Here is a 57,671-nt window from a genome sequence, read left to right on the forward strand (position 1 = left end):
AAGGTTTTATGCTATAAATATATAAAAAGCATTGCACTTATACAAATATTTCAACATGTTTTTTGCTATTATTTTGCTGTGCCTCAAATAATTATGTTCATCTAATTTAAAAATCAGCAAGCCCTAAATTATTTGTTGCAATATACGTGCTTGTAATTTTTTCGCTTTTCGGGCTTTAAGTTTCTATTGCCTTTAATCTATATAATAATTCTTTTTTGCTTGACAGCTAAATTTGATTTGTTTATTATTTCGGAGCAAAATGGTTATGAATGATAATTTAACAGTATTATTCATTTTGTGTTCTTTTCTTTTTCATCGAGTTTTAATTTTTTCAACAATTTTTCCAGTGCTTCATTCTGCCCGGAGTATTGTTCGATTATTTCTTCGATGTTTTTTTCTTTCACTTTATTTTTTTCGGACATTAATATCTTTTTTTACAAAATTATGACATTTATTCGGTAAATATTTAAAAACAAGATAACAAAAGGTTAACAACCCGGGCTATATATAAGATTTGCTCACAGTTTCAGACAATTAGCTTCTAAACAAAACAAATTTATGCAGTATTATCGGGATAATTTAAGGAATTTTGATGAAGTTTAGGAGTTAATTATAGAAATCTTTAAAATAAAAAAACAAAAGCACATCATCTTTTAACAGAAAATCTCTCATAATAACTCGTTATAATTTCATAATTTTCAGTCCGAACCTAACGTATTTTTGTTTTTCGGTAAGATAAATATGTATATCGAACTTAGGTTAATATTATTTTTAAGAAAAACAAGAATAGTACAGAATATTCTGATAATAAGTAAGATGTGGGTTATTTGTGAGTTTAATATTTCGAGAGAAATGATTGCAGGTTCACAGATTGGTCAATATTTAATTTTTTTCGAAAACGAGAACGGAAAACCTTTACACTTTCTGCGGAAACATACATAACAGAAGCAATATCTTTTGAACTTAAACCAAGTTTTAAGAATGCGGCAAGTTTTATTTCGGATTGAGTTAAATTCGGAACATCAGCTGAAATGTTTTGATAAAAATACTCATTAACTGAATTAAAGGCTATTTCAAAACGTTTCCAACTGTCTGTTTTAATTTTTGTATCAATATTTTTTATTATTTCTTCTGCTATTTTTATTGTTTTATTATTTTTTATTAATTTAATCAGTTCTTGCATTTTATAGGCAGTTTGTTGATTAAATTTATTATTTCGGATTAAAAAAAGTGTATTCTCAATAAGCTCTTGATTTTTCTTTTTTAAGATATTATTATTGTATTCAGCCATGTTTAATGCAGAAACAGTTCTGGCAACAAGTTCAACTTCGTTTATAGGTTTTCTTATATAGTCAACAGCACCTGCATCTAAAGCTGTTTGTAAATTTTCAACACTTACCATAACTCCGGTTGCCATTATCACTGGAATATCTCTCAAATCTTTATTTTTTTTAACAAGTTTTACAAATGAGATTCCGTCCATTTCAGGCATGTCCCAATCAGAAATAATTATATCGGGTATAATTTTCTCGGCAATTGATAAAGCAATTTTTCCGTCGGGTGCTTGATATAGTTTATATTCAGGTTTGTATTTTTCAAAAATTGAAACAATAATTTGAATGTTTTCAAGAATATCATCAACTACTAAAATTTTTTTCAGCATAATTGTTATATTGTGAAGTAAGTTTTTTTAATTTTCAACGGTTAATAAAATCTCAAAAAGTTTTGTATTGTAATTTTCAATACTTTTTGATAATTCTTTTTTCCATTTTTTAATATTTCTGCCGTTGTCAACTATTTGGTTTAATACAGTTTTTAATTCACTAATTTCATAAATTTTAATTTTCTTTAACTTATTAATGTATGGTTTTAATACAGCTTTATCATTTTCAGTTAAACTAATTTTTTCGGCTTCCACTTTTTTTGGTATAATTCCTTTTCGTTTTTTCTCAATTAGTTTCAGTTCAAAAATAAAACTTGTTCCTTTGTTCGGTTCTGATAAAACAATTATATTCCTGCCGTGAGCTTCAACAGCTTTTTTCACAAAATATAATCCTATGCCGGAAGAACTTACATTATGCGATTTCTCAGATATGCTTGATTTGTAAATTTCAAATATTTCGTTTATTTTTTCTTTTTCAATCCCTATTCCGGTATCTTTTACTTCAATTTGCAGTTTATCTTTTACTTTTTTTGCCCGGACATATATTTCTCCCCCTGAATTTGTGTACCTTACTGCATTTGTAAAAATATTTATAAATATTCTTTTTAAAATTTCGAAGTCAGATAAAACAGTATAATTATAATCTAACTCATTATTAAATTCAATACCTTTATTTATAAATAAAAATTCAGTAGAATTAATTGCGTCTTGAATAACATCATTTAGCCCGATTTGTTGAAAATTAATACTAAAAAAATCTTGCCGTATTTTTGAAATATTTAAAATGTTTTCGACAAGGTTAAGCATGAAAAGAGCATTATTCCGAAGCTTTATATTATCGTTTGTTGTTTCGATTATCCGACTCAAGGGGTTTTTTAAATCATGAACTATCATTTGTGTTTGCAGTTCTTTAAAATTTGATATTTTTTCTAACTGTTGTTTTTGTTCAATTATTAACTGTTTTTGTTTTTCTTCATTTTTATAGCTTTTGAAGTATTTGTCAGAAATTAAATCAAGGACATTCTTTTGTCTGTTTATTTTTTTATTTTTATTTAATAATTCCGCATTTATTTTTTCTAAGCCTATTCTCTGTTTTGAGATTTTATCGTTTTTACTGATTAGTTTTCGTCTGAGAAGCAGAAGTATTGTTAATATTGCTAAAGCCAGAAAAAATGCTATTAATAATCCGTGTTTTTGTTTTTTTTGCTGACTTATAATAATTTCTTTTTGCACTAACAGTTGGTTTTGTTGGTTTATCTGAACTTCTTTTTTCTGAAATTCATATTTTTTAATGTAATTTTGAATTTCTGTATCTCTTTGTTCATTAAATAAATGAACCCTCATATCAAGTGCCGAGTCAAAGTAGAAGCTTGCTTTTTCATAATCTTTAATTTTTCTGTATGTGTGACCTAGATAAGTTATTGAATTAAGAAGGTTCATTTTAAAGTTTTTTGCAGCACAAATTTCAGCACTTTTATTAAGATACTTAATTGCTTCGGAATAATCCTCCATTAAAAAATAAGCGTTTCCTAAATTATTATAGTTATTTTGAAGAGCAATTGTATCTTTAAGTTTCAAATTTAATGTCATTGAACGTCTATAAAATGATATTGCTTTTTTGTGCTTGTTTTGGAAACTGTAAACAGCACCTAATATTTCGTAGTTACTTGCAATCAAAGACAGACTTTCAATTTTTTCAGCATAAAATTCGGAAGAATCAATATTGTTTTTTAATTCTTCAAATGTTCCCAACTTAAAGTTGTTTGCAGCCATTCGGTTGTATATATGTGCTATATTAAAATCGTCTTGAAATAAGTATGCAATTTTGAGAGCTTCGTTTAATATTTTTACGGCATCTGTATGATTTTCTGTTGCACGATATTCTTCGGCAAGATTTTGCAGTAAAAAAATTCTGAATTCCGGCTTTTTAACATTATTCAAAGCATTGTTTAAAATTTTGATTGAAGAAGCATAATCGCCGAATTTCCGATAAATAATTGTCAGCTCTTGTGCACTGTATGCAATTCCTTTTTCATAACCGGAAGAATTAAAGTAGTTATATTTTTCTTTTGCAAATAAAAAAGCTTCGTCAACGTCATAATCTGACAACAGCCAAAAAATATTTTTGCTGACCTCAGTAATGCAAGAATCATTTTCACAGTCGGCTAAAATAATTTTAAGACTGTCAATCTTTTTTATTTGAGCATATTGTATAGCCGGATAAAAACAAAAAAATAAGACAATAATTTTTTTCATCTATTACAAAGTTACTATTAAATTGAATATTAACCTGAATTCGACATAAGATTTATTTATGAGAAAAACAAGAGTGTATTAGATTTGAATTGAAAATAAAGAAATTATAACCGGTTTTCAATTCAAAGATGATGTGCTTTTGTTTTTTCTTTTAAAGATTTCTATAATTAACTCCTAAACTTCATCAAATTTCCTTGAATTATCCCGATAGTGCTGTATAAATTTATTTTGTTCAGAAGCTAATTGTCTGAAATTGTAAGTAAATCTTATGTCAGACTCAGGTTTTTTCTATATTGTAAAATCATCGGAAATTTAATACAAATAAAGAAAAATAAAAAAAGCCGATTTTTAAATCGACTTTTTAAGACACTGTTTATTAGTTTGTTTTAAGAATTTTTAATGTTTTCTTTAATGCTGTCTTTAAAAGCTTTTACCGGTTTAAACTTAGGAGCAAAATGTTCGGGAATAATAACTGATTTATTCTTTCGAATATCTCGAGCTGTTTTTTTTGCTTTTTTCACAACTAAGAAGCTTCCGAAGCCTCTTAAATAAACATTATTATTGTTTTTTAATGAATCTTTTATGTTTTTTGCAAGAGATTCTACAATCTTTTTTACCTCAGTATTATCTATTCCGGTTTGATGAGATATCAATGTTATTAATTCTGATTTTGTCATTTTGTTTACTTGTTATGATTTATATTTTTGTCATTTTTTATTTCAACTATTTCCTTAAGTTCTTTTATTTGCTCCTCACAATCTTTAATAATGTTTTCTGCTTGTTCTATAATTCCTTTTTTATCTTTATTTTTTTTCATTATTGCATATTTAAATAGTACAAGGGCACAATTTTAATAAAATTACTACTTAATTCTTTATAAAAAAGTTAGCAAAAGGTTAACAAAATGAAAGACTTTTCGGTTTGTAACGATTTAAATGTGTTATTAGAAGGTATAAATTAAACAGAAGCAAAAAATGCCGAAAGGTTTTGTTTGCTGTCCAAATTAAGTTTTTTACGTAAACGAGAACGAGCAACTTTAACGCTTTCAGGGCTTTGAAATAATGCAGAAGAAATATCTTTTGTATTCATACCCAAACGCAAGAAAATACTTAGTTTTATTTCGGCGTTTGTTAAATTGGGGTATTTTTCAAGAAGTTTTTTACTGAAATCTTTATTACCCGACTCAAATATTATTTCAAATCTTTGCCATGAATCTTGTTTTACTTTTTCATCAATACTTTTTATGATGTATTCAAATAAGTTATGTATTTCTTCATCTTTTTCGGGTAATTTTGTGTATAATTCTTTCAGTTTTTTTATTATTTGAATATTAAATTTATTATTTCTGATTAACATTAAAGCATTTTCGGCTATTTCTTGATTTTTATTTTCAATAATTTGCTTGTTATATTCAGAAATCTTAAGAACAGATTTTACTCTTGCACACAGTTCAACGGAATCTATGGGTTTTCTGATGTAATCAACTGCACCGGCATTTAGTGCCGTTTTTAAATCTGCTGAAGATTGCATAACAGCAGTTGCCATTATAATAGGAATCTCTTTTGTGTTTTTATTTTTTTGAAGTTTTTTAATCAGTTCAATTCCGTTTACAACGGGCATATCCCAATCTGTAATAATTAAGTCGGGTAATTTTAGTTCTGCAATTTTAAAGGCAATATCTCCGTTATTTGCCTGAAAGAAAATTGTGTTTTCATCATGCTGTAAAAGGATGTCTAAAATTGTGTTGATAATATGAGGGTTATCATCAACAACTAATATTTTATTTTTTAGTGTTTTCAAAATATTTTATGTTATTATTTTTCGGAAACAGAGTTTATTATTTCTTTATATAGTTCCGGATTACAATTATAAATAGCGTTATTTAATTTTTTCTTCCATTTTTTAATGCCTTCCGAGAAATTTTCGTCAATTTGGGTTGTTACTTTTCGGAGTAAACTAATTTCATATACTTCAAGGTTTTTAAGTTGTTTACAAAAAACTTGTAAATACTCTTCATCTTTTTTAATGAGAACATTCTTAGTTGTTTTTCTTTTTGGTACTTTATTATTATTTATCACAGCGTTTTCTTCTGCTAAATCAATTGAAAAAGAGAAGACTGTATATTTGTCGGGTATTGATTCTACATTTATTTTTCCGTTATGAGCTTCTACCGCTATTTTACAAAAAGTTAAACCTAAACCGGTGGATCTTGCCATTCCTGTTTTCTTTGCCATAACTTGTTTGAACTTACTGAATATTAAATCAATTTTATCTTCTTTGACTCCTATTCCTGTATCAACAACTTTTATTGCAACCTTAGATTTCTCTTTATTTGTTTCATAATTTATTAATATTGAGCTGTTTGCATGAGAATATTTGATTGAGTTTGACAGTAGGTTAACAATTATCCGTCTTAGAATTTCATTGTCGGCAAAAACAATTAATCCGCTGTGTATTCGATTTTCAATTTTTATGTTTTTGTGTTCTGCAAATAACTCAACTTGTTTAATTGCATTATCTGAGATTTCTTTCAGGTTATATTCCTTCTTATTTAGGGGCATAATCATTCCTTCGTATTTTTGTACGTCAAGAATGTTTTCTACCATTGTCAGTATTTCTTCGGCAAAAAACTTTACTTCTTTATTTTCTGAAATATTAATTATGCTGCTTATAGGGTTTTTTAAATCGTGTACAATCATACCGGTTAAACCTTCACGAAGTTTACTCTGTAGTCTTATTTCTCGATTTAATACCATTAAATCAATTGCTTTTTCGGTAAGTTTGTCTGTTTTGACTTTAACTTCTTTGTTTTTTTGAATTAACTCTTGTTTTTGGTCGGTATTTATTTTATTAAGCTTTGATATTATTTGACTTTTTATTAATAATTTTTGTCTAAAAATTAATACTATGGTAATAATTAATAAAATAGAAATAATTATTATCAAAAGGAAGTAATTCATAAAACCGGTTTTTGCTATTGCAATATATATAATTAATTTGAGTTTTTAAATATTTTCTTTTGCTGTACATATCAAAAAAAAAAATCAACAACAGTTGATTTTTTAGTAAAACTTATACCAAACTCAGATTATTAAGTAATTTAAGCTACTTTTAATTTTGTAATATCAGTTTTTTCTATTTTTTCTTTTGCATATTTAAGAGTAACTTTAAATTCTTTAACATTTTGAGAAGGTAAATCAAACATTGCATCTGTCATTATTGATTCGCAAATAGACCTCAGCCCTCTTGCTCCTATTTTGTATTCAATTGCTCTATCTACAATGTATTCAAATACTTTTTTGTCGAATTTCAGCTTAATACCGTCAATTTCAAATAGTTTTGTATATTGCTTAATTATTGAATTTTTCGGTTCTGTTAAGATAAGCCTTAAAACGTCCCTGTCAAGAGGATTTAAATGAGATAATACCGGTAAGCGACCGATTATTTCAGGAATAAGACCGAATGATTTTAAATCTTGCGGAGCAACATATTGCAGGAAATTTTCTTTGTCTATTTTTTCGGTTGCTTTTTTATCAAATCCTACAACTTGTGTATTTAATCGGCGTGCTATTTTCTTTTCTATACCGTCAAAAGCCCCCCCTGCAATAAAAAGAATATTTTTAGTATTAATCTGAATTAAATTTTGTTCGGGATGTTTTCTGCCTCCTTTGGGCGGAACACCTACAACTGAACCTTCGAGAAGTTTTAAAAGTCCTTGCTGAACACCTTCTCCGGAAACATCTCTTGTTATTGAAGGATTATCACCTTTTCGTGCAATTTTATCAATTTCATCAATAAAAACGATGCCTTGTTCGGCTGCTTCAACATTAAAGTCTGCTGCTTGTAACAACCGGGTTAACAGGCTTTCAATATCTTCTCCTACGTAGCCAGCTTCTGTTAATACTGTTGCGTCAACAATAGTGAAAGGAACCTGCAACATTTTTGCAATTGTTTTTGCAAGTAATGTTTTTCCGGTTCCTGTTTCACCAACTAAAATAATATTAGATTTATCAATTTCAACCTCATCATCAGATTTTTCCGGAACGGATAATCTTTTATAATGGTTATAAACTGCAACCGATAATACTTTTTTTGCTTGGTCTTGTCCGATAATATATTGATCGAGAAATTTCTTAATTTCTTTCGGTTTTTTTAATTTAACACTATTTATGTCAAATTTACTTTTATCTTTCTTATCCTTGAATTCTTCTGCAACAATTTCATATGCTCTACCGGTACATTCGTCACATATAAAACCGGATACACCGGAAATCAAAAATTCGACTTCGTTTCTTTTTCTGTCGCAAAAAGAGCATTTATCCATAAGGAACTAATTAAAATGATAATTTATTTTTCTTTTAATAATACTTTGTCAATCATACCGTATTTTACGGCTTCTTCAGAACGCATCCAGTAGTCTCTGTCAGAATCTTTTTCAATTTGCTTTAATGTTTTACCTGAATGTTTTGCAATTATATGATAAAGTTCGTCTTTTAATTTTTTAATTTCATTAAAAGTAATTTCGATATCAGAGACTTGTCCTTGTGCACCACCCATAGGTTGATGAATCATTACTCTTGAATGTTTTAATGCTGCACGTTTTCCTTTTTCTCCGGCAACCAAAAGAACTGCTGCCATTGATGCTGCCATACCCGTACACGTTGTTGCAACTTCGGAACTGATATACTGCATTGTATCATAAATTCCGAGACCTGCATAAACACCTCCGCCGGGAGAATTTATATAAATTTGAATATCTTTTGAGGGGTCGGAAGATTCTAAGAAAAGCAATTGTGCTTGAATTATGTTTGCAACATATTCGTCAATAGGTAACCCCAGAAAAATTATTCTGTCCATCATTAAACGAGAAAATACGTCCATTTGGGCAACATTCAGTTGTCGTTCTTCAATGATTGTAGGCGAAATATAGCTGCTTTGAACTGCTTTATAATATCTGTGAAGATTAAGGCTGCTTATACCTTTATGCTTTGTTGCATATTTGTTAAATTCATTGTTATCCATTTTAATTTATTTTTGTTCGTATAACTTTTTAAAATCGTCTAAAGATATTGCTTTTTCTTCTAATTTAGCATTTTCTTTAATATAATTTATTACTTTATTTTCAACGGCACGTTCTGCAAATCTGTTTCTGTCTTCTGCTTTTTCAAGATTTTTATCGATAAAAGATGCCATTTGTTCTTCTGACATTGAATTTAAAGGTAAACCATATTGCATAAACTGTGCTTCGGTAAATTTTCTTGATTCTTGTCGTAATTCTTCTTCCGTAACTTTAAACTCTTGATTTTTAGAAATAGAGCTTTTTATAAGTTGCCAAATTGTATCTTTTTCAAACAGGGGATATTCTTTTTCTAAAATTTCATCAGTAAGTTTACCTTCTTTATCGGTAGCTTTTAACCACTTTTTCATGAATTCTTCGGGTAATTTTACATCGGATTTTGATAATAATTTCTCTTTTGCATCCACTCCTAATCTGTATTCAGATTCATCTTTGTAAACTTTTTCAATATTTGCTTTGATTTTTTCTTTGTATTCTTCTTCTGTTTTTATTTTTTCATTTGCGAATACTTTATCAAAAAGTTCTTGGTTAATTTCAGCAGGGACATAATTTGTGATTTCAGATATTACGAATTGAAAGTGAGATTCAATTTCATCAACTTTTTCTTTATCAATTTTTAGAATTCCTGCAATTTCAGTATTATTCGGGAATGCTTTTTTGATATCAAAGGTTACTGTGTCATCAATTTTTGCACCTATAAATTTTTTCTTTTCTTTTTCATCTTTAATAATGTCTGTTGCAATCATTGTATCTTCCGAAAAAATTCCGTCTTGAATAACTTTGCCTTCTTTATCTGTTTGTATTACATTACCTTTTACATAAGAAGTTCCTTCAATGGTATCTTTTTTTTCTGCTTTTGCAAATTGATTTCTGTGCCTTTCTATTTCATCGTTAATTAATTTATCATCAATTTTAATTTTGTAATAAGGGATAGAAGTTTTTTTGTCTATTGTTAAATCAATTTTAGGAGCTAAACCTACATCAAATAAGAATTCGTGTTCTGTTTCATTAATAATATCAACAGGTTGTTGTTTGTCAGAAGGCAGAGGCTGACCTAATATATCTAATTTTTCGTCTATCAAATATTTTGTTAAACTTTCAGATACGAGTTTATCAACTTCTTGCATAACGATTTGGTTGCCGACCATTTTTTTTATTAAACCGATAGGAGCTTTCCCCGGTCTGAAACCTTTTATTTGAGCTTTTTTTCTGTATTCTTTTAATTCACTGTTTACTTTCGGCTCATAATCTTCAACATTTATTTTTAATGAAATAACTGAGTTTAACTCATCTTTTTCGGTTCTTGTAATATTCATAATTTACTTAATTATTTATATAAAATAAAATCCGCCTGCAAAATACAGGCGGATTGTGCGGATGAAGGGACTCGAACCCCCACACCTTACGGCACAAGATCCTAAGTCTAGCGTGTCTACCAATTTCACCACATCCGCATTTTGCGTTTGCAAAAGTACTTTATTTTTTTTTTATACAAAACTTTTACAGAATTTTTTCTTATGATTTAATTCCCTCTGAGGTTTTTAACAACATCAAATTATTTTAAATTCAGTACGCCTGTTATTTTTTCTGCCTTTTTCGGTATTATTTGTGTCGATAGGTAATAGGCTTCCGTAGCCTTTATATATTATTCTGTTTTCAGAAATTCCTTTTGAGATTAAATAATCGTAAACTGCTTTTGCTCTGTTCAGGGAAAGTTGTTTGTTGTGTGTTTCGTTTCCGGTATTATCTGTGTGTCCGCTTATTTCTGCTCTTAATTTTTGATTGGTTTGTAAGAAACTATATAGTTTTTCAAGTTCGGATAGTGATTTCTCTTCTAATTTATATGAATCGACTTCAAAGAAAATGTTTTTTAAAATTGTTTTTTTGCCTTTTCGGATAGGAGAGAGGGGAATGTCAAAACGGTAAACTTTTAATGAGTCTGAACTTTTTGTTAATGAAAATGATTCGGAATAAAATAAATATCCTTCTTTTGAAACATTAAAGGCATAATCTTGTCCTGCCGGAATACAAATTAGAAATTCTCCTGTTTCTTTATCGGAAATTGATTGAGCAACGGTTGAATTGTTTGAGAGGTTAATTAATTTTATGTTTGCATCTAATTTTTCAACTGATTCGGCATTATATACAATTCCTTTGATATAAGTAACTTTGTGCGGTTGGTTCTCGGGTGTAAGTTCAAAAGTATATAGGTCTAAGCCTCCGAATTTTGATTTTTTTGAAGATGCATAATATGCTTTGTTTCCTTTTGCGTTTATAGTTAGGCTTACCTCTTCATCAAATGTATTAATAGGGTAACCTAAGTTTTTTGCTTTGCCGAAATTACCGGAACTGTCTTTTCTTGATAAAAATAAATCTTGTTTTCCTAATCCGAGATGCCCGTTTGATGCAAAATATAAAGTTTTATTATCGTAATGGATAAAAGGTGATTGGTCATGACCTTTTGTGTTAATTGAATTGCCGAGATTTACCGGTTTTGTCCAAGTGTTATCTTCTTGAAGTTCGGTTTTCCAAATATCAATTTTACCTTTTCCGCCGGGACGGTTGGATGCAAAGTACAAAGTTTTTCCGTCGGCTGAAAAAGAAGGTTGAGATTCCCAATATTTTGAATTTACGACAGCACCGAGATTTTCCGGTTGCGACCAGTTATCACCGGTTTTGTGAGAAACAAAAATATCGCAACTTCCGTATGTTTTTCCGTGATAACTTTTGCCGCTTTCGTATTCGCAAGAAGTAAAAAAAAGTGTTTTTCCGTCTGCCGAAATGCTTTGTGCTCCTTCGTTTCCTATTGTGTTTAAAGGTTCGCCCAATGCTGTTGCTTTTTTGAAGGTATTATTTTCTTTTTCTGAAATAAAAAAATCTTCCTGCATTTCTAAAGTGCCGTCGTCATATCTTTTTCCTGAGCCGATTAAACGTGTATAAATTAATGTTTGTTCATCAGCTGTTATGGCAGGTAAATATTCGTTATATTCTGAGTTAATGTTTTTTCCTAAGTTAACAGGTTTGAAATTTACGGGATTTTTAATTGCATTTATTCCGAAGTCGCATCTTTTTATATAATTTTTTGTTTGAGGTGCATATCTTCCGGAAGTGTCATGTTTTTTTAGTTCAAGTAAATGTCTTTTTGCATCTTCATATTTTCCTATTGATAATTCGGTTTTTGCAAGAGTAAAATATGCCATTGAACTTTTTTGCGGATTAATTGCTATTGCTTTTTTTAATGTCAGAATTTTATATGCAGGACGTTTTGTTTCGTCATATATGTCTGATAATAAATAATATACTTCTATGAAATTTTTGTCTTTTGAAATAGCTTGTTCCGACCAGTAAATTGCTTTTTCGTAATTGTAGGCATTATAATAGCTGTATGCCTTATTGAAATATTCAATTGCTTTTTTATTTTTAGTCGATAAATTTTGGGAGAGTAATTGTCCGCAAGAGAATATTAGCAGTATAAATATAAACTTCTTCATTTTTTTTGATATTATCTGAAACTCGGGCAATCGCAACCTTTGCCGTTCGGATCGGGAATGTCGATTCTAACGCCGAAACTTATTGCAAGAGAACGAGAATGTGAATGATTTAAAGTTATTGCTAAATCAACTTTTTTTGATAAATAATAGTTGTATTCAACCATTCCGCTCAGCCATCCTATTTTATACATTGCATTTTTTCCTATTATATAATTATCTTCGTTTACAAAATTTTCAATACTTGTTTTGTCGGTATCATAAAAAATAGCAGAACCGACACCGAAATAGAGAGAATGTTTAAAATGTTTGAATAATTTATATCTTAACAGAACTTGGCTGTAACCGGAAAGTAAATTGAACCTGTCGTTCATAACAGCGGTTGTTGCTCTGAAAGATAAGTTTTTAATTAAAAATCTGTCATAAGACATTATTATTCCGGGTTCAAAAGTTACATAACCTTTATTATCAAATGAGTTTTGATGAAGCGGAAGGTTTTGTTCTGCAAAAGGGTGGGTGCTGACTGTTAACAGCCCGGCAGAGAAGCTGCTTTGTGCAGAGATAATTCCTAAATTTAATATCAGAAAAATTATTGTAAAGATAATTCTCATTAGTTTTAGATTTATACAAATTTATTAAAAAAAAAGGATACATTTATTATAAACGCATCCTTTTCATTAAAATTTTACGGATAGAATCTAACAATCGGAACAAGTCGGTTGAGACCAAGATTTTTGTTTGTAGTTTTTATCCAAAACAGCTTGCTCGGTTTTAATACAATATATTTTTTTCTTTCTTAAAGACTTATTGTGTCCGACGCGAGTTTCGGGAAAAGCTTTCTTTTTTGAAAAAAAAGTTTGTATGCCGAGACCGATTAATGCTATTCCGATTAATGCTAAGGATAGTATGAATATTGTTAAAAACATGATTTTTAATTTTAAATTTTTGCAAAGTTACGATATATTAACTGATTGTTGAACCGTTTTCAAACTTTTCTTCCGGAGAAACAAATGATAGCTTTCCGTCAGGGTTTTCTGCCATTAAAATCATTCCTTGCGATTCAATACCTTTTAACTTACGAGGTGCAAGATTTACAAGTACTTGAACTTGTTTGCCTATAATTTCTTCGGGTTTGTAATATTCTGCAATACCTGAGACAACAGTTCTTTTGTCAACTCCTGTATCAAGTGTTATTTTCAATAACTTCTTTGTTTTTTTTACTTTTTCGGCTTCAATAATTGTTGCCGTTCTGATGTCAAGTTTTTGAAAATCGTCAAATGTTATTGTTTCTTTAACTGAAGGAAGCTTAATATTTTCTTTTGCGTTATCTTCTTTTGTTTTTAAAAGTTTTTTAATTTGAAATTCTATTTCTTTGTCTTCAATTTTTTGAAACAGAAGTTCAGGTTCATTTACTATATGACCGGGTTTAAGGATTTCTTTATTTGCATCTTCCCAGCTTATTTTATCAACATTTAACAGTTCTGTTAATTTTTTTGCTGTGAAAGGCATAAACGGTTCAACTAATACTGACAAACTTGCAGTTAATTGCAATGAAACATATATAATTGTTTTAACACGCTCTGTATCAGTTTTTATCATATGCCAAGGCTCTGTGTCGGCAAGATATTTGTTTCCGATTCTTGCCAAATTCATAACATCTTTCAGGGCTTCCCTGAATTTGTAATTTTCAATATTTTGCTCAATGCTTTCTTTTATTTTTTTAATTTCTGAGAGCACAGTTTTGTCTTCTTTTGTATATTCTCCGGGAGTCGGAACTTTTTTGTCGTAATATTTTTTTGTAAGAACCAAAGTTCTGTTTACGAAATTTCCGAAAATATTAACTAATTCGCTGTTGTTTCTTTCTTGAAAATCTTTCCATGTAAAATCGCTGTCTCTTGTTTCAGGAGCAATTGCCGTAAGTACGTATCTTAAAACATCTTGCTTGTCTTTAAAGTCTTTAAGGTATTCATGCAGCCAAACAGCCCAGTTTCTTGAAGTTGAAATTTTATCGTTTTCCAAATTTAAAAAAGCATTTGCAGGAACATTGTCAGGCAGAATATAAGAACCTTCGGCTTTAAGCATTGCGGGGAATATTATGCAATGAAAAACGATATTATCTTTTCCTATAAAATGTACCAACTTCGTTTCGGGGTCTTTCCAGTATTTCTCCCAGTTTTCTGTAACCTCTTTTGTTGCAGATATATAGCCTATCGGAGCATCAAACCAAACATATAAAACTTTACCTTTTGCATTTTCAACAGGAACGGGAACTCCCCAGTTTAAATCTCGACTTACGGCTCTTGCATGTAAACCGGAATCAAGCCAAGATTTACATTGTCCGTAAACATTCGGTTTCCATTCTTTGTGATCTTCCAAAATCCATTTTCTCAGGAAGGGTTCATGTTTATCCAAAGGTAAATACCAATGTTTTGTTTCTTTCAAACTTAGTTCTGAACCGCTTATTGTTGATTTCGGATTAATAAGTTCGGTAGGACTTAAAGCACTTCCGCATTTTTCACATTGGTCTCCGTATGCTTCTTCGTTTCCGCATTTCGGGCAGGTACCTTTTATATATCTGTCGGCAAGAAATTGGTTTTCTTGTGTGTCAAAATATTGTTCGGTAGTTTTTTCAATGAATTTGCCCTCATCATTTAACTTTTTAAAAAAGTCGGAAGCTGTTTCGTGATGAATTTTATTGCTGGTTCTTGAGTATATATCAACTGAAATTCCAAACTCTTTGAAAGAATTTTTAATAATATTATGATATCTGTCAACAACTTCTTGCGGGGAAATTCCTTCTTTCTTTGCTTTTAAAGTAATCGGTACACCGTGTTCATCGGAACCGCAAACCCATTTTACGTCTTCTCCTCTTAATCTTAAATATCGTACATAAATATCGGAAGGTATGTAAACACCTGCCAAATGTCCAATGTGGACAGGTCCGTTTGCATAGGGCAGGGCGGATGTTACCATGTATCTTTTATAGTCAGGCATAATTACTAAATTTGATATTTTAAATAAATAACTGACAAAAGTATCTTTTTTTGCTGAAAATATATGAATAAATCGCAATATTGTCATGTTTTTTTATGTTATTTGCAAAAAATATTGAAAGGCATATTGTTTGATATGTTAATTCAAATGTAAATAACAAAATATCTAAATAATTTAATACAACAAAATGGCAAAAGTAGAATTTTTAAACGAAGAATCGTTTAAGGCAAATGTTTTCGATTACGAAAAAAATAAAGATTGGAAATACGAAGGTAATGTTCCGTGTTTAATTGATTTTTATGCAGATTGGTGTCAACCTTGTAAAATGGTTGCTCCTATACTTGATGAACTTCAAGCAGAATACGGAGACACAATTCAAATTTATAAAATTGATACGGAAGTAGAAAGAAATCTTGCAGGAATGTTTGGAGTACAAAGTATTCCGTCGTTATTATTTGTACCTAAAGAAGGGCAACCGCAAATGGCTGCAGGTGCTTTACCGAAAGAAACTTTTGAGAAAGCTATTTCGGATGTTCTCGGTGTTGAAAAACCGGCATAAATTATTTCTTGAAAGCCGTTGAAATCCAGCGGTTTTCTTTTTACGGTAATTTTTTGGTATAATTATCGTTATATTGTAATTGGTATATTAACACTTAAAATCAAATGACAATGAAAAAGATTATGATTACAAGTTTATTCCTTTTGGGAATATTATATAGTTTTTCGCAAAAAGTAACATTTTTAGACGAAGCAACATTTAAAGCAAATGTTTGGAATTATGAAAAAAATGCAACTTGGAAGTTCGAAGGTAACAAACCTATGATTATTGATTTTTATGCTGACTGGTGCAGACCTTGTAAAATGATTGCTCCGCATTTAAAAGATATTCAAGCCGAATACGGAAGTAAACTTCAGGTTTATAAAATTAATACGGATAAAAACCCGAACTTGGCAAACTTATTTAAAGTAAGAAGTATTCCTACATTATTATTTGTACCTGCCAACGGTGAGTATAAACAAATTGTGGGGTACAGAAGTAAAGAGCAATTTGAAGAACTTGTTTCAAATATTTTGAAAGTAGAAAAATAGTTTTTTAAAAATATTCTAAATTAAAAGTTGTTTTATTTAAAGCAACTTTTTTTATGTGTTAATTTTTGGTAAATCTTTTTTTGAATATTAAATTTGACCCGAGAGGAAATACAAGTTTACTATATGAAAAATAAAATATATGTGTTCATTATCCTTTTAATTACTTGTAATAGTTGCGGAAAAGTACCGATATCTGTTCCCGGGCAGGATGTTTTGCATTTTACGGGTAATTTTGAAACAGGTTATTTGAACCAATATGAATATTTTGAGACAGATACTGCGATTAATACCGTAATTGTTACTGCTCCGGTTCGTAAAGGTAAGTTTGCATTAAAAAACACTTTGAATCCGGGCAATTATATTTTTAACGGATATCGTTCTGAACTGTCTGTTTATGATTGTGCTAAATATAAAACAAATGTATTTTACGGATTAAGTTTCATGATTGATACAGGTTATGTAGATGAAAACTTCAACTTAATTTGCCAGTGGCATGATATGCCTGATTTTAATAATGGTGAAGATTGGTCTCCGATGCCTCTGTTGCATGGTTCGTCTCCTCCTGTAGCACTAATTTACCTTAACGGCAATATTGCATTAAAATTGAACGATAATCCGAACTCTAATACCGAAACTATATTAGTGGGCGATGAACATCCCATTAATAAAGGAGAGTGGCAAGATGTAGTCTTTCATATTTACTGGAGTGATGATAAAACTGCTTTTATAGAGTGCCGGCTGAACGGAAACTATATAACACCTTTTAACGGTTCTGATAATAAGTATTACTATAGAAATTTATTTAACAGAGCAGGAAATTATTTTAAATTCGGACATTATAGAGGTAAAAGTGATACTCCTCATTCCAACACGATTTATTTTGATGAAATAAAAATCGGTTCAACATATAAAGAAGTAGCACCATGAAAAAACTCATATTTACTTTTTTGTTTTGTTTTATTCTTTTACCGATGTTCGGACAAGAGGGAAATGTTCTGCAAAAACATCAATTAGACTTTGATTTCGGAAGTTACCGTAACAGATATTTATATGCAGTAACTGATTTGAAATACATATCTCCTCTTTCAAGAAAAGCAAACTTAAATTATTCTGTCAGAATACGTTCTTACGGCACATTGTTTTTTTACAGTAAAAGTGCATATGATTTTACTCCGTTTATAAATTATTATTTTACAAATCCGATAAAACCTATATACTTCTCAATAGGTTTAGGCGTAGATACCAGGATAAGATTAGTTAATGACATACGAAGTGAAGCAACAACCGGTGCAGAGCCTATAATAAGTACAACAATTCACGGAGATATAAAGAATGCTTCATTTAACTTATCTTTATGGACAAGGTTCTATTCAAACGGGAGCTCATTTAATTTATTACCTGAATTTTCATATAAAATAGGAAGTAAGATTTCCTTATTTATTCGATATGAGTTGAATTATCTTAAAGTTTACGGCATATCTGCTCATAAGTGGAAACAAGATTCTTTTTTCGGAATGAAAATCTTATTTTAATGTACTGACTGTTCCGGCACAGCTATATAATTGCCCCGTTCGGTCCGATACCTACTTTTAAAGGTTTCGAAATTTTATTTCCGCTTTTATTATAAATTGTCATTGTTCCTGTGCCGGAAAAACCGTTGTCATTAAAAACATAAATGTTTCCGTTTTCTTGATTTACTTCCAAGCCGTAATATGAACCTGTTATAAATAATTCTTTTTGTTGCGGATTATTAATACTTAATTTATAAACACCCGATTTTTCGAGATAATAAATTAAACCGTTTTTTTTATCTGATGCAAGCCTTACGGGATAATAATCATCGCCGGTAATACCGATATTAATTCTTTCAATTATTTCATAAGTTTCGGGATTTATGCAAACTAATTGAGAGGCAGTTTCTGTCGGATAATCATAAATTGATTTTCCTTGGCAAAGAATCCACAGGTTGTTGTTTGTACTTGATACTAAATCTGTTGTGCCGTCTCCAACGGAAGTTGTAGTGATTATTTCATCGGTTTCGGCATTAATAACAGTGATTGTGCTGTCGTGTCCCCAAGCACCGTTTGCAACAAAAACTTTATTGTTTAGGAGGAGTAAATTTTCGGGATTGCTTCCTGCAGGAATTCTTTTAATTATTTTTTTTGCAGAAACATCAATAACACAGACTTCACCGGAGTTTTTTCCGTTTGTTATATAGCAAATATTCTTCCTGACGGGAATTATATATCTCGGATAAGAAATATCCGTAATTGTATTAATATGTTTAAATTTTTTTATATCAACAATTTCAATTTTTCTTGAATTGTTTACGCTTATTAACCCCAAAGTATCAATAATACACATAGATTGCACAACATCACCGAGAACCGCATTATTATTTTGTTTTGCATAAAGGTTATTTATTAGTTCTCCGCTTGCGGTGTTATAAAAACTTATTTCGCCGTTGTTCGACATAAAGTTTCCTTCATTTATTATGAAAATTCCTTTTGAAAGGTCAATTTCTTGTTTCGGAGCAGGTTTTGGTTTGCACGAAAAAAAACTTGTTATTAAAAAACTTATAATTAATATTATTTGAAAATGCTTTGCCATTTGATTTATTTATACAGAAACAGCTTGCCGGATTGTTTCTGCTGAATATGTTGTTTGAATTTTAAAATAATGCTGAAATAAATACTCCTTCCGGGTGACGGGAATGATTTAATCATTTCGTATTGCTTATTAAAAATGTTTAAAAACTTTAAATTAAATTCTGTTTTAAAATGCTTAATATCAATATTATAACTTGCATAAATATTTGATAAAAGATATTCCGGCAAAGTATAATCTTCATTATTTTCTTGTGTTATATATCTTTTTCCTGTGTATTGCGTTGCAAAACTTATTGTAAATTTTTTGTATGTGCTTGCAAAATAAAACTTTGCAGTATTTGTAGGTGTGTAAATCAATTTTTGAGGAATAATATAGTCGTCATTTGAATAAACATCAGTCAGCAAAGCATTTGTAAAATTATATGATGCAATTATTTTGTTAGAAAACTTGCCTGTTTTCAGGCTGTGATTTATATTTATTTCAATTCCGTTTATTTTTACATTTTTATTATTTACGGCTGTCCAAACATTATCTTTCGGAATCCATTGAACCATGTCATTAATGTTTGAATGATAATATGTTGTGTTAAAAAAACTCTTATTATTAAAAAAATATTTCAGACTTATTTCGGCATTATTTCCGGTTTCGTAATTCAGATTTATGTTTCCGCCCGGTTGCCAATATCTTTCATTAAAAGTCGGTTTTCTGTATTTATTTGAAACGTTGGTGCTTATAAGTATTTTGTCATTTAAAAAAGCTTTGTTTATACCGAAATCAAAAAGCGGAATATATTTTATTTGTTCTGAAAACTCGTTTCTTAAATTAAATTTAAAATTATAGCCCGAAAATGTATATTTTACCGATGAAATAAGCGAATAATCTGCTTCATAAATTTTATTTTCGAAATAATTTGAAGTTGAAACTTGTTGCCGGTTAATTATTCCGGCAAGGCTTAAAATTAAGTTGTTTTTTAAATAATATATGTAAGAAATGTCATTTGCAAAATTCTTTGCTGATATTTCAGAGTTTATGTAATATTCTGTATCATAGCTATTTGTTTTGTCGGTGTAATGCAGGTATTCTGAAAAATATGCCGAGCTTACGGTAAGTAAAGAATTTTTAAAAAGTTTTTTCCATCGAAAATAAGTTCTGAAAATACTGTCTGTTTGCATTTTGTTCCCTTCAATATACGAACCTGCAATTTCCGGAATTTCTTTGTTTTTAATTACATACCAAATTCCGCTTTCCAATGTGTTGTTTTTCGGAAGTTTTAATTTAATGTTTTGAATAATATTAAAACTGTTGAGGCTGTTATGTTGTCTTTTTTCAAGCGGAGCATCAAATTTGTAATTATCAACAAAAGGAAAATTATTTTCGGCATTTATTTTATTGAACGATATTTTGTATTGCAAATTGTTGTTTGAAAATGAAGTACTTGCAAGATATTTGTGTGTTTTGAAACTTCCTGTTTCATTTCCTGTGCTGAAACTTAATCCTTTGCTGTATTCTGCAAAATTATTCAGTTCTAAAGCACCTCCGAAAGTTCCGCTTCCGTACAAAGATGAGGATGCCCCCGGAATAATCTTTATTTCATCAAAAAAACCGGTTTGAATAAGGGATAAATCTGTGCTTCCTGTTGTTGCCGAATTTATTATAAAGCCGTTCCAATTAATTGCAACATGGTTTGCTCCGCTTCCTCTTAAACTTATGCTTGATAAATTTCCCAATCCTCCGTATGATTTTATTTGCGATGAAGTTTGTATTGCCAATATCTCATCAATTGAAACAAATTTATAATTTTCTTGTAATGTGCTGTCAATCAGTTCTTCATTTGAATTTCTGAAAGTGTTTTGAAATGAAGCGTTTTTTACAACTTCGTTTATTTGCAAGGTGTCTTGTGCTTTTAGTTTGACAGAAAAAAAGCTTATTAAAATTAATATGTAAAACTTATTTTTTTCCATAATTTTAAGTAAAACCCGCAAGGTCTGTAACCTTATTTAAAAAACACAGCCGAACTGCATTTCTCATTTCTTGAAACTTTCAAAATATAAACACCTTTTCGTAATTTTCTAACATCAATATTATTATTCTTATCAGTTGAAATAATTAATTTCCCCGTTACTGAAAAAACTTCAACTTTGTTAATTTTCGAAATATTACTTCTGAAATTTAAAAAATCTCTAACCGGATTGGGAACTATTACAATGTCTTCCGTGAATTTTATATTTGACTGATTATTAATCACTCCCACAGCATCCAAATCGAAACCTCCCGAAGCAAAAGCCGTCGGGTAAGGGTCATTAATTATGTTTCCTTTGCTGTCGTGACTTGCCAAATTATCACTGATTGAACCTATAACATCAATTATTTTAATGTAATTAATTTCGTTTGTATTTACGGAAGTTCCGTCTGTCAAGTCTTCAATATCATCTAAATTAAAAGGAGTTCCGTAAAACATTGTGTATTTGCCTGCAAGGTTGTGAATGTACCGTGCATTAATTTTTTCAAAACTTCCTGTTTGTGTGTATGTTTGAATTTCTGAAATTGCGGGAAATCTTACAAATTCGATACCATCGGTACTTACTTCAACAAATGCAAGTTCGAGAAATGCAAGTTCGGAAGTATCGTTTTCAAAAAAGCCGTTTTCAAAAACAGCAAAATCGTAATCATCTCCGTTTACAATCGGAAAGTTGAATTTTAAAATTGCAGAACCGCCGTCACCCAAACTCACAACATTAGGGTTTCCGTCAGCTTTGCCTGTTGCATTTCCCACTGTTCCGTAATCAACATATCCGTTCTCGGGGAAAGCAATATCTTGATACCCTCTTGTAATTTTTGTTTCTGTTGCCCAATCAATAAAAATTGTACTGTCTTTATAAATTGCTGTCGTTCCTTCAAAACCGGATGCCGGTGCAAAGGATTGAGATTTTCCCGGCGAACAGAAAAAAAATATAAATAGTGATATTGAAATTAGTTGCTTCATATTATTAGACCCTGCGGATTTTCAAAACCCGCAGAGTCTGAAAATTATTCAATAATTAGTTTTTTAATAAAGCTTTGGTTATTATTTTCAATTCGTATAAAATAAACACCGGTATTTAAGTTTGAAACATCAATTTTCTCACTTTTACGACAATTGTTTATTGTGTAAATTATTTTACCTGTAATGTCAATAACAGAAATATCTGCATTAAGCACATTGTCAATATTTACACTGCTTTTTGTCGGATTCGGGTAAACTGAAACATTTTTAAACTTGGTTGACGAAATGTTTACAGGTGAATTGTAAACAATATTATCAATACAAACATATGCAGGTGTCCAAGAATCTGAGCTGTATAAATCAATTTTAAGACCTCTTACATTACCAAGGTTGTTCAAATTAACTTCTGTCCAGTTATCAATAATTATTGAATTTCCGTTTGTGAAATCTGCCATATAAAACAGAACAGAATCTGTTGTAAATGTATTATCTGCAAGGATACCTTTAATAACAAGAGTTAAAGAGTCTCCGGCAGCATAAGTTCCCGTACCTATTCCGTCTGTTCCCTTCATATAATGATAAGCCCATACGGAGTTTGTTATATATATTGTATTAATATCAACATTTTCGGAAAATATTATTGTATCTCCGACATTGAAAAAAAGATATGCAAAAGCATAATTATTTGAATTGTTATATCCGCCTGCAGGATTTGCATAAGCAGAATAATTTGTCCAATCTGTTGTTGTTAAGTCTGTTTGGTTGGAATATGCAAATCCGTTCCAATAATCATATCCGTCGGCTAAAGTATATGTTATATTAAATGTTGCATTGTTGTCTGAATATGAAAAAGATTCGGTACTGTTAACTGTCCCGCTGTGGTCGGTTGAGCCGTTATAATAACCTTCTGCCGGGACGGTCAGACTTTCAAAGTCAACAATTGTTTGTGCATTAAAAGCATTTGTAAATAATGCGATTAATACGGTTGCTAAAAATAAATTTTTTTTCATTTTAAATAAATTTAAAAAATTAATAAATAAAAAAATAACAACAGTATTAACCCGAAAAGTTTGGAAGTATAAAATAAGATGAGCAAAAATGTTCACCGTAAAGCTTTTTCTCCCGAAAGCTTCGGATAATATCTGCGAAAACAGGCAGGTATTCTGACTTACTCCTTATTTTGAACGCCTTCCCGTTTGTATGCATCCAAACAGTGGCAAAAAAATGTTCAAAACATTGAAGAACACAGCAGCGGGTACTGTTGCCGATTCTGACGGCATTCCCTTTTAAGCAAACTGTATGAAATAAATTTGCTTACCTGATTCGGTTGCAAACTTAAATAATAATTTCTGAAAAATGCATTTAAAAAGAAAAATCTGTAAACTAAAATTCAATGAATACTATACAAAATGATATTTTTTTGTATCTTTCGGGTTTTATTAAAACAGTGCATTATAAAAAATGAATATAAGAACGAAAATACCTTTATATACAGGTGTAACGGTTTTAGTTACAATGCTTGTTGTTACGGTATTTTCTATTTTAGAATACAGAAGCAGAACTCTTGAAAGTATTGAATCTTACAGGAATGAGCAAACAGATATTATTAAGAACCAATTAAAAGATCATGTTAATAATGCTTATAAAATATTGAATAAATCATATTCGGAGATAAAGAACAGGTATCAACTTAATTCTGTTAAAATTAAAGATTATCCGGTTGAACTAAGGCAAGCGATAAGAGATATTGAGCAAATATCATTCGGAGATGCAGGTTATATTTGGTTAAATGAAGTTAATCCGCCTTATACGGTTATTATGCATCCAATAAAACCGGAAATGAACGGAACAGTTCAGGTATTCTATATAAAGGACACCCAACAGAATGTTTATGAGGCATTTGCAGATGTTATTATTGCAAATAAGGGCGAAGGTTTTTTAGGATATGACTATTATAAACCGGGAACAAATGAAAGAATTCCGAAATTGAGTTTTATAAAATTATTTGAACCATACGGCTGGGTTATAGGAACAGGTGTTTATGTTGATTATATTGATAAGATGGTTGCTCGTAAAACTGAAGAACTAAATAAACAAACGAGCAAAATGATTAAAATAATTTTAATACTCGGTTTTGTTTTAATTGCTTTAGCAACAGTTACACTATTCTATTTGGGAAAAACAATAACGGATGCAATATATTCTGTTCAACAAAAATTATTTCATATGTCAAAAGGGCATATCATAGAACCCGATAAGACAGAAAGGTCTGATGAAATAGGAGATATGAATAAATCTTTAAGTGAGTTGATTGCGGGAGTTAATACATATTCAGAGTTTGCATCAAATATAGAAAAGGGGAATTTAGATGCAGGCTTTAAACCTTTGAGCGACAAAGATAATTTGGGTATTTCGTTGTTAGATATGAGAGAAAGTCTTAAGGCTGCAAAAGAAGAAGAACAAAAAAGAGCGGAAGAAAATGAGCGAAGAAATTATGCAAATGAAGGATATGCCATGTTTAGTGAACTTATGCGTAAAGGCAGTGAAGATATAAGAGAATTATCATACGCCGTAATAGGTAATCTTGTATCTTATGTTAAGGGTATTCAGGGTGGTATTTTTATCTTAAATGATGAAAATAAAGAAGATGTTTTTTTGGAATTAACGGCATCAATAGCATATAACAGACGGAAATTTAAAGAAAAAAAGATAAAAATAGGCGACGGATTAATCGGAGCTTGTGCATACGAAAAAGAAAAAATTTATATAACAAATATTCCGGATGATTATGCTGAGATTCGCTCAGGCTTGGGAACAGCAAATCCTAAATCAATATTAATTATTCCGTTATTGATGGAAGACAACTTAATCGGTATTATTGAGTTGGCTTCATTAGATATTATAGATGAATTTGATATTGAGTTTGTTGAAAAAGTTTCTGAAAGTATTGCAGCTTCATTATATGCAGCAAAAATTAGTACAAAAACATCTTTATTACAAAAAGAATATAACGAGTTGTTAAAAGAAAAAGAAAATTATAGTGAAACTTTGATTGCTAAAGAAAAAGAAATTAAGATGTTAAGGCGAAAATTAACAACATTAAAAGAAGAGAAATCAATTTTGTCGATTAAATAATGAACTTATTAAAATGAATTATGTCAAATATCAATAAGATATTAATTAAAACCTTAGGATTAAAATCTGATGAGATAAATAAATTCGTATTATTATTTTTACATTCTTTTTTTATAGGACTGTTTATTGCATTTTATTTTGTTCAGGCAAACTCTGTTTTTATACGAGAATACGGAAGTGAGCAATTACCTTATGCATATCTTATGGCAGGACTGGTAGGATATATTATTTCATCTTTATATTCATATTTTCAACAAAAAGTAAAAAGTAAATATCTCTTTTTATCTGCATTAGCTTTTATGCTGATAATAAGTCTTTTCGGAAGAATTGCTTTAGGATTTATAGATCCTAAATATTTAAGCTTCTTTGTTTTTATTTGGGCTTGGCCTTTTATTTCTCTTGCAGGAATTGAATCCGGAGGTTTAGCAATACGGTTATTAAACTTAGTTCAAATAAAACGTTTGTTCGGATTAATTAATATGGGCGGTGTTATTGCTTCAATTTTAGGTTATTTGATAATTCCTGTTTTAACAAATTATATAGGTTCAACTTATAACCTTTTACTCGTCTCCGTTGCAAGTCTCGGAGCGGCAATATTGGTATTGTATTTTATTTATAAAAAGTTTCCTGAGAAAAAAGAAAAAGAAAAGGTTTCAAAAACCGAAACAAAAACAACTTTTAAACACCTAATCAAAGACAAATATTTTAAATTGATATTCTTGTCTGCAACATTATCTATGACAGTAATTTATATTACTGATTTCGGATTCCTTTCGGCAATTAAAGTTCAAGAAAGTATTTTATTTATAAAAGAAGGTTCTGTTGCAGGATTTTTAGCACTTGTTTTTGCTGCTTTAAAGGTCGGAGAACTTATAATATCATATCTTTCAAGCAGAATATTAGTAAAATACGGAGTAAAACTCGGCTTAATTGTATTACCCGTTTCAATTACACTTATTGTTTTTATATCACTTTTTATCGGGTTTACTGTAGGAGCAGTTACAATTACTTTTTTGATATTAATGGTTTTAAACAAATCATTTGAAAGAATAATGAGACGAGGGCTTGACGATCCTGCTTTTAATATTTTATACCAACCTTTACCGAGTAATTTGCAATTAGCGGTTCAATCAAAAGTAGGCATAGTAATGCAATTTGCTATTGCAATTGCCGGGGCACTATTATTAGCATTAAGTCTTTTGTTAAATTTAGGAGGAGGGTTCAGTTTAGAATTTTTCCCTGTATTCTTTTTGCCCATTTTAGTGTTATGGGTATTTGTAGCCAGAAAATTATATTTGGCATATAAAGATAAGTTGAGAGAAATTTTGAAAGAGATGAGTTCTCAAAAAAGACACGACACCTCAAAATACAGATATGGTACGGAAGTATTATCAAAAAAATTTAAAAAGTTCAACGATAATGTTGTTAGGCTGAGTGTAACTATTCTTGCAGAAACAAATCCCAGAATTTTTGAACCTTATATTTCTTCATTAATAAAAAAAGATGATAATGAAATTAACAAAGCTGTTTTAAAAAGTATTGATCCGACGTGGCGAGAAAGGATTGTTAAACAAATAAAAACACAATTTGAAAATGAAAATGAAAAAGAAGTTGCCGAATGTGCAAAACATGCCGTTTCACTTTTAGATTTTAATGAAGTTGAAAAAATAAAGCCCGAAATACTTGATAAGTCTGATAAAACAGAAGATAAGGTAAAACTAATCAAGTACTTGGTTAAAAATTCAAATGATAAGAATATTGAAAAATATATTTTGAATTTATTCAAATTTAATGATAAAACAGTTAAAAACTCAGCGGTAAGATTAGCGGTAGGAATTAAAACCGACAAATTAATTGAGCAATTAGTATTTTTATTAAAATCTCCTGAATATTATCACGTCAGTATGGCTGCATTGCTTGATATAGGAGAAAAAGCATTAAATAAACTGAATGATTTATATGAAAACACAGAAGATGAGGCTGTATTATTAAAAATTATTGAGATATATGCTAAAATGGGTTCAAGCTCGGCAAAATCTTTAATAGTTAAACAAATTAATTACCCTTCAAGAAAAATTCAATTAGCTGTAATTTGGGCACTATTTTATTGTAAATACCAAGCTCCCGAAGAAGAAGAAAAAATAATTAAAGAAAAAATCCTCAGAGTAACCGATAATTTATTGCTTATACTAACCTCATTAAGTGATATAAAATCTGAAAAAAATACTTTAAAGCTTTTTTTAGCTCTCGACCAAGAACGAGAAACAAATTATGAGATGCTGTTCAGCTTACTAAGCTTTCTTCATGAACCCAGAATAATAAATCTGATTAAGAAAAATATTATAGGAAAAAATACAATATACGCATTAGAGCTCATTGATAACTTTATTCAACCGGATTTAAAACCTTATATCGTTCCGATTTTTGACGATATATCTACGCCTCAAAAAATTAAAAAATTATCAAAATATTTCCCTCATAAAAGATTAGCTTATAATGACCGGCTTCGCTCAATCATTACTCTTGATTTTGACAAAATTAGCACATGGGCAGTTGCAAAAGCATTAGAAATGCTCGAAAGGGTTCACAGAAATAAGGAAAAAGATAAAAACATCAGCAGTGAACAAAGTTTTGAAGATATTGTTCCGTGGACAAATGAAAATACAAAACCTGTTCTGGGACAAATTAAAAAAAGCGAATTGCCGGATGAAGTATTCCTAAGTCTGTTTCATCCCGATGAATTAGTTTATTCAACAGCAGCAAAAATTATTTATGATGAAAATCCGCAAAAATGTTTTGAGTATCTAAAAAATATGTCAAATAAGAAACAAGAACTGGCGGATATTCTTACAAATAACGGCGTTTTATTGCAAAATAAAGTAAAACTGTTAAGAAGGTATCAACTTTTCTTTAGTATCCCCGACTATTTGCTTGTCGAATTAGCCGAAATTATAAGCGTTAATGAACTCGGAAAAGGAGAAAAAATATTCTTTAATTCAAACGGAAACGAAAGTATTTTTATTTTAATAAGAGGAGAATTAATAAAAGATGCAGGAAAAAAATCAGAAGAAAAATTTTCAAAGAAAGTTGTATTAACACCGGGATTAAATATTGACAGTGATACAGAATACTTAACCGCAAGCAAAAAAACAGTCGTATTAGTTGCTAACAGATTTCAATATTTTAATTTATTAGTAGATAATACTAAAATTTTGCAGCATATATTTGATATTATACAATAAATACACATAAAAAAACATACTATGAACTGTATTATAATTGATGATGATAAAGTTTCAAGACTCGTAATTGAAAAATACATAAGTAAAACAGATTTAGTTTCTTTAACCGAAACATTTGATAATGCGGTTGATGCTGCAAATTATTTTAATAAGAATGCTTCGAGCGATTTGATTTTTTTAGATATTGAAATGCCCGGAATGAGCGGTGTCGAATTTTTAGAAAGTCTTGATAATCTGCCTCAAATAATCATTGTTTCAGCTAAAGAAAAATATGCTTTACAAGCAATACAGCATGATGTTACGGATTATTTACTGAAACCTATCGTATATTCAAGGTTTCTGAAAGCTGTTACAAAAGCAAATACCAGACATAAAGAAGAAGCAGAGAAAGATAATTCAAAAGGAATATTTGTTAAAAGTAGTTCATCTTCTTTTGTCAGATTATTTTATGATGATGTTATGTATATCGAAGCTATGGAAAATTATGTTGTGATTACAACTTACGAACACAAACATACAATCCATTTTACCATGAAAGCATTATTAAATAAATTACCTGCTGATAAATTTGTACGTGTTCACAGGTCATATATTGTTAATAAAGACAAAGTAGAACGAATTGACGACAATATGATTATAATGAACACAAAAGATAAACGAAAATCAATTCCTATATCAAAATCATATAAAGATGATTTTATGAAAAAAATAAATATTGTTAATAAATAGAAAAACTTATAAAATGAACGAAGAATTATTAAAATTAAAACCGGAAATAGTTTGGAAAAACTTTGTCGAACTTACAAAAATACCACGCCCTTCAAAAAAAGAAAGAGCAATTATTGATTATATGAAATCCTGGGCAAACGAAAGAGGATTAGAAAATGTTGAAGACGAGATAGGAAATGTGATTGTAAAAAAACCGGCAACTCCCGGCATGGAAAATCGTAAAGGAATTATTTTGCAAGGACACCTTGATATGGTTCCTCAAAAAAATAATGATACCGTACATGATTTTGAAAAAGACCCGATTTCTGCATACGTAGATGGTGATTGGGTAACAGCAAAAGGAACAACATTAGGTGCCGACAACGGAATGGGAGTTGCAGCGGCAATGGCTGTTTTAGAATCAAAAGATATTGAACACGGACCCATTGAAGTTTTAATGACTATTGATGAAGAAACAGGTATGGCGGGTGCATTTAATTTAAAACCCGGCTTTTTAGACGGAGATATTCTTATGAACCTAGATTCTGAAGATGAAGGCGAATTATACATAGGATGTGCCGGCGGAATTGACTTAACTGCAACCTTCAAATATAAAGAAAAGAAAGTTCCGAAAGATTCTGTTGCTGTTAAATTAACAGTTACGGGCTTAAAAGGCGGTCATTCCGGAATTGATATTCCCCTGCAAAGAGGAAATGCAAACAAAATAATTTTCAGGTTTCTTGAAAAAACGGCAAAAAACCATAAAACCAAATTAACAAATATTTCAGGCGGAGATTTAAGAAATGCAATTCCGAGAGAAGCAGTTGCAATTATTACGATGCCGAAATCCGAACTTGCTGAATTTAATAAATGCGTAAAAAAATATGAAGCAAAGGTTATGGCAGAAATTAAAGTTCCTGACCCGGATTTTAAAATGTTTGCGGAAGAAACCGAAATGCCCGAATTCATAATCGATAATAAAACTGCTAAAAAGTTATACAAAGCAGTAAATGCAGTACCTCACGGTCCGCAAAGATTTATTGACGGAATGAATGATATACCCGAAACTTCAACAAACCTCGGAATAGTAAAATCAGAAAAAGGAAAAATAATGGTTGCGAACCTTATTCGAAGTTCTTCCGATACCGCAAAACAATACTTACAAGATTCAATGGGAGGTTTGTTTAAACTTGCAGGAGCAAAAGTGAAATTTTCAGGTGAATATCCCGGCTGGAAACCCAACTTTGATTCACCGATTTTAGCAGCAATGAAAGAATCATATAATAAAAAGTTCGGTAAAGTTCCCGAAGTAAAAATTATTCATGCAGGATTAGAGTGTGGCGTTCTCGGTGCAACTTATACAAATTGGGATATGATTTCTTTCGGACCTACTATTCGTTTCCCTCATTCGCCCGATGAAAAAGTTAAAATTGATACGGTAGAAAAGTTTTGGGACTTTTTAGTGGATACTCTCAAAAATGTACCTGAAAAATAATTAGTAATAATAATTAAAAAGCCTCACATATTTAGAAATTTGTGAGGCTTTGTTTTCTCGGCAATATTTTTGCAGTATAAAAATACCTTTAGATATTACTTGACGAATATAATATAAAAAAGGTTTTAACAAGAAGTTATTATGAAGAAAGTAGAAATAACAACAACAACATACGAGTATGATTCTCCCGAAGAATTAAGCAAAAATGAACAAATATTAATTAATAAGTCAAAAGAAGTCGTAAAAAATGCATATGCTCCTTACTCTAAATTTAATGTAGGTGCTGCGGTTTTGCTTGAAAACGGAGAAATAATAACCGGTACAAATCAAGAAAATGCTGCATACCCCTCGGGTTTATGTGCCGAACGCGTGGCTATTTTTTATGCAAATTCAAAATATCCGGATGTTCCGGTAAAAGCAATAGCAGTTTCAGCCTTTACAAATAATAAGTTTGTAGGTAATCCTGTTCCTCCTTGCGGCTCGTGCCGACAAGTTATTATGGAAACCGAAACAAGATTTAAAACACCTATTAAAATATATTTGGTAAGCAGTAATAAAATTACGGTTATTAATGATGCCAAAAATCTGCTTCCTTTAAATTTTGATGAGCATTTTTTATCGGAATAGAATTTCTTTTTATTGTGCCTGTCTTTTTTTAGTGTTTTTTTATGAATAAATATTCAATTAAAATACAATTACTGCTTCTTATTTTTCTGTTTCTTAATAAGACAACATTTTCTCAAACAAGTAATAAGATATTTTTTGACAGTATTTATAATAATACCCTTGAGCTGTTTGAGAAAACAAGAGATATTTCACAAGAAAATATAAATAAAGCCCGAACATATACATTAAACGATATTCAGGAAGCAAAAATTAACTTCATAAAAACAAGAATTGCTCTTTTATATGAAGTCGATCCATTGTTTAAAAGTACTCCGATTATTTTCAATGAAACTTCTGACACATCTACTTATGAGGAAAAACTTTTGTTTCAGGCTCAACAATATACAAATAAATCAATGCCTGATAATGCAATTCCCTTACTTTTTGAAATATTAGATAATGTTGATGCTGATTCAGATATTGCTTTAAAAAGTAAAATATATTTGGCTGAAGCTTACCGTGAGAAAAGAGAGTACCATAAAGGAATATTTATAATTCAAGAAGCTTTGCAAAATGATAACTTAAGTTTAAAAAATAAGGCATTTGCTTATAACAGAATAGCTGCACTTTACAACGAAATGGGCGATCCGCAAATTTCCACACAAGATACAGTAATAAAATATTCCGAACTGTGTATTCAAATATCGGAAAAAGAGCTGTTTAATGATTATATTGCAAGTTCACAAAATGAATTGGGATTTGTTTTTGAACAACAGCAAAGATATTCAGAAGCAATTGAATATTGCACAAAAGCAGTTGAAGGTTTTATAAAACAAAATAAACTTCACAATGCTATGAATGCATCAATAAATTTGAGCAGTGTGTATATAGCATTAAATAATTTTGAGAAAGCAAATTCTGTAATTGACGATGCTTTGGAACTATGTGATGTAAATGAGAATAAAAACTTATTTATGCGTCTTTATCTTCAAAAGGCAGACATATATACTCGTATGAGCAAATATAAAACAGCTTATGATTTTCTTTCACTTGCACGAATAATGCAAAATGATTTTTATCACGACAGAATGAGATTGCAAATTAATGAAATGTCCGCAAAATATGAATTGCAATTGAAAGAGAGTGAAATAATTGAAGAACAACATAAAAACAAAATACAAAAGCAACAAAAAACATATTTGTTTGTAATATTGCTTGTCCTTATTACAGTGTTAATTTTTGTAATTTTCAATTTTCGTTTAAAACGAAAAATACGACTTCAAAATGAGAAAATTGTAAAACAAGAAAATACCGAACTGAAAACAATTCTGGAATTTAAAGAAAAAGAATTAAATTTTAAGGCAAAAGAACTTTCGCAAGCCATTGCAAATATTATTTCATATAATGAAACATTAAGAAAAATTAAAAAATCATTACCTAAAACAGCAAACAGAGAAACTCTTAGTATTCTTAATAATAACCTAAGGACAAATCAAAATTGGGAGAAATTCAAACTTACATTTAATAATTTGTACCCTTCATTTTTTACAAAAATTAATGAAATATTTACTAGTCTTACCGAAAATGAAATCAAACTTTGTGCTTTTCTCATTATGGATTTAAAAACACGAGAAATTGCTGATATAATGAATATTTCCGAAACATCGGTAAGCAAAAACAGAAATCGGCTTCGTAAAAAACTTCAACTTGAATCCGGAACAGATATAGCCGTTTATTTGAAAACAATTTAATTTAATTTTTGATAAGAAGGTGCAAACTAACTGTTGAAAGTTGCATCAGTAGCCATAATTCTTCAAATCTTTATAGGCTTTTTACGACATATTAATTGAAATGACTATTGTTACAGTCAGATTATCACCCTTTTGTGATTTTGTCATACCTTTTGTCATACCTAGTTATTCTTTTCTCTGAGAGGTTTGTTTTATTTTTATAATTTAAATTATATTAATCCGGAAATATCTTATAAATTTAAAATATAACATCATGACAAAAAATCTAACATTATTTTTAGCAATAATGCTTGTGTCATTATTAAGCATACAAGCCCAAAATGCCCTAAATTTCGACGGCACAAATGATTATGTAAACATTAATGATAATGATGCACTTGATTTAACAACAAATTATACAATAGAAGCATGGATAATGCCTGAAAGTTTTATTTCTATGGGAGGAATTGTTTGTAAATATCATACCCCCGGCAGTAACGGATATTTACTTCGTTTAGCAGGCACAGCACCATATTCCGGTTTGACTTTTGACGAAATGAATACCCAATCCGGAATTTTAACAAGCGGAGTATGGCATCATATTGCTGCCGTAAACGATAACGGAACAAGAAGACTTTACCTTAACGGTATAGAGCAAACACTTACGGGAACACCATTAGTTGTTACGGCAAATATCGATCCCTTAACAATTGGTGTAGATTATCTCGATATCCCAAGATTTTTTGACGGTAATATCGATGAAGTCAGAATTTGGAATGATGTACGAACAGAACAAGAAATTAAAGATAATATGAACTCCGAAATAGACCCTGCATCTGCAAATCTTGTTGCATACTATAACTTTAATGAAATAAGCGGAAGTGCTTTGCCTGATATAACTCCAAATTTACATAACGGAACTCTAAATAATATGATTGATGAAGATTGGACAGAAAGCTATGCAATGGTTGTTCCTCAAAATCTATCTTCCGATGGTTGTACTTCATCATTGCAATGGGAAGCTCCCGTAACAGGCGGAATTGAAAATTATTATCTTGAAATAGCAGAAGATATTACTTTTGCAACTTATGTTACAGGATATAACCCGTATAAAGATATGGGAACAGCTACATCCGAAATATACTCAACCCTTACATACGGGAATACTTATTATGCAAGAGTAAGAGCATTTAAAAGTTCAGTCGGAGATGTCGGTGCAAGTTCTGATATCCTTACTTTTACGGCATCAGATGATGTTGAAAATCCTGTTTTAGTTGTTTCTGCTGATGTAATAGCCTTTTTAGATGCAACAGGCAACCTGACAATTACGGCATCCGATATTGTTTCAAGTGCAACAGATAACTGTATAATTGCCGATACAACACTAAGCCAAAGTGTTTTTGATTGCTCAAATGTTGGTACACCTATAAATATTGATGTTACATTAAGCGATGTTGCAGGGAATACACACGTTCAAGTTTCTACAATAGATGTTAGAGATAACATAAACCCAACTCTGGCTGTTCAAAATTTAACAGTTCAACTTGATGCAACAGGTAATGCAACAATCTCAGCATTTAATGTTGTAACAAATGCAACAGATAATTGTATAATTGCTGATACAACTTTAAGTCAAAGTACTTTTAATCAGTCAGATGTAGGCATTTTAAATGTTGATGTTACATTAAGCGATGTTTCAGGAAATACACATGTGCAAGTTTCACAAATAACAGTTGTCGATTTACCTTTAATCGGAACTTATGCAATAGGGCAAGGAACAAGCGATGATTATCCTACTTTATATGATGCTTTGGAAGATATAAAATTAAGAGGTGTTGACGGTGCTGTTGTTTTTGAACTTTCTGCCGATTATAATTATATCTCCGATGCTTATCCTGTTAGCATTCAGTCTTTCACAGGAGCAAGTGAAATAAACACTCTTACAATAAAACCGGCTGCCGGCACAGCTCATTTTATTGAAAGTAATGCAGATTATATAATAAAAATAAATGCAGATTATATTATTATTGATGGTTCAAATAACGGAACTGACAGCAGAGATTTAACAATTTCAAATATATCTGCAAATAATACAACATATACAATTTTTGCAGGTTATGTAGTAAAAAACACATATTCTAACAGCGGAGAGAATATAACAGTTAAAAATTGCATAATAAAAGGAGGAAGCAAAGAAAATGAAAGTGTAGGAATAGGTTTTTCTGATTGTGTTAATGTAACAATTGAAAATAACTTAATTTCTCGTGCTCGTTTAGGTATTTTAAGCTATAACGGTAGTGATGTCACTATTTTAAAAAACGAAATAGGCTCTGAAAATTCAAGTGAATATTTACATTACGGAATTAGCTCACAGTTTGCATCAGCAATTACAATTTCAGGAAATAAAATCTATAATTTAATTGATAACCAAGATTTTGATGCAATACGAGCAATTGCAATAAATGATTTAACAGGTAATGTAATTATTTCAGATAACTATATTGATAACTTAATTCATACAGGAAATAATGTTGTTCAAGCTATCGGTATTTCTGATTGTACACCTTCAGATATGAGAATTTTTAATAATCGAATTTCAAACATTGCATCTAATTCATTTGAAAATAACTTCCCCGCAGGAATAGCAATTAATTGTCCTGCAATGACAAGCGGAATGTACATTATGCATAATTCAATAAATATTCCTGAAAATACAACTTACGGAATAGGAACGGGAGCAGATAATACAATGACCGGCGGAATTAATATTGGAGCCGGAAGCGGAATTAGTTTTGTAAATAATATTATTTCAAATACTTTGGGAGAACGTACGGGGGCAACCTATATGACTTTTGCAGCAGCAGTATTGGTAAATTCAGACGTATCTCCTTTTATGCTGAATGATAAAAATTTATTCTATGCAGCCGGAAATAACGATTTTAGTTTCATGGCAATTAATACAAACGGAGGATTGTCTTTATCAGAATGGAAAACATGGACCGGTGGCGGTGTATTTTCTATTTTTGATGAGGCTCTTTTTACTTCTGATGATGATTTAAACTTACAAGCATGTTCACCGGCAATTGCACATGCTGAGTATCGTTCTTATTATGAGTTTGATATTGAAGGAAATGCCAGAGATACTCAGTATCCTGCAATGGGTGCCTATGAATATGAAAAAGTGCAGGCAACAAATCTACTCATTACCCAGCCGGTTAAAGGTCAGGGTTATATAAGTTGGACACAAGGGAACGGGTGTAATGCAGTTGTTTTTATGAAACAAGGGTATGTGTTACCGGAAACACCTTCCCCTGTTAACGGAACTACTTATGCAAGCAATTTAGATTTTGGCAGTGGAGACCAAATAGGAACAACCGGTTGGTATTGTGTTTTTAATGGGTTTGGAAGCGGAGACTTCTGGGTAAATGGTGCTGACGGAGAATATACAGCAATGGTTTGTGAATATTACGGTAGTGAAGGAAATGAAATTTATTTAACAGAAACTGCAATTCAAAATCCGAATGAAGGTTATTTATCATCTGATATAGAAAAACTTAATTCTCAGTTAATAAATATATATCCAAACCCTGCAACAGGGAAAGTAACAATAAACTTTATCGGAATTTCGAACTTTGGAGAAGTTGTAAATGTCAGTGTCAATGGTATAACCGGAAAAGTTGTATTTAATAATCAACATTTAATAAAAAATAATCAGTTAGAAATTGATTTGTCAAATTACGGCAAGGGAGTTTATTTTGTTAAAATAGAATACAAGCAAGGTATAATAACAAAGAAATTAATTTTAAAATAATTTATTTTATGTCAGTGTGGTTTGTAGTCCACACTGACATTTTTATTGAAGTTAAATCCCTAAATCCGTCTTTATATTATTAATTTTTGTATCAAGTTCTATGTTAACTTGTTCATATTTTTCTTTGCAACACAAATCAGCCTTTAAACCTATGTAAAATTTAATTTTCGGCTCTGTACCGGAAGGTCGTACAGTTATCTTTGAGTTATCTTCCGTAAAAAACTGAATAACATTCGATTTCGGAAGATTAACAGGCTCAACAGTTTCGGTTACTAAATTCTCGCAATGTTGCAATAAATAATCTGTTATTTCAATAACTTTTGAACCTGCAATAGTTCTCGGCGGATTTTCTCTGAACTCGGTCATCATTTTTTGTATTTCTTCCGAACCTTTTTTTCCTTTTTTTACTAAGTTTACCAAAACTTCTTTATACAAACCGAATTCAACATAAATATCAACCAACATTTCATAAAAAGACTTACCTTGGTTCTTTGCCCAAACGGCAGCTTCGGCAATTAGTGCTGCAGACATAACAGCATCTTTATCCCTTACAAATTCGCCTGCAAGATATCCGTAACTTTCTTCACCGCCTCCGATGAATAATTTCTTTCCTTCGTTTTCTTTAATAATTTCTGCAATAAATTTAAATCCTGTGAGAGTATCATAATATTCAATATTAAATTTCCTTGCAATATCAGCCAATAATTCAGATGTAACAATGGTTTTTACAATATATTCGTTTCCTTTTATTAAACCTTTGTCAACCCTTACTTTTATTAAATAATATATCAGAACTGATGCGGTTTGGTTTCCGTTAAGTAAAATAAATTCATTATTTAAATCTTTCACTGCAATTCCTACCCGGTCAGCATCAGGATCAGTTGCTAAAACTAAATCGGCGTCAACTTCTTTTGCCTTTTGAATAGCCATTTTAAGTGCTTCTGCATTTTCGGGGTTAGGAGAAATTACGGTAGGGAAATTTCCGTCAACAACATCTTGTTCCGGAACATTGTAAATGTTTTTAAAGCCGAATGCTTTTAAAGTTGCGGGAACTAATTTAACACCTGTACCGTGTATGGGGGTATAAACAATTTTAAAATCGGAATATTTTTTAATTATATCCTGTGAAAGTGATAATGATTTCAGTTTATCAATATATAAGGTGTCAAAGCCTTTTCCTAAAATTTCTATTTTATCTTTTACTCCCTTAAATTTAATATCATTAATATTTGTTATTTTATTAACCTCGTTAATTATATTTTTATCGTGCGGAGAAACAACCTGTCCGCCGTCATCCCAATAAGCTTTATATCCGTTATATTCTTTCGGATTATGTGAAGCTGTTATTACAACACCGCTTCGGCAAGAAAAATGCCTTAATGCAAAAGATAACTCCGGTGTAGGTCTTAAACTTTCAAAAAGATAAACTTTAAAACCGTTTGCAGAAAATATATCTGCTGTTAATTCTGCAAAAAAACGACTGTTATTCCTGTTATCATGAGCAACAGCCACACTGATTTCTTTAAGCTCAGGAAAGTTTTTTCTAATATAATTACTTAAGCCTTGTGTTGCAGCTCCGATAGTATATTTATTTACTCTGTTTGTTCCTGCACCCATAATACCTCTTAATCCTCCGGTTCCGAATTCAAGGTTTTTATAAAAAGCATCTGTAAGTTGTTCAAACTTTTTTTGTTTAATCAAAGATTTAATTTCGTTTTTTACATTGTTGTCATAATCTCCGGTAAGCCATAACTCAACATTTTTCGGAATATTTTGTATCATACTATTAATAATTTTTTAAAATAATTTTAAATGTAAAAATGCAGATAATATTTATAAAAAAAAAATACAGAATTTGATAATTCAAAGAAAAAACAGTTTATAGCCTGAATATTAATAAAATACGAATTACTTTAACAATTTTTAACAAATTTAAGACTCTTTATTGGGCTGATAAACAGCAATGTACATTGACATTCTGCAAGTTTGTTAAAATATAGGTAAGAAGTTTTTTGGTAGCAACTATTTTTTTTCTTATGTTTGTATGATAAAATGAATTTTAATTGTTAACTAAAAATTGTTTGTTTATGAAAAAACTAATGCTATTATTTGCATTCTTTTCTATTTTAGGAATGCAGGTTTATGCTCAAAAAACAGTAACGGGTACAGTTACTGACGATGCCGGAGATGTACTTCCCGGAGCCAGTGTACTCGTAAAAGGAACAACGGTTGGCACCATGACTTTAGGTGACGGTACTTACTCAATTGATGTTCCTGAAGGATCTAACACTTTGGTGTTTTCGTACATAGCTATGGAAACACAAGAAGTTGCTATTTCCGGTGACGTAATAGATGTTACTCTAAAGCCTTCGAGTGAGGCATTGGAAGAAATCGTTGTAACAGCACTTGGAATAAGTAAAGACAAGAAATCTCTTGGCTATTCTGTCCAAAATGTAAGCGGAGATGAATTTACAAAAGCAAGAGAAACGAATATTGTAAACTCATTATCAGGTCAAATTGCAGGTGTCCAAGTTACAAATTCTTCAGGTGCAGTAGGTGCCTCTTCAAGAATTGTTCTTCGGGGATCAACCTCAATTACGGGTAATAACGAACCTCTTTTCGTTGTTGACGGTATTCCGATTAATAATTCGAATTATGGTTCTGCTGCCTCTTACGGGGGGTTTGATACTCCTTCAGGTGCTGCTGACATCAACCCTGACGATATTGAATCTATTTCTGTATTAAAAGGTGCAAATGCAGCTGCTTTATATGGTTCCAGAGCTGCAAACGGTGTAATTTTGATTCAAACTAAGACCGGGAAAGGTTCTAAAGGTCTTGGAGTTTCGTTCAATTCAGGTCTAACGGTTGAATCGCCTTTAATTTTGCCTGATTTCCAAAATTCATATGGTCAAGGTGCCAGCAATAATTTCTTTGAATTTATTGACGGACATACAGGAAGTGGTGCTGTTGACGAAAGTTGGGGAATGCCTTTAGATATTGGTTTGGAAGCTGTTCAGTTTACAACAAACGGAGCAAGTCCTGAGCCTTGGGTATCAGTTCCTGATAACATTAAGAATTTTTATGACTTAGGAATTACCCATAACGAAAACTTAGCTTTGACAGGAGGAAATGAAGATGCAAGTTTTAGACTTTCTGCTACAAACTTAATGCAAACCGGTATTGTCCCGAATACAGATTTTAACAGAATTACGTTAAACGGGTCGGCAACTGCGAATTTATCAGAAAAACTTTATGCAGGACTTTCTATAAACTATATTAAATCCGGAAGCGATAATTTACCGACTGTTGGTTATAACAATGAAAACCCTGTTCAACAAATGATATGGGCAGGAAGAAATGTTGATTTTACTCAATTGAGAGATTATGAAAACCTTCCGTTATCAGCAGATAATACTGCTGCAGCAGGAACACCTTTGAACTGGAATACGCGTTTTCAAAATAATCCATATTGGGTACTGAATACAAACTTAAACGGATTAAGTAAAGACAGACTTATCGGAAATGTTAAGATGGGTTATAAAATTACGGATTACTTAACGGCACAAGTAAGATCAGGTACTGACTATTGGTCATCTGTAACAACTCAACGAAAAGCCTTCGGTTCCAATGAATATCCTAACGGTTTTTATTCAGAAGTTTTCAGAACATGGTATGAAACTAACTCTGATGTTTTGATTATGTTTAATAAAGATTTATCTGAAGATTTAGTATTAGGTTTAAATCTTGGAGGAAATCAAATGAAAACAGTTTATAACCGTATTGTAGGGCAAGCCCCTCAATTAGAATTAAATGGCGTTTACAATCTTTCTAATGTAAAATCCGGTGTTACTGCCGTGCTTACAAACTATAATTCGGAAAGAAGAGTGAATAGTGTTTATTTTAACGGCTCTTTAGCGTTCCGAAATTATTTATTCTTAGAATTCTCAGGTAGAAATGATTGGTCAAGCGTATTACCTGTTGACAACAATTCTTTCTTTTACCCTTCTGTTTCTTTAAGTGCAGATGTAACTGAAATGGCTTCTATAAAATCCAATATCCTCTCTTACTTAAAAGTTAGAGGAAGTTATGCAATTGTTGGTGGAGACGGTGCTTTAGGCCCGTATGCATTAAGGCAAACATTTTCTTTCAGAACAGATCCTTGGGGAGATGTGTTGTTACCGTACAACGGAACAACTTTGAATAACCCGAACTTAGTGTCCGAAACTACGACATCTATGGAATTCGGTTTTGATGCTAGATTGTTCGGCGGAAGAGCAAATGTTGAATTCTCTTATTACAATTCAGAAAGTAAAGACTTACTTGTTCCTGTAGAAGTTTCTGCTTCAACAGGTTATTTGTCGGCATGGGATAATGTAGGAGAAATGAGTAATAGCGGAATTGAAATTCAATTCGGTGCAGATGTATTAAAAACAAAGGACTTTAATTGGCACGTAAATTTAAACTGGTCTAAGTATAACAATGAAGTAGTTTCATTAGGCGGATTAGAATCATTAACATTAGGCGGACAATGGAATATGTCATTACAAGCACGTCCGGGTATGCCTTACGGAGTAATCTTCGGATCTGTATATGCAAGAGATCCTGAAGGAAATATTATTTATAAAAACGGTTTACCTACTTTAGATGATGAGTATCAGGTAATAGGTAATATTCAACCTGACTGGACAGGCGGTATAAGTAATACAATTACTTATAAAGGAATTAGTGCCAGTGTTCTTATAGATGCTAAGATGGGTGGAGATGTTCACTCTATGACTACTACATGGGGACGATATGCGGGTATATTATCCGAAACTTTAGAAGGAAGAGAAACCGGAGTTGTCGGAGAAGGTGTAATTGATAACGGAAACGGAACATATAGTACAAATGATATTGTTGTAACAGCAGAAGCTTTTAATAAAGCTGCTTATTCAAACAATAATGTTGAAAGTTCTGTTTTTGATGCTTCTTATATTAAGTTAAGACAAGCAACTTTAGGCTATACATTACCTAAAAAATTATTGTCTAATTTACCAATCAGAGATTTATCTATTTCACTTGTAGGAAGAAATTTAGCTCTTCTTTATTCCAATATTCCTCATATTGACCCGGAAACTGCTTTTAGCAGTGCTAACGGTGAACAAGGTCAAGAATTTGGTCAGTTACCTTCAACAAGAAGTATAGGGTTTAATATTAACTTTAAATTTTAATTAATTATGAAAAAAATTATAGTATTTACATTATTTTTATCATCATTGTTATTTTCAACCAGTTGTGATAAAAATTTTGAAACAATAAATACCGATCCGAATAATCCGACAGAAATTGAGTCAGGATTATTAATTGCGGATGCTTTGAGAAACACCGGGAATGTTCTGTACAGTACATTTGTAGGTGGTGATATGGGCTCGTGTTGGTCACAGCAATGGGCAAAAGTTCAGTATAATGATGAAGAAAGATATATACCAAGAGAGAGTGTAATCGGAATGGTTTGGGATGGTTTATATGAAGACTTGGCATCCGATGCAAATATCATGTATAAACTGGCAGTTGCAGAAGAAAATACCAATATGCAAGGAGTTGCTTTAACAATGAAAGCTTATGCTTTTTCTTTGTTGACTGATTTATACGGAGATGTTCCTTTTACTGAAGCTTTAAGTACTGATGATGGTATACTTTCTCCGGCATATGATACTCAATCAGATGTTTATACCGGCATTCTTACGATGTTAGATGATGCTAATACACTATTTACAGTGGGAGAAGGTATAGTTAATTCATCTTCCGACTTAATGTATAACGGAGACTATATGAAATGGCAGAAGTTTGCCAATACTCTAAAATTTAGAGTGTTAATGAGAATGTCTTCAGTGTCAGATGTTTCAGCTCAGTTAGCAGATGTTTTAACCAGACCGGTTTTTACATCATCTTCTGATGAGGCTAAATTGCCTTACTTGAATTCTTATCCGAATGCAAATCCTATTTATGAAACAATTATTTTTGGTGTAAGAGATGAGTTTAAGGTAAGTGATGTTTTGGTAAATATGTTAGCAGGGGATAATGACCCGCGCTTGATGGTTTATGCTCAACCGAATGATGACGGTGATTATAGAGGAAAACCCGCAGGAATTTTTAATGTTCCTAATGCAGAATACGATTATAATAATGTTTCTCCTGTAGGAGAGCGTTACTTAGACCCTGAATTACCTGCATATTTCTTATCTTATGCTGAGTTTATGTTTCTAAAAGCTGAAGCAGCTCAAAAAGGATATATTTCAGGTACAACGGCTGACTTTTTTAATGCCGGTGTTACTGCATCAATGAATGAAAACGGAATATCAACATTCTCAATGCCGATATTATCTGTAACGGAAGCTACAGCTTTAGAGCAAATAGGGAATCAGAAATGGTTAGCTCTATATTGCCAAGGAGTTGAAGCATGGACTGAATGGAGAAGAACCGGATACCCGGTATTAACACCGGCTATTGAAGGTGCAATAGATGAAATTCCTTCAAGATATACTTATCCTTCTTCTGAACAATCTTTGAATGCAACAAATTATACAAATGCTGTTGCAAATCAAGGTGCTGATTTATTAACAACAAAAGTTTGGTGGAACAAATAAAATTTAGAATTATGAAATCAATAAAAAAATTATATTTTATACTTGCTGCTTTCTTATTATTTATAGGAGCATGTATTAACCCGGAAGATGTTACTCCTGTTCAAGAAGGAGGAGTGCTGCTTTCTATTGAAAATACAAGCGGCAAATTTTTAGGTTTACCCGAAACAGATGCGTTTCTGCCTTTAGATGTCGCTTTAGATTATGAACTGTATATTCCTAACGGAATAACTGCAGATGTTGCAAGCTATTCAATTGTAAAACGTTATAATACAACAGGTGTCGTTCAAAACGATGCAGGAGAAGATAGTACTGTAGTGGTATCAGGCGATTGGATTGTGGTTGCATCTGTAACTGAATTACCGTATGTATTAGCATATACAACTGAGGCTGAATTTTACGATGGATTAAATATTACATCTGCTGACTTAAAAGTCGGAGATACTTTTGATTTTTGGGTAAAAGTTATAAAGAATGACGGAACTGAGTATTTCCCTGCAGACAGCTACGGTATGTTTTCTGTTACGGTTAATTGTTTGTCTGACTTAGCCGCAACTTATGTGTTAGACGGTTTATATACCAGAACAAGTGCAGGTATTGTTAATCAACCGTTCCACAAAGATGCCGAAGTTATTTATGAAGTAGCTCCGGGTGAATACTTAACATCAAGTTCAGGGCACTGGGTTAATCCGGGTGATTTAGCTCCAGGAGATGACGGATTTTATTTCCAAGATGTATGCGGTTCGATTACTATGAAAGAGCAATACCTTGGCGGATATTGGGCAAATATTTTGTCCGGGACAGGTACAGTTGACGGAGCTACCGGAAACTTGCATTTTGAATATACTGTTTGTTACGGAGGAGATTGCAGAGAATATGTTGCTGATTATGTATTGGTAACGAAAGGAGCATTTTTTAAAGATAAAATAGAGGCTCAAAATATTCAAGCTAATAATGTTAAATAATTAATTTAAAATTTTAATAATATGAAAAATATAAAAATATTATCAATTTTTCTTATGCTTGTAATTGTTTTTGCGGGCTGTAAGAAAAAAGATGATTTTACCGGTCATTCGCAGCTAACTCCTACAAATCCTACAATTACAGTAGATTTAGGAACTATAACTGCTGCTAATGATGGTACTGAAAGTAGCCATACGATAACACTTAACATGGATGTAGCACAAATTGTTGATGTAGCTGTTCATATTTTAGTTCTCGAAGGCACGGCTACGGAGGACGTTGATTTCTCTTTAAGTACTAAAACAGTTATGATTCCTGCAGGAAAAACAACAGCAAGTTTTACTGTGAACTTTTTAACAGACGATGAGTTTGAACCGACAGAAACCTTTAAAATTCAGATTGGTGATGACAGAACAGCCAATGCTGCAATAACTCCGGTTACGGCGGATTTTACAATTGTAAATGCTGTATCTGATGATTTAGTTGTAGGTATGAGTTGGTCAAGTGCAAAAGAAGTTTATGATGTCAGCGGAGCTTTAATTTCTGCTACTGATTTAGCAGATTTAATTCTTTCTGTAACAGATGATGCCGGAAACGAAATTTATAGCTCTGACGGAGGTTCTTTTGAAGAAGTTACCATGATTGCAGCTGATGTACCTGATGGGTTATATTATGTAACTGTAGCATTTTATTCTGCTATGGATTTAGGAGACCAAGGAGATGTTGATTTAAATATATCATTGGATTTTATGCAATCAGGTGTATTTACTGCAACAAATGATTTTCCTTCTTTCTTCTCAATTTCAACAGCAACAACTTGTTCGGAAGGGTTTAGATTAATGGAAATTACAAAATCGGGAACAACTTGGACACTTGCAGAATATGTAGATCCTTTAGATGCGTTTATTGGTTCATACGGTGGAGTAGATGATTATATTTCCGCTTATTGGTCGAACAATCCATCGGAGATTTATACTACTGTATGCGGAACAGATTTATTACTGCATAAAATAAATACCAGGTTTATGGAAGATATATGGAGTGAAACAGTTGTAAGTTATGCACCGTTAGTAATTACCTTAAATCCTGATAATACAATTTCTATTGCTGATCAGTATTGTATGACTACTGACTATAATGGTACGTTATATGATTATGATATAATTAATGTATCAGGAACATGGACAGCAGAAGGTGTTCTTCATATAGAATATGAAATGGATCAAGGCGGATTTTGGGTTGCTGCCGCTCTTCAATCTTGGGGTTACGGAGCAAATGATTTCTTTGAAGCGGATGTTACAATCGGTACAAAGAACCTTGTATCTGTAAATACGAATAACAAACCTATTGAGAGAAAGAAAATTCAGTAATTTCTTTTAATAGATAATTTAAGTAAAAAAGAACTTGTCGATTTTCGGCAAGTTCTTTTTTGCTCAATAATTAGTATCTTTGTGTAAGATTTATTCTAAATGCCAAGACTAAGAAAAAATATTAAACCTACATTGTACGTAAAAAAAGGTGTAAAACAAGTAAATAAGCTTGATGAAGATGCTGTATCAAAATTTAGTCTGTCAAAAAAAAAGAACAATATCTCTGTTGATTCTTATGTAAAAGGAATTTTAAACGGGAATATTTCAATTTTAAGCCAAGCGATAACTTTAGTTGAAAGTGCGAAACAAGAGCACAGAGAATATGCTCAGAAAATTATTAACTCTTGTATTCCTTACAGCGGAAAATCTGTTCGTGTAGGTATTACCGGTGTGCCGGGTGTAGGAAAAAGCACTTTTATTGAAGCCTTAGGGGTGTATTTAATTGAAAGAGGAAATAAAGTTGCCGTGCTTGCAATTGACCCTTCAAGTGAGAAAACGAGAGGAAGTATTTTGGGAGATAAAACAAGAATGACTGAGTTAAGTTCTTGCAAAAATGCATTTATCAGACCTTCGCCTTCGAGCGGAACACTTGGTGGTGTTGCCCGGAAGACTGCTGAAACAATTGTGCTGTGTGAAGCGGCAGGTTATAATATTATTTTTATTGAAACGGTAGGAGTGGGGCAGTCAGAGATTGCGGTAAATTCAATGGTTGATTTTTTTCTGTTATTAATGCTTGCCGGTGCAGGCGACGAACTTCAAGGTATAAAAAGAGGGATAACGGAAATGGCAGATACAATAGTTATTAATAAAGCCGACGGTGATAATATTCAAAAATCTGAATTAGCAAAGACAGAATATAAAAATGCTTTACATTTGTTCCCGCGAACCGAATCGAATTGGCAGGCAGAGGTTAAAACAGCATCGGCAATAACAGGGAGCGGTATCTCGGATATATGGGATATTATTAAAAAATATGAATTGTTTACTAAAGAGTCAGGCTTTTTTGAAACAAAAAGAAACCGACAAGCCAAATACAGGATGTATGAAGCTGTGAATGAAGAGCTAAAATTACGGTTTTATAGTAATAACGTTGTCAGAAAAAAAATAAAAGAGTTAGAAAAAGAATTATTGTCGGGTAAAATAAGTCCTTATTTTGCTGCACAAACTCTTTTGGATTTATAACTTCATTCCGATAATAATTATATCATCTAATTGTTCCAAATCACCTTTCCATTTATTCAAGAATTTATCTAAGATATCTTTTTGTTCTGCCATAGTTTTATCTTGTATCGTCAGTAGTAATTCTTGGAACTTTCTTGATTTCAATTTTCTTCCGTTTTCTCCGCCGAATTGATCCATATAACCGTCGGAGAACATATAAACAGAGTCACCTTTGTTGTATTTAATAACATGATTGGTAAAGTCATCGTCCATTTTAAGATGAATTCCGATGGGCATTCTGTCTGCACTTATTTTTTTAATATTATAAACATTGTTTTCATCGGCAGAAATAATATATAAAGGATTATATGCTCCGGCATATTGAATTTCTTGTTTTTTAGTATCAATAACTGATATTGCCATATCCATTCCGTCTTTTGATTCTCCGTCTGTTTGGTGCAACGAATCAATAATTTTAGCCCTTAGTTTGTCTAAAATTTTTCCGGCTTCGGAAATTCGGTCTTTATTAACAATTTCATTTAAAAATGTAATACCCAGCATACTCATAAAAGCTCCCGGTACACCATGACCCGTGCAATCGGCTGCCGTAACTATTAATTTATCGTCAAACAATGTCATCCAATAAAAATCACCGCTTACTATATCTTTCGGTTTAAAATAAATAAAATAATCTTCAATATCTTGAACAAACATTTTTTTATCGGGTAAAATAGCATCTTGAATTCTTTGAGCATACTGGATACTGTCAGTTATTTCTTGTTTTTGTTTAAGTGCAATATCTCTTTGTTCGGTAATTAAGATGTTTTTTTCTTCAATCTCATCTCTTTGAGCCATAATTTCTTCATTGCTTTGTTCCAACTCAACTTTTTGTGATTCAATTTCTTGTTTTTGGGCTTCTAACAATTTATTTGCTTTTACTTTTCTGCGATAACTGAAAATTGAAATTACTGCAATAAGTAACATAAATAATACAAGTAATGACAAGCCGAGTTTTACGACAAAATCTTTTTTATCTTTTTCTTTTTGAATAGCTTCATTTTTTTCTTTCTCTATTCTTTCTTTTTCTTTTCTTATTTTTTCTTCTTGCTCAAAATCATATTGCATTCTTAATTCTGTAATCTCTTTTTCATTATTTTCATTAAAAATACTATCGTTAAGTGCCTTAAAAAGTACATGGTTTTCGTATGCTTTTTTATAATCTCCTGTTTTTGCATAATTTAAACTTAACCACTCAACAGCTTCTATTGAAGTATTAATGTCTGTTTTTTCAGATATTTCTTTTGCTTTTAATAAATACTCAATTGCTTTTTCATAATTTGATTGATAATAATAATATTCTCCTAGTCCGTTATAACAAAGAGCCAGCCCGGGAGCATGGTTCATGCTTTCATATATTTCAACACTTTTATCGAAATATTCTTTTGCTGAGTTATATTCTTTTTTCTTATTGTTAATATCACCTAAGTTGTAATATAAGCGTGCTATCATCGGAAAATAACCCATTTCTTCAAAAAGTTTTAATGCTTTTAAATAGTAATCATTTGAGAGGTCAAACTCTTTTTTTTCGGCATAAAAATTTCCTAAATTATTATTTACGTCAGCAATACCTTTAATGTTTTCGATGTCATTAAATATTTGTAATGCTTTATTGAAATTTTCAATAGCTTTTTCACTTTCGTTTTGTTCATCGTAAACTATACCTATATTCTGATATAACTGGGCAGTATTATTTTTATCGTCAATTTCTTCAAAGAACTTTAAACTTCTTAAATAAAACTCTAACGCACTTTTAAAATTACCTTGTTGTCTGAAATTATTTCCGAGATTTAAATTTGTTTTTGCAATACCTTCTTTGTCTTTAATTTCTTCATATATTTCAAGAGCTTTTCTGTAACTTTCTTCTGATTCCTTAATTTTTCCCGTATTTCTGTTAAAAATACCGATATTTACATAGCAAGCAGCAATTCCTTTTTTGTCGCCGATGATTTCATAAGTATCTCTGCTGTTGTATGATGCTTTATAAGCGTTTTCAACATCTCCGAACATAAAATGAATAATTCCGAGAGTTTTATAGACATCAGCCGTACCTTTTTTATAATCAATTTTCAGACTTAAAGTTAATGCTTGTTCTGCATAATTTTTTGCTTGCTCATTATCACGCCCTCTCATCATATTTGCAAGTTCACAAAGCGTATTAACTTTTACGGTATCAATTTGGGTAGTTTCAAGTACGGTTTTAAGGCTGTCAACCGGGTTTTGCTGTGCACTTATTAAATTAAAATTGAAAATAAAAAGTGCAAAGAACAGAAGTATTGAAGCAGTTTTTTTCATTTGTGTGTTTTAACAGAGTACAATCAGGGATTGTATAATTTTGACAACAACGAAATTAGAAATAATAATTACATTAAGCAATTTTTGTTGTGTTTTTAAATAAAAAAACCGACTCAAAAAGTGAATCGGTTATTTGTTATTCTGAAAAATTTTTAGTTTAATGTTACTTCAACAGTTACTCCGTTATTAGTAACTGTTATTGTTTTGTCGCAAGTTCCGTTACCGTAGTCTATTACGGAAGTTCCTTTATCGCTTTCTATTGTAACAGTTCCTGAAACAGGGTAACCTGCCGTGCAGCTTCTTTCAATTCTCACCTTATTATAAACAGAAGAATAACTTTTACCTTGACGGTTAATACCGGAAGCAGTTCCTGACATTTCAATAATGTTTGTAGAAATATTACCATCGCCAAATCCGCTTACAATTGTAAAAGTTTTATCGGAAGACCAGGAAATAGTTTTATTATCGGTAAAAGTTGCTGACATATTTTCTGCAACAACATTAATCTCAGGTCTTATATATGTTCCTCCGAATGTTGTAGTTATTTTCCCTTCAACTGCAATACCGTCTATTGTATAATTATCAAATGTGATAATAATATTTACAGCTCTGGCTCCGATATCAAGACGGGTATAGTTAATAATAAGAGAGCCGCTTCTTACAGACCCCAGATAATCACAATTGTTGAAAGTTAGTACAATTGTATCTGTCTGATTTCTATAAACATCAACACAAGCAGGAAGGGATGCTTTTCCTGTTCCGCCGGCTTCAGTATTTCCGACAGCAAATGCATCTGCCATAATATAACTTCCTCTGGCATCATCTTCAGCTGATTGAGCATCGGGATCAGGTTTTTCACAAGAAGCTAATGCAAATAATCCGAGTGCAAAGAACACACTTAAAATTTTAAATAAATTTGTTTTCATAATATGTAAAGTTTAATTAATAAAAGTTTTATATGTCTATCTTATAAGACTGCAAAAAAACAAAAAAGTTGTTTGAATCAGTATTTTTTATTCGAATATAAGAAATTTATCCGTAAAAGTAATGTTTTTTATGATGAATTATGTTATATTTTGATAAGTTTGTTGCGTTTAGTGAAACCGTAAATACCTATTTCTTATGAAAAATAATAATCTTTCGGTAAAAAACATTCTTAAAGAAATAAGAGCAAATGAAAACGGTCCTGCTGTTGATGCTATGGAAAGAATGGGTTTAAAGTACAGCAGAAATTTCGGTGTAAGCATTGCAGATTTAAAAAGAATAGCAACAAAATATAAATTCAATCATGAAATTGCCGATATGTTAAGAGAAAAAAACATAAGGGAAACGCGAATATTGGCAGAAATGATTGAAGATTCTAATTTAGTTTCGGAAGAAAAAGCAGATAAAATAGTTTCAAATATAGATACAAATGAATTGGCAGAGCAAAGTTGTTTGAACCTTTTTGAAAAACTTGATTTTGCGGATAAAAAAGCAGAGGAATGGATATTATCAGAACATAAATTTACTGTTGTTTGCGGATTTATTCTTTTTTCACGCATTGCTTTAAATGACAAAACAAAAAAGAATGATTTTTTTATAAAAGCAATAAGTGTTGCTGAAAACTCTGTAAATAACGAAAGTGTTTTTATTAGAAAAGCAATTGCAAGAGCTTTAAGGCAAATTGCTTTAAGAAATAATAATTTGAAAAAGCAAGTTCTGGAACTTACTAACAAAATAAAAAAAACCGGCAACGAATATTCAAAGTTAATTATCGAAGAGGTTGAAATGTTGATTGATTTTTAATGTGCTGTAGTCATCATAAAATCACTTAAGATTTATTTTTTTATCAATTTGATATTTATTTCTGTCTTGTGAGGTTCTGGAAACTAAATCAGCCAATAAACCTGTTAAAAATAGTTGTGTTCCGAAAATAATTGCCAGCAAACCCAAGAAAAATAACGGTCTTTCTGTCATGGAATATTGTTGCCAAAATAATTTTGCTATTGATAAATAGATTAAAATAACAAAACCTGCAAAAAAGCTGAAAGAACCTATTGTTCCGAAGAAGTGCATCGGGCGTTTTGCAAATTTTGTAATGAAAGTTATGGAAAGCAAATCAAGAGGGCCGTTAATAAATCTGCTAAGCCCGAATTTTGTTTTTCCGTATTTTCTTTCCTGATGTTTTACAACTTTTTCATCAATCTTTTTAAATCCGGCTTGCTTAACAAGTATAGGAATATAACGATGCATTTCACCGTAAACTTCAATGCTTTTTACAACTTTGTTTTTATAAGCTTTAAAACCGCAATTAAAATCATGCAATTTTAATCCGCTGACTTTTCTTGCAATGAAGTTAAAAAACTTACTCGGTAAATTTTTACTGAACAGCGGGTCGTAACGTTTCTTTTTCCAGCCCGAAACTAAATCAAAGCCGTCTTCTTTAATCATTTTGTATAGTTCGGGAATTTCTTCCGGATTGTCTTGTAAATCGGCATCCATTGTAATTACGACTTCGCCTTTTGCAACGGAAAAACCTTCGTGTATTGCTGCGGATTTTCCGTAATTCTTCATAAACTTAATGCCTTTAATATTACTATTTTCAGAAGACAGTTTTTCAATGATTTCCCAAGATGAGTCAGTACTTCCGTCGTCAATCATAATTATCTCATAAGAAAATGAATTTTCATTACAAACCTTGGAAATCCAACCGCATAGTTCCGGTAAAGATTCTTCTTCGTTAAGTAATGAAATAACTACGGAAATATTTGTCATTGCCTTTAATTTTAATCTCAATTATTGTCCAAAAATAGATATAAGAATGTATAAAAAGAAAAAAATAAGTTCTTTTTTACATAAAAGATTAAAATTTAAAGAATTAAGGTATAAAATTTGAATAAGTGTTATCGGACAGATGAAATTATACTTATTTTAAATTACAAAAAAAGAATAAAAGCGAAAGAAACAATGGCAAGTAAACTGAAAGTAATCGAAAGTAACAGGGTTATAGGCGGGTATTCCTTATCTGTGAGAGATAACTGGGTTTATAAAATAAAAAAAGTTCACCTTTCTGAAACTGAAAAAGATAAATATTTAGAAGATTTCGGAGAAGTGATTATTACTTTCGAGGAATTTTTCGAATGGTATAAGTCTTTAAAAAAACAAACTAAAAACTTTTAAGTGTATTATTATTTATAATTCCGCAATTAAATATTCCGGTTTTATTTCCCTCTTTTTTTCAGAAGCACCTTAAATTTCGACCAATTTGGTCACTAAAAATACGTATTCTAAATAAACTTATACGTATTCTAAATAATAGCTGTCTTTTTGTATATTGTTTTATGAAAAGATTGTATATTTGGAAGTGTTATTTGATTATACTAACAATAAAACTACGAAAAAATGAAAAAAATTACAATTCTCACACTATTATTAGGAGTACTCGTATTTACTAATACAACTTCTTTTTCGCAAGTCTTAATTTCAGGAAGTACAGGTACACCTGACCCTTCTGCAATGTTGGACATTGAGTCAACATCAAAGGGATTATTAATCCCGAGAATGACAACTGCACAAAGAAACTTGATTGCTTCGCCGACACAAGGCCTATTAGTTTTTGATAAAGATATAGGAAGCTTCTTTATTTTCGGTAAAAACTATGAAGGAAAGCTCGGCTGGATTGATTTGTCTTCAGATGCAGGTTTGTGGACGAAAACCGGAGCTACGGTTTACTTAACTAATTCAACCTATAATGTCGGTGTAGGAACATCAAGTCCCTCCGGCAACTTTGTTGTTCAGGCAAACAGCGGCGACCTTACTGATGCAGATGTTTTGTTTGAGGTAAAAGATAAATTCGGAAAAACAATATTTGAAGTAACTTCTGCAGGTGTAAAAGCTTATGTTAAAGATCCGACAAAAGCTGTTTCCGGAGGTTTTGCGGTAGGTAAATACGGAGCTGCAAAAGGAGTCGGAGATCTGTTTTTAGTAACATCAGACAGCACACGTGTTTATACCGATGCAAATGCAAGTATCTCCGGCGGTTTTGCGGTAGGTAAATACGGAGCAGCCAAAGGACAAGCTTTCAAATACTTCTTTACACATTCCGACAGCACACGTATTTATACTGATACCGGAGCAAAAGCTGTTTCCGGCGGTTTTGCGGTAGGTAAATACGGAGCTGCAAAAGGACCTATTAATAACTATATGCACATGACTAAAAATAATTATTTGGTCGGGCACAGTTCCGGTAAGGATATGACAACCGGTTTATACAACTTATTTTTCGGTTTTGAAAGCGGTTTTATGAATACAACCGGTACCGATAATGTTTTTATCGGTTATCAAAGCGGTTATTCAAACTTAATCGGTAATGATAATGTTTTTATGGGTAATGCTTCCGGTTTTTCCAATACAACGGGTTATAACAATGTTTTTATCGGGAAATTAGCAGGAACAGCAAATACAGGCGGATGGAGCAATACTTTTGTAGGAGAAAATTCAGGATCAAGTAATACAACCGGTAATTTTAATGCATTTTACGGGTACCAAGCAGGAAAAGGTAATGTTGACGGATTAGACAATGTTTTTATAGGATCGTATGCCGGTTTTACAAACACAACAGGCGATAATAATGTGATGATAGGAAAAGATGCCGGGCGAACTTCTAACGGAACTTCCAATGCATTTATAGGAGAAGGAGCCGGCTATTACAGTACGGGTTCAAATAACTTTTACGGAGGTTACAATGCGGGGCGTTCAACAGCGGGTTCCGGTTCCGGTTCTAATAATGTGTTTTTGGGTAACTACAGCGGATATTATAATTCAACAGGAAACTACAATGTTTTTTTGGGGTATTTTACGGGGGTGTACAATACCACAGGAGTAAACAATGTATTTATCGGACCTTTTTCAGGGTACAGAAATGTTTCGGGAGGTTATAACCTAATGATGGGATATCAAGCAGGTTACAGTAATGATACATCATATAATGTTTTCGCAGGAAGTTATGCCGGGTATTCAAATGTGAAAGGTACGCATAATGTTGCATTAGGATACAATTCCGGAAGATTGGCAGTATTAGGAGACAATAATGCACTGATGGGTTACCAAAGCGGATATAATGCCGATAATGCCGATAACAGTATAATGCTCGGATCCTATGCCGGATATAATGCCGATAACAGTACAAACAGTATATTAATAGGTTCATCAGCAGGTTATAATAATAATGCTGCAAATAATACTTTTGTAGGTACGGATGCAGGTTATGATAACACAACAGGAAGAGAAAATATATTTATGGGTTACCGTGCCGGATATAATAATACAACAGCATCAGATAATATTTTCATGGGTAACAGTTCAGGCTTTACCAACACAACCGGAGATAATAATATTATGGTAGGAAAGCAAGCCGGGTATCTTAATACAATAGGGCACAGAAATGTTTTTATGGGAGAAGCATCTGCATATAACAATACCTCAGGTGTGAGAAATGTTTCTATCGGGTATTTTTCAGCATATTACATGAACACAGGTGCAGATAATGTTATACTGGGTGCTTATGCAGGTCAAAGAAATGAAACAGGAAGTTTTAATGTTATTTTAGGAAGCAGTGCAGGTACCAATGCAACATTAAATGATAATAATGTAGTTTTGGGTTATTACAGCGGATTTAATGCCGATAACAGCTCAAACAGCATAATGATAGGCACAAGAAGCGGATATAATAACAATGCCGAAAATAATGCTTTTATAGGTACGGAAGCCGGACGTTTTAATACAAGCGGTACAAAAAATGTATTTATGGGTTATCGTTCAGGCTATACTAATACAGGAGGAGAAAAAAATATTTTTATAGGAAATACGGCAGGATACCTAAATGCAAACGGAGACAGAATAATTTGTATCGGCGACAGCTCCGGCGTAAACAATACTGCAAGTAATAACGTATTTATCGGAGCAAATGCCGGAAGAGATAATACTTCGGGTAATAATAATTTATTTATAGGAAACGATGCAGGTGCTGAGAATATTACAGGAATGTCAAATACATATTTGGGTTGGGGTGCAGGTCTTAACAATAACGGTAATGATAATGTTATGGTAGGTTTTTGGGCAGGTTTGGCAGCTACAAGCTCTACCAGGAACTTATATCTTGGGCAAGGTGCAGGTGTTTGGAACACAGGAAGTAATAATATCTTTTTGGGTTATCTGACGGGAGGAAACAATAACACTTACGAAAGAAACATTATTATAGGAAACGAACTTAACACTAACAGAAGCAATACATTAAAAATTGATGCAAGCAGCAGTATTGATCCCTTAATTTACGGTGAGTTTGATAATGATTTTATACAGTTTAATGCTAATGCAAGAATTGTTAACGATAATAATGCAGTAGCCCAAAAAGGTTTGGTTATTGATACCGACGGAGAAAATACAGATATACCTTTCAGAATAAGAACGGTGTCTGACCCTTCAACAACAAGTTTTACTGATGCCAATACAAAATTTGTTGTTGCCGGGAACGGTGATGTCGGTGTTAACATACAAACTCCTGCATACAGATTAGATGTAAAGGAAGATGCAACTACTTATATTGCCAGGTTCCATAACGACGGAGGTGATACTCATAGATATGGTATAAGAATATGGGCAGGGCATGATTTAGCTTCCGGTACCGGTTATTCTGATATTATTTACATGAATTGCGGCGACGGTGACGGCACGTGGGTAGGTTCAATTTACGGGAACAACGGAACTTTACTTATGAACGGGAAATCTGCAAGTTACGGAAAAAGCCTCGGAATTAAAGAAAGCAATAAAGGTTTAAATATTATAACTAAGCTTCAAGTTGTTGATTATGATTATGATTCAAAAACCGGGATATCAAAAACCGGATTTATCGGAGAAGAAGCAATTAAAGTATTGCCGGGAATGGTAAGATATGAAGAAGAAGCCGATGAATACGGTGTTGCACATTCTGTATTAGTCCCTGTTTTGACAAAAGCAATTCAAGAGCAACAATCAGAAATTGAACAACTAAAACAACAAATTCAAGAATTAAGAGACTTAATAAATAACAAATAAATTCATTTAAAATAAAATTACTGTTTAGTAGTTTTGCAGTAATTTGTGTAGTTTTTTTTCATAGAGTTTATCCCGCTGAGAAGCGGGATTCTTTTATTCTAAATAATATATGAAGTCTTTTTTAATGATTAGTTTTTAGTCTAAAATTATATGTTGGTACTTTTACGGCAGTTTAATTAAAAAAACTTATGATATCACAAAAAGAATTAAAGAGCTTTCTTAACGAAAAATATGATTTGTATAATCGCCCTTCATTTATAGAATCAGACCCGATACAGATTCCTCACGGTTTTACCGAAAAAGAAGATATTGAAATAATTGCATTCTTATCTGCTCAAATTGCATGGGGAAACAGAAAAATGATTATCCGTAATGCAAATAAAATTGCAGAAATAATGAAAAATAATCCGTATGAATTTTTATTAAACTTAACCGGCAAAGAATTAAAAAATATTAATGATTTTAAACACAGAACATTTCAATTTATTGATTTCAAATATTTTTTGGTTTCGCTTAAAAATATTTATTTAAAGCACGGAGGATTAGAAAAAGTTTTTACAAAAGGATATAAAATTGATAATACAATTTTTTCGTCAATAAAGTATTTCAGAGAAATATTCTTTGAATTACAACATGAAAAAAGAACAGAAAAACATATTGCAAATGTTGAAAAAAAATCTGCTGCAAAGCGAATTAATATGTTTTTAATGTGGATGGTAAGAAATGATAACAGAGGTGTTCATTTCGGTATTTGGAATAAAATTCCTGCATCGGGTTTACAAATTCCGCTTGACGTTCATGTTGGTAATACGGCACGGGCATTAGGTATTTTAAAAAGAAAACAAAACGATTGGAGAGCCGTTGAAGAACTTACGAGGAATTTAAAAAAGTTTGATAAGTCAGACCCTGTTAAATATGATTTTGCTTTATTCGGACTCGGTGTTTTTGAGAAGTTCGGGAAATAAATTTTTTGAATTAGGCATTTAGATAATACTTGTAATTTATTGCTTATCAATAGTTCTTATTTTTCCTTTGCGGTGCTTTGCGTAATCTCTGCGTTCTTTGCGTGAAATAAATCTGATTCAATCATATTTAGAACCCTTGAAATCGCAACAAATTAGATGAAATTTAGGTTCTATACAATTTCTCATTCTATATTACTTAAGTGCCTAATTTAATAAATTTTTTTAACTTAGTTTGCTGAGAACTTTTAATAACAGCTCTTTTTTTCTTACCGAAAC

Annotated in this window: 41 protein-coding genes, 1 tRNA gene and 1 riboswitch (1 of these 43 running past the window's edge); of the genes, 20 read left to right on the forward strand and 22 right to left on the reverse strand. The window is 31.4% G+C overall.

What is annotated here, in order from left to right:
• Positions 1-835: 835 nt before the first annotated feature.
• From L3J35_08610 to metG, 13 genes are all read right to left on the reverse strand, one after another.
• Positions 836-1,663, reverse strand: a complete 828-nt coding sequence (locus L3J35_08610) for a response regulator (GenBank protein ID MCF6366249.1) — start codon at positions 1,661-1,663, stop codon at positions 836-838.
• Between the two features lie 27 nt (positions 1,664-1,690).
• Complete coding sequence (locus tag L3J35_08615) at positions 1,691-3,919, reverse strand: tetratricopeptide repeat-containing sensor histidine kinase (GenBank protein ID MCF6366250.1); 2,229 nt, start codon at positions 3,917-3,919, stop codon at positions 1,691-1,693.
• A 386-nt stretch (positions 3,920-4,305) separates the two neighbouring features.
• Entirely contained in the window at positions 4,306-4,596 is a 291-nt protein-coding gene (locus L3J35_08620) for an integration host factor subunit beta (GenBank protein MCF6366251.1), read from the reverse strand.
• Between the two features lie 280 nt (positions 4,597-4,876).
• Positions 4,877-5,719 (reverse strand): response regulator, encoded by an 843-nt coding sequence (locus L3J35_08625; protein ID MCF6366252.1) that lies wholly within the window; start codon positions 5,717-5,719, stop codon positions 4,877-4,879.
• Between the two features lie 14 nt (positions 5,720-5,733).
• Positions 5,734-6,879: a HAMP domain-containing histidine kinase gene (locus L3J35_08630; GenBank protein ID MCF6366253.1), complete on the reverse strand. Its 1,146-nt coding sequence runs from the start codon at positions 6,877-6,879 to the stop codon at positions 5,734-5,736.
• Positions 6,880-7,019: 140 nt separating this feature from the next.
• Positions 7,020-8,243: an ATP-dependent Clp protease ATP-binding subunit ClpX gene (gene clpX / locus L3J35_08635; GenBank protein MCF6366254.1), complete on the reverse strand. Its 1,224-nt coding sequence runs from the start codon at positions 8,241-8,243 to the stop codon at positions 7,020-7,022.
• A gap of 23 nt (positions 8,244-8,266) precedes the next feature.
• The gene (gene clpP / locus L3J35_08640) at positions 8,267-8,941 is read right to left on the reverse strand and encodes an ATP-dependent Clp endopeptidase proteolytic subunit ClpP (GenBank protein ID MCF6366255.1); all 675 of its coding nucleotides are present in this window, start codon (positions 8,939-8,941) and stop codon (positions 8,267-8,269) included.
• A 6-nt stretch (positions 8,942-8,947) separates the two neighbouring features.
• Positions 8,948-10,312 carry a trigger factor gene (gene tig, locus L3J35_08645; protein MCF6366256.1) on the reverse strand — a complete coding sequence of 455 codons (1,365 nt, stop codon included), beginning with the start codon at positions 10,310-10,312 and terminating at the stop codon, positions 8,948-8,950.
• A 56-nt stretch (positions 10,313-10,368) separates the two neighbouring features.
• Positions 10,369-10,450, reverse strand: a tRNA-Leu gene (locus L3J35_08650).
• Between the two features lie 96 nt (positions 10,451-10,546).
• Positions 10,547-12,487, reverse strand: coding sequence for an OmpA family protein (locus tag L3J35_08655; GenBank protein MCF6366257.1), 1,941 nt, complete (start codon positions 12,485-12,487; stop codon positions 10,547-10,549).
• Between the two features lie 11 nt (positions 12,488-12,498).
• Positions 12,499-13,095, reverse strand: a complete 597-nt coding sequence (locus L3J35_08660) for a hypothetical protein (GenBank protein ID MCF6366258.1) — start codon at positions 13,093-13,095, stop codon at positions 12,499-12,501.
• A gap of 87 nt (positions 13,096-13,182) precedes the next feature.
• A complete protein-coding gene (locus tag L3J35_08665) occupies positions 13,183-13,410 on the reverse strand; it encodes a hypothetical protein (GenBank protein MCF6366259.1) in 228 nt (75 codons plus the stop codon).
• A 37-nt stretch (positions 13,411-13,447) separates the two neighbouring features.
• Positions 13,448-15,478 carry a methionine--tRNA ligase gene (metG, locus tag L3J35_08670; protein ID MCF6366260.1) on the reverse strand — a complete coding sequence of 677 codons (2,031 nt, stop codon included), beginning with the start codon at positions 15,476-15,478 and terminating at the stop codon, positions 13,448-13,450.
• A 187-nt stretch (positions 15,479-15,665) separates the two neighbouring features.
• Here metG and trxA (L3J35_08675) point away from each other — a divergent pair, with 187 nt between their 5' ends.
• The 4 genes from trxA (L3J35_08675) (at position 15,666) to L3J35_08690 (ending at position 18,099) form a co-directional block, all read left to right on the forward strand.
• The gene (gene trxA, locus L3J35_08675; GenBank protein ID MCF6366261.1) at positions 15,666-16,037 is read left to right on the forward strand and encodes a thioredoxin; all 372 of its coding nucleotides are present in this window, start codon (positions 15,666-15,668) and stop codon (positions 16,035-16,037) included.
• Between the two features lie 110 nt (positions 16,038-16,147).
• On the forward strand, positions 16,148-16,567 hold the full coding sequence (gene trxA / locus L3J35_08680; protein ID MCF6366262.1) for a thioredoxin: 420 nt from the start codon (positions 16,148-16,150) through the stop codon (positions 16,565-16,567).
• A gap of 123 nt (positions 16,568-16,690) precedes the next feature.
• The gene (locus tag L3J35_08685) at positions 16,691-17,494 is read left to right on the forward strand and encodes a polysaccharide lyase (GenBank protein ID MCF6366263.1); all 804 of its coding nucleotides are present in this window, start codon (positions 16,691-16,693) and stop codon (positions 17,492-17,494) included.
• Complete coding sequence (locus L3J35_08690; protein MCF6366264.1) at positions 17,491-18,099, forward strand: hypothetical protein; 609 nt, start codon at positions 17,491-17,493, stop codon at positions 18,097-18,099. Before L3J35_08685 ends, L3J35_08690 begins: the two co-directional genes overlap by 4 nt.
• Before the next feature lie 22 nt (positions 18,100-18,121).
• On the opposite strand, the gene L3J35_08695 is transcribed toward L3J35_08690, so the two are convergent.
• Genes L3J35_08695 through L3J35_08710 form a run of 4 tightly spaced genes read right to left on the reverse strand, consistent with a single transcriptional unit; the run spans position 18,122 to position 23,170 of the window.
• Complete coding sequence (locus L3J35_08695; GenBank protein ID MCF6366265.1) at positions 18,122-19,177, reverse strand: hypothetical protein; 1,056 nt, start codon at positions 19,175-19,177, stop codon at positions 18,122-18,124.
• A gap of 5 nt (positions 19,178-19,182) precedes the next feature.
• Complete coding sequence (locus tag L3J35_08700; GenBank protein ID MCF6366266.1) at positions 19,183-21,138, reverse strand: TonB-dependent receptor; 1,956 nt, start codon at positions 21,136-21,138, stop codon at positions 19,183-19,185.
• A gap of 32 nt (positions 21,139-21,170) precedes the next feature.
• On the reverse strand, positions 21,171-22,160 hold the full coding sequence (locus L3J35_08705; GenBank protein ID MCF6366267.1) for a T9SS type A sorting domain-containing protein: 990 nt from the start codon (positions 22,158-22,160) through the stop codon (positions 21,171-21,173).
• Between the two features lie 44 nt (positions 22,161-22,204).
• Complete coding sequence (locus tag L3J35_08710) at positions 22,205-23,170, reverse strand: DUF4465 domain-containing protein (GenBank protein ID MCF6366268.1); 966 nt, start codon at positions 23,168-23,170, stop codon at positions 22,205-22,207.
• A 125-nt stretch (positions 23,171-23,295) separates the two neighbouring features.
• Positions 23,296-23,497, reverse strand: a riboswitch (cobalamin riboswitch).
• Positions 23,498-23,621: 124 nt separating this feature from the next.
• On the opposite strand from L3J35_08710, the gene L3J35_08715 reads away from it, so the two are divergent.
• From L3J35_08715 to L3J35_08745, 7 genes are all read left to right on the forward strand, one after another.
• Positions 23,622-25,295, forward strand: coding sequence for a cache domain-containing protein (locus L3J35_08715; protein ID MCF6366269.1), 1,674 nt, complete (start codon positions 23,622-23,624; stop codon positions 25,293-25,295).
• Between the two features lie 20 nt (positions 25,296-25,315).
• Positions 25,316-28,537: an MFS transporter gene (locus L3J35_08720; protein MCF6366270.1), complete on the forward strand. Its 3,222-nt coding sequence runs from the start codon at positions 25,316-25,318 to the stop codon at positions 28,535-28,537.
• 21 nt (positions 28,538-28,558) lie between these two features.
• Positions 28,559-29,266, forward strand: a complete 708-nt coding sequence (locus tag L3J35_08725) for a LytTR family DNA-binding domain-containing protein (GenBank protein ID MCF6366271.1) — start codon at positions 28,559-28,561, stop codon at positions 29,264-29,266.
• A gap of 13 nt (positions 29,267-29,279) precedes the next feature.
• Positions 29,280-30,740, forward strand: a complete 1,461-nt coding sequence (locus L3J35_08730; protein MCF6366272.1) for an aminoacyl-histidine dipeptidase — start codon at positions 29,280-29,282, stop codon at positions 30,738-30,740.
• 141 nt (positions 30,741-30,881) lie between these two features.
• Complete coding sequence (cdd, locus tag L3J35_08735; protein ID MCF6366273.1) at positions 30,882-31,367, forward strand: cytidine deaminase; 486 nt, start codon at positions 30,882-30,884, stop codon at positions 31,365-31,367.
• A 41-nt stretch (positions 31,368-31,408) separates the two neighbouring features.
• Positions 31,409-33,097: a tetratricopeptide repeat protein gene (locus tag L3J35_08740; GenBank protein ID MCF6366274.1), complete on the forward strand. Its 1,689-nt coding sequence runs from the start codon at positions 31,409-31,411 to the stop codon at positions 33,095-33,097.
• A gap of 253 nt (positions 33,098-33,350) precedes the next feature.
• A complete protein-coding gene (locus L3J35_08745; protein MCF6366275.1) occupies positions 33,351-36,887 on the forward strand; it encodes a T9SS type A sorting domain-containing protein in 3,537 nt (1,178 codons plus the stop codon).
• A gap of 51 nt (positions 36,888-36,938) precedes the next feature.
• Here the strand turns inward: L3J35_08745 and L3J35_08750 are convergent, their stop codons facing one another.
• A complete protein-coding gene (locus L3J35_08750; GenBank protein ID MCF6366276.1) occupies positions 36,939-38,669 on the reverse strand; it encodes a phospho-sugar mutase in 1,731 nt (576 codons plus the stop codon).
• Between the two features lie 305 nt (positions 38,670-38,974).
• On the opposite strand from L3J35_08750, the gene L3J35_08755 reads away from it, so the two are divergent.
• From L3J35_08755 to meaB, 5 genes are all read left to right on the forward strand, one after another.
• Entirely contained in the window at positions 38,975-42,097 is a 3,123-nt protein-coding gene (locus tag L3J35_08755) for a SusC/RagA family TonB-linked outer membrane protein (GenBank protein MCF6366277.1), read from the forward strand.
• A 6-nt stretch (positions 42,098-42,103) separates the two neighbouring features.
• Positions 42,104-43,513: a SusD/RagB family nutrient-binding outer membrane lipoprotein gene (locus tag L3J35_08760; protein ID MCF6366278.1), complete on the forward strand. Its 1,410-nt coding sequence runs from the start codon at positions 42,104-42,106 to the stop codon at positions 43,511-43,513.
• A gap of 11 nt (positions 43,514-43,524) precedes the next feature.
• The gene (locus tag L3J35_08765; GenBank protein ID MCF6366279.1) at positions 43,525-44,475 is read left to right on the forward strand and encodes a hypothetical protein; all 951 of its coding nucleotides are present in this window, start codon (positions 43,525-43,527) and stop codon (positions 44,473-44,475) included.
• 21 nt (positions 44,476-44,496) lie between these two features.
• A complete protein-coding gene (locus L3J35_08770) occupies positions 44,497-45,843 on the forward strand; it encodes a hypothetical protein (protein MCF6366280.1) in 1,347 nt (448 codons plus the stop codon).
• A 99-nt stretch (positions 45,844-45,942) separates the two neighbouring features.
• Positions 45,943-47,025, forward strand: coding sequence for a methylmalonyl Co-A mutase-associated GTPase MeaB (gene meaB / locus L3J35_08775; GenBank protein ID MCF6366281.1), 1,083 nt, complete (start codon positions 45,943-45,945; stop codon positions 47,023-47,025).
• Here the strand turns inward: meaB and L3J35_08780 are convergent.
• Positions 47,020-49,356, reverse strand: a complete 2,337-nt coding sequence (locus tag L3J35_08780; GenBank protein ID MCF6366282.1) for a tetratricopeptide repeat protein — start codon at positions 49,354-49,356, stop codon at positions 47,020-47,022. The genes meaB and L3J35_08780 overlap by 6 nt on opposite strands.
• 152 nt (positions 49,357-49,508) lie before the next feature.
• A complete protein-coding gene (locus L3J35_08785) occupies positions 49,509-50,282 on the reverse strand; it encodes a hypothetical protein (protein MCF6366283.1) in 774 nt (257 codons plus the stop codon).
• 196 nt (positions 50,283-50,478) lie between these two features.
• Between L3J35_08785 and L3J35_08790 the strand changes: the two genes are divergently transcribed.
• Positions 50,479-51,144 carry a DNA alkylation repair protein gene (locus L3J35_08790; GenBank protein MCF6366284.1) on the forward strand — a complete coding sequence of 222 codons (666 nt, stop codon included), beginning with the start codon at positions 50,479-50,481 and terminating at the stop codon, positions 51,142-51,144.
• A 21-nt stretch (positions 51,145-51,165) separates the two neighbouring features.
• Here L3J35_08790 and L3J35_08795 read toward each other — a convergent pair whose 3' ends face one another.
• On the reverse strand, positions 51,166-52,113 hold the full coding sequence (locus L3J35_08795; protein ID MCF6366285.1) for a glycosyltransferase family 2 protein: 948 nt from the start codon (positions 52,111-52,113) through the stop codon (positions 51,166-51,168).
• 192 nt (positions 52,114-52,305) lie between these two features.
• Between L3J35_08795 and L3J35_08800 the strand changes: the two genes are divergently transcribed.
• The 3 genes from L3J35_08800 (at position 52,306) to L3J35_08810 (ending at position 57,395) form a co-directional block, all read left to right on the forward strand.
• Positions 52,306-52,518: a hypothetical protein gene (locus tag L3J35_08800; GenBank protein MCF6366286.1), complete on the forward strand. Its 213-nt coding sequence runs from the start codon at positions 52,306-52,308 to the stop codon at positions 52,516-52,518.
• Between the two features lie 222 nt (positions 52,519-52,740).
• On the forward strand, positions 52,741-56,430 hold the full coding sequence (locus L3J35_08805) for a tail fiber domain-containing protein (protein ID MCF6366287.1): 3,690 nt from the start codon (positions 52,741-52,743) through the stop codon (positions 56,428-56,430).
• Between the two features lie 188 nt (positions 56,431-56,618).
• Positions 56,619-57,395, forward strand: a complete 777-nt coding sequence (locus L3J35_08810; protein MCF6366288.1) for a TIGR02757 family protein — start codon at positions 56,619-56,621, stop codon at positions 57,393-57,395.
• A gap of 222 nt (positions 57,396-57,617) precedes the next feature.
• Here the strand turns inward: L3J35_08810 and L3J35_08815 are convergent, their stop codons facing one another.
• Positions 57,618-57,671, reverse strand: partial view of a LytTR family DNA-binding domain-containing protein gene (locus L3J35_08815; protein ID MCF6366289.1) — the 3' portion only. 711 nt of this gene lie beyond the right edge of the window; only the last 54 of its 765 coding nucleotides appear in the window; its start codon lies off the right edge, out of view; the stop codon is at positions 57,618-57,620.

It is taken from the genome of Bacteroidales bacterium (genome assembly GCA_021648725.1).
Lineage (GTDB): Bacteria > Bacteroidota > Bacteroidia > Bacteroidales > JAADGE01 > JAADGE01.

Excerpts from the sequence above, each read along its gene's own strand:
- trxA (MCF6366262.1), top strand. The coding sequence starts at position 16,148 with ATGAAAAAGATTATGATTACAAGTTTATTCCTTTTGGGAATATTATAT.
- L3J35_08630 (MCF6366253.1), bottom strand. The coding sequence starts at position 6,879 with ATGAATTACTTCCTTTTGATAATAATTATTTCTATTTTATTAATTATT.
- meaB (MCF6366281.1), top strand. The coding sequence starts at position 45,943 with ATGCCAAGACTAAGAAAAAATATTAAACCTACATTGTACGTAAAAAAA.
- clpP (MCF6366255.1), bottom strand. The coding sequence starts at position 8,941 with ATGGATAACAATGAATTTAACAAATATGCAACAAAGCATAAAGGTATA.
- L3J35_08770 (MCF6366280.1), top strand. The coding sequence starts at position 44,497 with ATGAAAAATATAAAAATATTATCAATTTTTCTTATGCTTGTAATTGTT.
- L3J35_08750 (MCF6366276.1), bottom strand. The coding sequence starts at position 38,669 with ATGATACAAAATATTCCGAAAAATGTTGAGTTATGGCTTACCGGAGAT.
- L3J35_08700 (MCF6366266.1), bottom strand. The coding sequence starts at position 21,138 with ATGGAAAAAAATAAGTTTTACATATTAATTTTAATAAGCTTTTTTTCT.
- L3J35_08730 (MCF6366272.1), top strand. The coding sequence starts at position 29,280 with ATGAACGAAGAATTATTAAAATTAAAACCGGAAATAGTTTGGAAAAAC.
- L3J35_08760 (MCF6366278.1), top strand. The coding sequence starts at position 42,104 with ATGAAAAAAATTATAGTATTTACATTATTTTTATCATCATTGTTATTT.
- L3J35_08615 (MCF6366250.1), bottom strand. The coding sequence starts at position 3,919 with ATGAAAAAAATTATTGTCTTATTTTTTTGTTTTTATCCGGCTATACAA.
- L3J35_08765 (MCF6366279.1), top strand. The coding sequence starts at position 43,525 with ATGAAATCAATAAAAAAATTATATTTTATACTTGCTGCTTTCTTATTA.
- L3J35_08805 (MCF6366287.1), top strand. The coding sequence starts at position 52,741 with ATGAAAAAAATTACAATTCTCACACTATTATTAGGAGTACTCGTATTT.
- L3J35_08790 (MCF6366284.1), top strand. The coding sequence starts at position 50,479 with ATGAAAAATAATAATCTTTCGGTAAAAAACATTCTTAAAGAAATAAGA.
- L3J35_08655 (MCF6366257.1), bottom strand. The coding sequence starts at position 12,487 with ATGAAGAAGTTTATATTTATACTGCTAATATTCTCTTGCGGACAATTA.
- L3J35_08695 (MCF6366265.1), bottom strand. The coding sequence starts at position 19,177 with ATGGCAAAGCATTTTCAAATAATATTAATTATAAGTTTTTTAATAACA.
- L3J35_08705 (MCF6366267.1), bottom strand. The coding sequence starts at position 22,160 with ATGAAGCAACTAATTTCAATATCACTATTTATATTTTTTTTCTGTTCG.
- L3J35_08690 (MCF6366264.1), top strand. The coding sequence starts at position 17,491 with ATGAAAAAACTCATATTTACTTTTTTGTTTTGTTTTATTCTTTTACCG.
- L3J35_08710 (MCF6366268.1), bottom strand. The coding sequence starts at position 23,170 with ATGAAAAAAAATTTATTTTTAGCAACCGTATTAATCGCATTATTTACA.
- L3J35_08610 (MCF6366249.1), bottom strand. The coding sequence starts at position 1,663 with ATGCTGAAAAAAATTTTAGTAGTTGATGATATTCTTGAAAACATTCAA.
- trxA (MCF6366261.1), top strand. The coding sequence starts at position 15,666 with ATGGCAAAAGTAGAATTTTTAAACGAAGAATCGTTTAAGGCAAATGTT.
- L3J35_08720 (MCF6366270.1), top strand. The coding sequence starts at position 25,316 with ATGTCAAATATCAATAAGATATTAATTAAAACCTTAGGATTAAAATCT.
- metG (MCF6366260.1), bottom strand. The coding sequence starts at position 15,478 with ATGCCTGACTATAAAAGATACATGGTAACATCCGCCCTGCCCTATGCA.
- L3J35_08810 (MCF6366288.1), top strand. The coding sequence starts at position 56,619 with ATGATATCACAAAAAGAATTAAAGAGCTTTCTTAACGAAAAATATGAT.
- L3J35_08740 (MCF6366274.1), top strand. The coding sequence starts at position 31,409 with ATGAATAAATATTCAATTAAAATACAATTACTGCTTCTTATTTTTCTG.
- L3J35_08780 (MCF6366282.1), bottom strand. The coding sequence starts at position 49,356 with ATGAAAAAAACTGCTTCAATACTTCTGTTCTTTGCACTTTTTATTTTC.
- L3J35_08685 (MCF6366263.1), top strand. The coding sequence starts at position 16,691 with ATGAAAAATAAAATATATGTGTTCATTATCCTTTTAATTACTTGTAAT.
- L3J35_08800 (MCF6366286.1), top strand. The coding sequence starts at position 52,306 with ATGGCAAGTAAACTGAAAGTAATCGAAAGTAACAGGGTTATAGGCGGG.
- tig (MCF6366256.1), bottom strand. The coding sequence starts at position 10,312 with ATGAATATTACAAGAACCGAAAAAGATGAGTTAAACTCAGTTATTTCA.
- L3J35_08755 (MCF6366277.1), top strand. The coding sequence starts at position 38,975 with ATGAAAAAACTAATGCTATTATTTGCATTCTTTTCTATTTTAGGAATG.
- clpX (MCF6366254.1), bottom strand. The coding sequence starts at position 8,243 with ATGGATAAATGCTCTTTTTGCGACAGAAAAAGAAACGAAGTCGAATTT.
- L3J35_08660 (MCF6366258.1), bottom strand. The coding sequence starts at position 13,095 with ATGAGAATTATCTTTACAATAATTTTTCTGATATTAAATTTAGGAATT.
- L3J35_08785 (MCF6366283.1), bottom strand. The coding sequence starts at position 50,282 with ATGAAAACAAATTTATTTAAAATTTTAAGTGTGTTCTTTGCACTCGGA.
- L3J35_08725 (MCF6366271.1), top strand. The coding sequence starts at position 28,559 with ATGAACTGTATTATAATTGATGATGATAAAGTTTCAAGACTCGTAATT.
- L3J35_08620 (MCF6366251.1), bottom strand. The coding sequence starts at position 4,596 with ATGACAAAATCAGAATTAATAACATTGATATCTCATCAAACCGGAATA.
- L3J35_08715 (MCF6366269.1), top strand. The coding sequence starts at position 23,622 with ATGAATATAAGAACGAAAATACCTTTATATACAGGTGTAACGGTTTTA.
- L3J35_08665 (MCF6366259.1), bottom strand. The coding sequence starts at position 13,410 with ATGTTTTTAACAATATTCATACTATCCTTAGCATTAATCGGAATAGCA.
- cdd (MCF6366273.1), top strand. The coding sequence starts at position 30,882 with ATGAAGAAAGTAGAAATAACAACAACAACATACGAGTATGATTCTCCC.
- L3J35_08745 (MCF6366275.1), top strand. The coding sequence starts at position 33,351 with ATGACAAAAAATCTAACATTATTTTTAGCAATAATGCTTGTGTCATTA.
- L3J35_08795 (MCF6366285.1), bottom strand. The coding sequence starts at position 52,113 with ATGACAAATATTTCCGTAGTTATTTCATTACTTAACGAAGAAGAATCT.